This is a genomic window from Lapillicoccus sp. (assembly GCF_046595215.1).
In the GTDB taxonomy this organism is placed as follows: domain Bacteria; phylum Actinomycetota; class Actinomycetes; order Actinomycetales; family Dermatophilaceae; genus Lapillicoccus.
The window spans coordinates 1-41,128 of record NZ_JBKJPP010000026.1 but is presented as its reverse complement, the minus strand read 5'-3'; the positions used below and the strand labels follow the sequence as shown (position 1 = coordinate 41,128).

41 protein-coding genes are annotated in these 41,128 nt (G+C 70.7%); 11 read left to right on the top strand and 30 right to left on the bottom strand.

The window, feature by feature from the left end; all coding sequences use genetic code 11:
* Window positions 1–249: 249 nt before the first annotated feature.
* The 3 genes from ACLL9L_RS02835 to ACLL9L_RS02825 all read right to left on the bottom strand — a co-directional run bounded on the left by ACLL9L_RS02835 (window position 250) and on the right by ACLL9L_RS02825 (window position 2,418).
* Window positions 250–978 carry a hypothetical protein gene (locus ACLL9L_RS02835; RefSeq protein WP_411283135.1) on the bottom strand — a complete coding sequence of 243 codons (729 nt, stop codon included), beginning with the start codon at window positions 976–978 and terminating at the stop codon, window positions 250–252.
* Between the two features lie 668 nt (window positions 979–1,646).
* Window positions 1,647–2,132 carry a DUF4395 family protein gene (locus ACLL9L_RS02830; RefSeq protein WP_411283134.1) on the bottom strand — a complete coding sequence of 162 codons (486 nt, stop codon included), beginning with the start codon at window positions 2,130–2,132 and terminating at the stop codon, window positions 1,647–1,649.
* 70 nt (window positions 2,133–2,202) lie between these two features.
* Window positions 2,203–2,418, bottom strand: coding sequence for a hypothetical protein (locus tag ACLL9L_RS02825; protein ID WP_411283133.1), 216 nt, complete (start codon window positions 2,416–2,418; stop codon window positions 2,203–2,205).
* Between the two features lie 181 nt (window positions 2,419–2,599).
* Between ACLL9L_RS02825 and ACLL9L_RS02820 the strand changes: the two genes are divergently transcribed.
* Window positions 2,600–2,806 (top strand): three-helix bundle dimerization domain-containing protein, encoded by a 207-nt coding sequence (locus ACLL9L_RS02820; RefSeq protein WP_411283132.1) that lies wholly within the window; start codon window positions 2,600–2,602, stop codon window positions 2,804–2,806.
* A 144-nt stretch (window positions 2,807–2,950) separates the two neighbouring features.
* On the opposite strand, the gene ACLL9L_RS02815 is transcribed toward ACLL9L_RS02820, so the two are convergent.
* The 9 genes from ACLL9L_RS02815 to ACLL9L_RS02775 all read right to left on the bottom strand — a co-directional run bounded on the left by ACLL9L_RS02815 (window position 2,951) and on the right by ACLL9L_RS02775 (window position 13,561).
* A complete protein-coding gene (locus ACLL9L_RS02815) occupies window positions 2,951–4,492 on the bottom strand; it encodes a CHAD domain-containing protein (RefSeq protein WP_411283131.1) in 1,542 nt (513 codons plus the stop codon).
* An 832-nt stretch (window positions 4,493–5,324) separates the two neighbouring features.
* The gene (locus tag ACLL9L_RS02810) at window positions 5,325–6,092 is read right to left on the bottom strand and encodes a DUF2877 domain-containing protein (RefSeq protein WP_411283130.1); all 768 of its coding nucleotides are present in this window, start codon (window positions 6,090–6,092) and stop codon (window positions 5,325–5,327) included.
* Window positions 6,092–6,532: an OsmC family protein gene (locus tag ACLL9L_RS02805; RefSeq protein ID WP_411283129.1), complete on the bottom strand. Its 441-nt coding sequence runs from the start codon at window positions 6,530–6,532 to the stop codon at window positions 6,092–6,094. Before ACLL9L_RS02805 ends, ACLL9L_RS02810 begins: the two co-directional genes overlap by 1 nt.
* Before the next feature lie 2 nt (window positions 6,533–6,534).
* Complete coding sequence (locus ACLL9L_RS02800; RefSeq protein WP_411283128.1) at window positions 6,535–7,950, bottom strand: DUF1116 domain-containing protein; 1,416 nt, start codon at window positions 7,948–7,950, stop codon at window positions 6,535–6,537.
* Window positions 7,950–9,455, bottom strand: coding sequence for an argininosuccinate lyase (locus tag ACLL9L_RS02795; protein ID WP_411283127.1), 1,506 nt, complete (start codon window positions 9,453–9,455; stop codon window positions 7,950–7,952). The genes ACLL9L_RS02800 and ACLL9L_RS02795 overlap by 1 nt, the downstream gene beginning before the upstream one ends.
* Entirely contained in the window at window positions 9,452–10,459 is a 1,008-nt protein-coding gene (locus tag ACLL9L_RS02790) for a 1-aminocyclopropane-1-carboxylate deaminase/D-cysteine desulfhydrase (protein ID WP_411283126.1), read from the bottom strand. The genes ACLL9L_RS02795 and ACLL9L_RS02790 overlap by 4 nt, the downstream gene beginning before the upstream one ends.
* A 62-nt stretch (window positions 10,460–10,521) precedes the next feature.
* Window positions 10,522–11,886, bottom strand: a complete 1,365-nt coding sequence (locus ACLL9L_RS02785; protein WP_411283125.1) for an adenylosuccinate lyase family protein — start codon at window positions 11,884–11,886, stop codon at window positions 10,522–10,524.
* The gene (locus ACLL9L_RS02780) at window positions 11,871–12,773 is read right to left on the bottom strand and encodes a hypothetical protein (protein ID WP_411283124.1); all 903 of its coding nucleotides are present in this window, start codon (window positions 12,771–12,773) and stop codon (window positions 11,871–11,873) included. The genes ACLL9L_RS02785 and ACLL9L_RS02780 overlap by 16 nt, the downstream gene beginning before the upstream one ends.
* Complete coding sequence (locus ACLL9L_RS02775; RefSeq protein WP_411283123.1) at window positions 12,770–13,561, bottom strand: phosphosulfolactate synthase; 792 nt, start codon at window positions 13,559–13,561, stop codon at window positions 12,770–12,772. The genes ACLL9L_RS02780 and ACLL9L_RS02775 overlap by 4 nt, the downstream gene beginning before the upstream one ends.
* A 53-nt stretch (window positions 13,562–13,614) precedes the next feature.
* Between ACLL9L_RS02775 and ACLL9L_RS02770 the strand changes: the two genes are divergently transcribed.
* Window positions 13,615–14,619 carry an AIR synthase related protein gene (locus ACLL9L_RS02770; protein WP_411283122.1) on the top strand — a complete coding sequence of 335 codons (1,005 nt, stop codon included), beginning with the start codon at window positions 13,615–13,617 and terminating at the stop codon, window positions 14,617–14,619.
* On the opposite strand, the gene ACLL9L_RS02765 is transcribed toward ACLL9L_RS02770, so the two are convergent.
* The 3 genes from ACLL9L_RS02765 to ACLL9L_RS02755 all read right to left on the bottom strand — a co-directional run bounded on the left by ACLL9L_RS02765 (window position 14,533) and on the right by ACLL9L_RS02755 (window position 17,103).
* Window positions 14,533–15,144: an MSMEG_0567/Sll0786 family nitrogen starvation N-acetyltransferase gene (locus tag ACLL9L_RS02765; RefSeq protein WP_411283121.1), complete on the bottom strand. Its 612-nt coding sequence runs from the start codon at window positions 15,142–15,144 to the stop codon at window positions 14,533–14,535. The genes ACLL9L_RS02770 and ACLL9L_RS02765 overlap by 87 nt on opposite strands.
* Window positions 15,145–15,151: 7 nt before the next feature.
* Window positions 15,152–16,405 (bottom strand): MSMEG_0568 family radical SAM protein, encoded by a 1,254-nt coding sequence (locus ACLL9L_RS02760; protein WP_411283120.1) that lies wholly within the window; start codon window positions 16,403–16,405, stop codon window positions 15,152–15,154.
* A 68-nt stretch (window positions 16,406–16,473) separates the two neighbouring features.
* Window positions 16,474–17,103 carry a hypothetical protein gene (locus ACLL9L_RS02755; RefSeq protein WP_411283119.1) on the bottom strand — a complete coding sequence of 210 codons (630 nt, stop codon included), beginning with the start codon at window positions 17,101–17,103 and terminating at the stop codon, window positions 16,474–16,476.
* 141 nt (window positions 17,104–17,244) lie between these two features.
* Between ACLL9L_RS02755 and ACLL9L_RS02750 the strand changes: the two genes are divergently transcribed.
* Genes ACLL9L_RS02750 through ACLL9L_RS02740 form a run of 3 tightly spaced genes read left to right on the top strand, consistent with a single transcriptional unit; the run spans window position 17,245 to window position 20,908 of the window.
* Window positions 17,245–18,216, top strand: coding sequence for a carbamate kinase (locus ACLL9L_RS02750; protein ID WP_411283118.1), 972 nt, complete (start codon window positions 17,245–17,247; stop codon window positions 18,214–18,216).
* On the top strand, window positions 18,213–19,748 hold the full coding sequence (locus ACLL9L_RS02745; RefSeq protein ID WP_411283117.1) for a hypothetical protein: 1,536 nt from the start codon (window positions 18,213–18,215) through the stop codon (window positions 19,746–19,748). Before ACLL9L_RS02750 ends, ACLL9L_RS02745 begins: the two co-directional genes overlap by 4 nt.
* Window positions 19,745–20,908 carry an MSMEG_0565 family glycosyltransferase gene (locus ACLL9L_RS02740; protein WP_411283116.1) on the top strand — a complete coding sequence of 388 codons (1,164 nt, stop codon included), beginning with the start codon at window positions 19,745–19,747 and terminating at the stop codon, window positions 20,906–20,908. The genes ACLL9L_RS02745 and ACLL9L_RS02740 overlap by 4 nt, the downstream gene beginning before the upstream one ends.
* Window positions 20,909–20,951: 43 nt before the next feature.
* Here the strand turns inward: ACLL9L_RS02740 and ACLL9L_RS02735 are convergent, their stop codons facing one another.
* The 6 genes from ACLL9L_RS02735 to ACLL9L_RS02710 all read right to left on the bottom strand — a co-directional run bounded on the left by ACLL9L_RS02735 (window position 20,952) and on the right by ACLL9L_RS02710 (window position 24,822).
* Window positions 20,952–21,320 (bottom strand): nitrile hydratase accessory protein, encoded by a 369-nt coding sequence (locus ACLL9L_RS02735; protein ID WP_411283115.1) that lies wholly within the window; start codon window positions 21,318–21,320, stop codon window positions 20,952–20,954.
* A complete protein-coding gene (nthA, locus tag ACLL9L_RS02730; protein WP_411283114.1) occupies window positions 21,317–21,916 on the bottom strand; it encodes a nitrile hydratase subunit alpha in 600 nt (199 codons plus the stop codon). The genes ACLL9L_RS02735 and nthA overlap by 4 nt, the downstream gene beginning before the upstream one ends.
* Entirely contained in the window at window positions 21,913–22,578 is a 666-nt protein-coding gene (gene nthB, locus ACLL9L_RS02725) for a nitrile hydratase subunit beta (RefSeq protein WP_411283113.1), read from the bottom strand. The genes nthA and nthB overlap by 4 nt, the downstream gene beginning before the upstream one ends.
* A 98-nt stretch (window positions 22,579–22,676) precedes the next feature.
* The gene (locus ACLL9L_RS02720; protein ID WP_411283112.1) at window positions 22,677–23,165 is read right to left on the bottom strand and encodes an MSMEG_0572/Sll0783 family nitrogen starvation response protein; all 489 of its coding nucleotides are present in this window, start codon (window positions 23,163–23,165) and stop codon (window positions 22,677–22,679) included.
* A 51-nt stretch (window positions 23,166–23,216) separates the two neighbouring features.
* Complete coding sequence (locus tag ACLL9L_RS02715) at window positions 23,217–23,477, bottom strand: hypothetical protein (protein ID WP_411283111.1); 261 nt, start codon at window positions 23,475–23,477, stop codon at window positions 23,217–23,219.
* 1 nt (window position 23,478) lies between these two features.
* Window positions 23,479–24,822, bottom strand: coding sequence for an FAD-dependent oxidoreductase (locus tag ACLL9L_RS02710; protein ID WP_411283110.1), 1,344 nt, complete (start codon window positions 24,820–24,822; stop codon window positions 23,479–23,481).
* Between the two features lie 210 nt (window positions 24,823–25,032).
* Here ACLL9L_RS02710 and ACLL9L_RS02705 point away from each other — a divergent pair, with 210 nt between their 5' ends.
* Entirely contained in the window at window positions 25,033–25,584 is a 552-nt protein-coding gene (locus ACLL9L_RS02705) for a cupin domain-containing protein (protein ID WP_411283109.1), read from the top strand.
* Between the two features lie 10 nt (window positions 25,585–25,594).
* On the opposite strand, the gene ACLL9L_RS02700 is transcribed toward ACLL9L_RS02705, so the two are convergent.
* The 5 genes from ACLL9L_RS02700 to ACLL9L_RS02680 all read right to left on the bottom strand — a co-directional run bounded on the left by ACLL9L_RS02700 (window position 25,595) and on the right by ACLL9L_RS02680 (window position 29,944).
* Complete coding sequence (locus ACLL9L_RS02700; protein ID WP_411283108.1) at window positions 25,595–26,053, bottom strand: DUF1348 family protein; 459 nt, start codon at window positions 26,051–26,053, stop codon at window positions 25,595–25,597.
* 48 nt (window positions 26,054–26,101) lie between these two features.
* Complete coding sequence (locus ACLL9L_RS02695; RefSeq protein WP_411283107.1) at window positions 26,102–27,061, bottom strand: Brp/Blh family beta-carotene 15,15'-dioxygenase; 960 nt, start codon at window positions 27,059–27,061, stop codon at window positions 26,102–26,104.
* A gap of 96 nt (window positions 27,062–27,157) precedes the next feature.
* Window positions 27,158–28,030 (bottom strand): bacteriorhodopsin-like, encoded by an 873-nt coding sequence (locus tag ACLL9L_RS02690; protein WP_411283106.1) that lies wholly within the window; start codon window positions 28,028–28,030, stop codon window positions 27,158–27,160.
* A 121-nt stretch (window positions 28,031–28,151) separates the two neighbouring features.
* The gene (locus ACLL9L_RS02685) at window positions 28,152–29,066 is read right to left on the bottom strand and encodes a MerR family transcriptional regulator (RefSeq protein WP_411283105.1); all 915 of its coding nucleotides are present in this window, start codon (window positions 29,064–29,066) and stop codon (window positions 28,152–28,154) included.
* Window positions 29,067–29,182: 116 nt separating this feature from the next.
* Window positions 29,183–29,944, bottom strand: a complete 762-nt coding sequence (locus ACLL9L_RS02680; protein WP_411283104.1) for a YqjF family protein — start codon at window positions 29,942–29,944, stop codon at window positions 29,183–29,185.
* Window positions 29,945–30,010: 66 nt separating this feature from the next.
* Here ACLL9L_RS02680 and ACLL9L_RS02675 point away from each other — a divergent pair, with 66 nt between their 5' ends.
* Together ACLL9L_RS02675 and ACLL9L_RS02670 are read left to right on the top strand one after the other, a co-directional pair.
* A complete protein-coding gene (locus tag ACLL9L_RS02675) occupies window positions 30,011–30,670 on the top strand; it encodes a TVP38/TMEM64 family protein (protein ID WP_411283103.1) in 660 nt (219 codons plus the stop codon).
* A 148-nt stretch (window positions 30,671–30,818) separates the two neighbouring features.
* Window positions 30,819–31,043, top strand: coding sequence for a hypothetical protein (locus ACLL9L_RS02670; RefSeq protein WP_411283102.1), 225 nt, complete (start codon window positions 30,819–30,821; stop codon window positions 31,041–31,043).
* Between the two features lie 103 nt (window positions 31,044–31,146).
* Here the strand turns inward: ACLL9L_RS02670 and ACLL9L_RS02665 are convergent, their stop codons facing one another.
* Window positions 31,147–31,782, bottom strand: a complete 636-nt coding sequence (locus ACLL9L_RS02665) for a YceI family protein (protein ID WP_411283101.1) — start codon at window positions 31,780–31,782, stop codon at window positions 31,147–31,149.
* Between the two features lie 131 nt (window positions 31,783–31,913).
* Here ACLL9L_RS02665 and ACLL9L_RS02660 point away from each other — a divergent pair, with 131 nt between their 5' ends.
* Window positions 31,914–32,621, top strand: coding sequence for a nucleoside/nucleotide kinase family protein (locus ACLL9L_RS02660; RefSeq protein WP_411283100.1), 708 nt, complete (start codon window positions 31,914–31,916; stop codon window positions 32,619–32,621).
* 12 nt (window positions 32,622–32,633) lie between these two features.
* On the opposite strand, the gene ACLL9L_RS02655 is transcribed toward ACLL9L_RS02660, so the two are convergent.
* Together ACLL9L_RS02655 and ACLL9L_RS02650 are read right to left on the bottom strand one after the other, a co-directional pair.
* Window positions 32,634–33,113, bottom strand: coding sequence for a hypothetical protein (locus ACLL9L_RS02655; protein WP_411283099.1), 480 nt, complete (start codon window positions 33,111–33,113; stop codon window positions 32,634–32,636).
* Between the two features lie 131 nt (window positions 33,114–33,244).
* On the bottom strand, window positions 33,245–36,517 hold the full coding sequence (locus ACLL9L_RS02650) for a S8 family serine peptidase (protein WP_411283098.1): 3,273 nt from the start codon (window positions 36,515–36,517) through the stop codon (window positions 33,245–33,247).
* A gap of 288 nt (window positions 36,518–36,805) precedes the next feature.
* Between ACLL9L_RS02650 and ACLL9L_RS02645 the strand changes: the two genes are divergently transcribed.
* Window positions 36,806–38,437, top strand: coding sequence for an AMP-binding protein (locus ACLL9L_RS02645; RefSeq protein WP_411283097.1), 1,632 nt, complete (start codon window positions 36,806–36,808; stop codon window positions 38,435–38,437).
* Window positions 38,438–38,479: 42 nt separating this feature from the next.
* Here the strand turns inward: ACLL9L_RS02645 and ACLL9L_RS02640 are convergent, their stop codons facing one another.
* Entirely contained in the window at window positions 38,480–39,385 is a 906-nt protein-coding gene (locus ACLL9L_RS02640) for a DUF4328 domain-containing protein (protein WP_411283096.1), read from the bottom strand.
* Window positions 39,386–39,456: 71 nt separating this feature from the next.
* Here ACLL9L_RS02640 and argS point away from each other — a divergent pair.
* Window positions 39,457–41,128 (top strand): arginine--tRNA ligase (gene argS / locus ACLL9L_RS02635; protein WP_411283095.1); only part of this gene is annotated, 1,672 nt, incomplete at its 3' end.

Here is a 41,128-nt window from a genome sequence, read left to right as displayed (position 1 = left end):
CAGTCTGAATCCCGAGACCCGCGTCCCGTCCAGAGGGGCTGCTTTGGGTGCCGTTCATGGGGTGGGGTGCGGGTTGGCCTTCACGGTGGCGGGGGTGAGGATCATCTGGCCGAAGTCTGCGCGGGCTTGGTCGCGTAGCTCTGGTGAGGGGAAGTTGTGTCGGCGGACGGACAGTGCGTCGGGGACGTCGAACCATGGCGTGAGGTCGTGGGCGCGGACCAGCCACCGGTCGGATGCGACCTCGGAGACCTACCAGGACGAGAGGTCTGTGGCGTGTTCGAGGTGATCCGTGGTGAGGAGCTGGATCGCGTACGCGTCGGTCACGTAGGACGTCCAGAGGTGGCGGTTCATCATCCACAGCGCAGCGCTGACCACACCCCATGCGTCGAGGCCGTAGCCGTGGAAGGTGGGGTGCACCGCGCCCACGTCGAGGACCGGCGCGTAGTGGGTCAGGAGCCGGCTGAGGTCCACGGCGACGTCGATCGGGGTGCGGGTCGGGTCGACGTCCGTCCAGGCGGACTGGCCCCAGGTGTTGATGGTGACCGAGCGGCGCAGCTGCGGGCCGGGCTCTGACACATCAGAGATCCGGGTCTGGTGGCGGTCGCTGCCCACGGCGATGGCGAGCAGCTCGGCCGCGTCCTGACCGGTGGCCGGGACGGGGACCGCTCCTTCGACCTCGCACCTGTCATCCTCGGTCACCACCCACCGGCAGGCGTCCTGCACCAGGTCCGTGGTGGCGGCCGCGGGCACGCCCCACCGATAGACGGGCATCCCCCATTGGTTGAACGGCCCGGACGTGATCGGCGGGTCCATGCGGTGCCCCAAGAAGGCCGTCGGATGCGGCAGCTCAGGCTCGCGCAGACCCAGCACCGGCAGCGGCGGGATCGTGATCCGGACGTCGGCGTGCCCGGCCAGCTCCAGCGTCGCAGCAACACCGGCGATGCGACGTTCCCAACCGAACGCCTTGTTCAGCCACACGGCGGTCCCACCCGAGGTGGGGTAGACCGTCCACAGGTGGGGTTGTCATCCGCGTGCTGACTGACGGCCTGCGTCACCGCAGCCGCCGAGGCGTGTCGATCCAGGCCGTCCAGGACGAACCACAGGTCGACGCCACGGCTCTCGCGTCGCCCCCAAGCGGTCCGACGCTCGATGATCCGGTCCCTGTCGATGTCAACGCTCACAAGGCGTGATCCTCGCGGTCGCGGTCTGACGTGCGCAAGTGGCGCCTGAGACGAGCGGGCCCGATCGTATGGACTGGGTGAATGACTGATGTGTCCAACGCCGCCAGCCCGAAGTTCGTAGGTCTGCCCTGCCACAGCAGCCATGTGAGTCCTGTCGCGTCGCGGCCTCGTCGTAGGGGGACGCGTGAAGGTTGGGGGATTGCTGGTCGCCGTGGTCACGGTGGCGCTATCGGTGGGCGTCGTTCACGGTTCCGCCGCATCCGCATCCGCATCCGCAGCCGCTCCGTTGGTCGTAGCACGTCGGCGGACGCCAGAGCCTGTCACGGGGGCCAGATCGTTGTTGCTGCGCGAATGGCCAGAGGTCCTGCCGCTCGGCCACTCGAGGCGGTCTGGCCCTGCGGCGCCACTGAGGCTTCGTCCCGCCGGCTTTGTGCCAGTCGTGTGACCCGGACGGCAGCGATGGTCTCACTTCCTTGCTGCTGAAGGCGCAAAGAGCAACCTGTAGGCCCAGGATCCAAGACACCAGAGCGTTGTGGCGAGGATCGTGCCCCCCGTGGCGACGATTCCTCCCAGCAAGAACCCCAGCACCGACAGCCCGTAGGAGAAGGACAAGGATGAAGCGGCCAGCAAGATGGTGGAAAGAAGGTAGGAGAACTGCCGTGGCGTGGGCGTGGATGGCAGCGGTGGAGCATGAAAGAGATGGCGAACACCAAGGTTGTAGACCAGGTCAATCACCATGCCGCTGGGCAGGAGCGCCCCGCTCAACGCCACGAGTGCCATTGACCCAAGCCACATGGGCGACTGCAGGACCAGCCCGATCACAATCAAGGTCGTTCCTACCGCGGGCGTGAAGCGCAGCGGCAGCGCGTGACGGGACGTGGCCTCCCTGTCAAGCTTTCCAAAACCTTGTTTGTCGAGGTTGGTCTCTGCCAAGGTACTGAGCCTTGCCATGTCTACTCCTATTTTTCTGTCTGAAATTGATCGTCGACAACCGCCCGACCACCCGGGCGTCTCACCGCGGTCACCTCCCGTCGCGCCCCGCGCCCGGGCGAGCGTCCTGCACGTTGGCGACCCTATGGGCCCGAGGCGGCTGCGCTTCGGTAATGCCGTCGGGCAGCAACCGCACGACCAGCCACCCGATCAGCCCGAGCAGGATGAGCGAGAACACGCCCAAGTCAAGCCATCCCACGGCGCCCATTCCGTTCCCATACCAACTCATCATCGTGAACTCCTTCATGGTCCGCTCCGTTGTTCGGGATACCTCCAGCCTCGCCGTCGGGTGCAGCGGTCGTGGCCAGAAACCATGAAGAAATGACGAAGATGGGCTGGGCCGATGAGGTGGATGCCGGACGGTGCGGGGAGACCGGCTGTCGCCGTGCCCATTGCGCAGACGGGAGCCCGCACGCCACGCTGAACGCATGGCACCTACCGATGAAGCGCATGCCGTCAACCAGGTCGTGGAGCGGCTGACGTTGAGTTTTCCCGACCTTTCGGAGGAGACCGTGCGGGCTGTCGTCGTGGCGTCGCACGATGGCCTCGTGGGTCCGGTCAGGGCCTACGTGCCCGTGCTGGTGGAGCATCAGGCTCGTCAGCGGCTACTGGAGCTGAGCCAGGCCAAAGCCTGACCGGTTGCCGCGTCAGCCCTGCCGACCGCGGACCCGGGCATGGTGTGTTGTCGGGTGGTCTCGACGGTCCTGCGCATGACGCCTTCCAGCCTGTCGGGTGGCTCGGCCTGTGCCACCGGTCTGCAGCCGCCTCCCCCGTCAGGGTCAAACGTCCTCCCGCCGGATCCACCGCGCCAGACCGCGGTGCCGGACGTTGGCCCAGGCGTGGTCGAAGTCCAGTTCCGCGCGCGCGGCCCGATGCTGCTCGAGGGCGTGGAGGCGTCCGAAGGTGAAGGTGTCCTCGCCGTCGCGGTGGGCCTGCATCGCCAAGCCCCACAGGGCATCCCGTGCGACGACCGCGTCCTGGTGTCGCCCGAGGGTCTCCTGGATGCGCGTGGTCGACGCAAGAAGCGCCGTGGCGCGGGCACCAAAGACGGGGACGGCCGACTCGGCGGCGTAGCGCAGCCGTTTGGCCTTCTTGCGGACCTCGTGCAGGGCGAGGTCATGCTGGTGCGCATCCTCGGTGCTCCGCATCGTGCGCACGGCCCGACGCAGGCGCTTGGCGTCGCGCTGCAACAGGTCGGGAATGACGACCTTGGCGGGGGACTGCGCCCGAGGTGTGAACGGCACCGAGGTCGCAAAGTCGTCGAGAGCGTCGAGCAGTCGGAAGTATCGATCACTGTCGAGTGCCCGCAACCCTTCTGCGCGTCCGCCGTCGGCGGCCATGTCCAGCTCCCGGTCGATGCGGTCCCTGGCGGCCCCGACGACCCAGTCGGCGGGTTCGGAGGCCAGGGCCCGGTCGAGATGGTCCCGCAGCACCGTGGCGTCGCGCGCCCCACCGAGGGCCTGACCGAGCCAACGCAGCTCCTCACGCATGGAGTCGACCGCACCGGGTCCCACCAGGGGGCCGTAAGTCAACAGGGCGGACCTGAGCCGGCGCGCGGCGATCCGCAGCTTGTGAACGGACTCCGGGTGGTCGTTGCGGACACCGGCGTCGTGTCGGTGCAGACGGGCGGTGTGGCTCGCCACGCGGGCAGTCAGCAGCTGGGCCGCGCTGCCCCGGGCGAGACTCCGGCGGGACGCAGTTCGCGCGACGGGGGGTGTCGCGTCACCCAGAGCGTGAGCAAGCTTCGACCCGGCGGCGGCCCGCTCGGCCCCGGCACGCACCAGGTCCGTTTCGACAGCCTCCAGCACCGATCGGGATCCGCCCCCGAGCTCGACCTCCCACTCCCGCCACTCCTGGACGAGCGGGGTGCCGTGCAGCCTCTCGGACCGGACGTGGTCGTCGCAGACCGTGGCGAGCACCGCGCCCGCGTCGTCATGGAGGGCGTACTCCAGTCGGCGGGTCGAGACCCGGGCGACCGGAGAGAGCGGTCGATCCCGGACCAGTGCCCGCACGTGCGGCAGCAACGCTGTCGGGACGGATCGGACCGCCCGACCCAGCGGCAGAGCCACCTCGGTGCGGGTGTCCTTGCCCCCGGGCAGCTTCAGGTGCCACCCGGCGTCCGCGCCACCCGTGCGGCGACGCAAGGCCACCCCGTGACGCAGGAGGTCAAGGTCTGCGGTGTCGAAGTAGACCGCTTCCAGGTCGAACTCGGCGGCCGGAGCACCGCGGATCGTGCCCGGGGTGTCGCCGAAGGTGGGCAGGACCGCGCCGATGGCGACGGCATACTTGCGCTCGATCTCGACGTGCCGTGAGGCGACCATGGCCCATGATGCTCCCCCGGTAGCGCCGGCGAGACCGGACCGGGCCAACCCCATCTGCGACCGTCGTCGGCGTCCGACGGTGACGACGTCCGCACGCCGGCGCCGCCTCACCCATCAGGCCTAGCCGGCCGAGATCTCCCTTCGAGGCGGTCTCCCCACGGCCACCCCCACGTCGTGCTCTGGCTGCGTGTTGGACACCTGCACGCACGAGTTCACGGACGACGTCGCCTCGGGGGTGCTGTTGAGCGCGTGGCTGGCCGACCACTGGATCGACGGCTGGGAAGTCCGCGACCCGAGCCTGGTCGAGGCGGCGATCGCGGGGCCGGCAGCTCGTGACGGTGCTGATGGAGCGGGTCGGGCACAACTAGCCCCGTGTCCACCGTCGACCTCGAGCCGAGCCGCGGGTGGGTCACCTGCGGGGCACCCTCGCCGCGCCTGCCCGCACCCTCCTGGACCTGTTCCGGGAGAGCGTCACCCGCTCGCCCGGCGCCCGGGCCCTGGACTACGGCGCCGTGTCCCTGACAGATGCCGAGTTCGCCGACGCTGCACCGGTGGTCGCCGGCACGCTCGTGGAGATCGGGTCGGCGTGGGCGACCGCGTCGGGGTGCGCATCCCGTCCGGGACGACCGACCTGCACGTCGCGATCCTCGGCATCCTCGTCGCGGGGGCGGCCTACGTGCGGGTCGACGCGGACGACCCCGACGAACGCGCATGTCTCGTCGACGCCGTGGCCACCAGGTCGACTCCGCAGGCCTCGCCGACTGCCGGTCCCTCGATCACTTCATCGATCCGCCGTGCGAACCGAGCCGGTGGCCAACCGAGTGTGAGGCGGTCACCCCAACGACGCCGTCGCTGCAGCGTGGACACCCGTGGCCAGGGCAATCCCGGAGGTGTGGCCCACCCGCAGGAGATCACCCAGGGCCCGCTCCCCTCCGGAGTGGATGCCCGACAACGCCAGCACGAAGGCAGACACCTCGGGGGTGGACTCTCCCCGGGCGGCGTGTCCGAGCAGGGCGGACGACAGGTCCGTGGTGGCGCCGGGAGGGTGGCCGAGCACGGCTTCGCGAAGGCGCTCAGCAGGGACGTCGAACGAGGATGCCCCGACCAGGAACCCGGCCAGGAGGTCGTCGCCCGACGGTGTCAGGCCGGACCCCGCTCCGACGAGCGATCCCGCGAGGTGGGCGGCCATCGCCTCGCCCCGGCCCCGGCGCAGCAGGTCGACCAGGCCTGGGTCGTGCTCGTCGAAGGCCACCGCCGCCAGCCCGGCGGCCGCCCTGGTCACCAGGTCCGGGTCGGCGGTGACGCCCTCGGGGGCGTTGCAGGGGACCGTCCGCGTCATGCACACCTCCAGGGTGCCGATGCGGACCTGTCCGCCGCCGACGAGGACCGGGCCGCAGACCCGATCCAGCGGCGTGGCGGAACTGGGCACCGCAAGGACCAACCCGCAGGGGATCCGGGTGGCATCCTGGGTCAGAAGGGCGATGACGGACCCGTCGAATATCCGTAGGTAGGCCGCCGTCGGGAAGGCGGCCAACAGCACGCCGGAGTGGGCCGGTCCGGCGATCAGCGCGCCCACCCAGGCTGACCCGGCGGCCGCCATCACTGAGTGTTCTCCCCGCCCCTCCGCGCATCGTCCGTCGAGCCGACGCTGACCTTCAGCTGTGGGCTGTGCCGCAACGTGTTGGTCACGTAGCAGACCCGTTCGGCGTGGGGGATCAGCCCCTCGAGGACACCGGGCGGGACGTCGGCGATGACCGCCATCGCGATGCGCGCGAACCTCATCCCCTCGTAGGTGCCGGTTGCTCGGACCTGCAGCCCTGGCAGCTCGAGCCCGCGTTTGGCGGCGACCCAGGCCATGGCCAGCGTGAAGCAGGACGCGGCCGAGGTGAGCAGGTAGTCCGTCGGCTGTGGACCGGTGTCCGAACCACCCGACGTCTCGGGCTCGTCGACGACGATCTCGAAGCCGCCCGCCGTCACCACGGCCCGCATCCCGCCGTCCCACCGCGCGTGGACGGACCGCTGCTCCGCCGGGAGCGCCACGACTAGGCTCCAGCCATCGCGTGCACGGCGGCACGGAAGCACGCGATCGGAGCGGCTGCGACGCCGGCGCCGATCTGCCCCACCCCCGAGCTGGCGTGCAGGATGCCGGTGGTCACCTTAGGGGTGACGTCCAGCTCAACCACCCGCCGGATGTCAACGCCCAGAGGGGTTCCGGCGTTGTTCCAGGTCGGCAGCCTGAATCGCGAGCTCTCCCCGGCGCAGATGGTGGACATCTCCTCGGTCACCGCGACGGCGTCGGACATGCTGCCGCCGAGGAAGCCGGCCACCGCCGGTGAGCCCGCAGCCGCGGCGCCGCCGAGGCCGACCAGCTCCAGGATCGCGCTGTCCCCGATGTCTGGTGCGCTCGTCTCCGGCCCGTGGTCCGGGTAGTACATGGCGTCGGCGACCCGGGGCGCATCGGCGACGAACAGCTGCTCGGACCCGGCCACGCGCACCCCGTAGGTCGTCCCGTTGCGGCACATCATCGTCACGATGCTGGAGCCCTCCACCTGCTCGGCCCAGAGCGCCACGGACTTTGCCGCGGCCATCGCGAGGTTGAGGAAGAACAGGTGGTTGCCCGAGAGGAACCGCGCCAGCTCCAGCCGCCCGTCATCGGGCAGCGCCGCCAGGTGCGGCAGGAGGTTGCGGATCAACAGGCTCGTCGTCCCCTGGGTGCGCATGTGCACGTCGTCCCCCATCTGCACCCCCTGCGCCGCCAGCCCGAACAGGTCGATCGGTCCGGTGCCCTCAAGGACCTGGCGCAGCATCGGTCCCGCGACCTCGCGCAGGAACACCAGGCGCGCGATCGCCGCCGGCGTCTCGCGGCCGAACCACGCGACCTCACCCGGGCCCTGGTTGATCGGGGCGAAGGAGCGCGTGCCGCCCTCTTTGTTGTCCACGACGAACACCGGCGCCGACGGACCGAAGGAGCTCGCCATCGGCACCACCACGTCGTGCTCGTATGCCGGCTCGAGCCGGACCGTGCCGTCGGCGAGCAGACGGTCGGCCGCGTCGACGTCGTCGGCCCAGCCCTCGGCGACGGTGGCGGCCCGCAGGGACCGACGGAGGGGGTCGCAGACGTCGACCCAGCTGATCCGGGGCCCGCAGTGAAGGAGCACCTGACCGGACACTCCGGGCAGGACGGACTCCGCGGTGGCGATGTCCACGAGCAGGGGCACGCCGAGGTTCAGCCGGCGAAGCACCTCCTCGTTGGCCGTTTCGATCGCGTCCGCCCGCGGTCCGTAGAGCTCCTCCAGCGCGGCGACGGACGCCGGATCCCCGGCGGCGGGGATCCGCCAGTCCACGTGCTGCACCGGCAGCGCCTGGTCACGGACCGCGTCGGCAAACAACGGCAGACCGATGTTCACCACGGCCACCTCGTCCGGCAGCACGACCTGGGTGGGTGCACCTGTCGTCATCAGCTCTCCTTGATTCCCGCTGTATGCCGGGCCTGTCGCAGCAGCAGCTGCTCGGCGTGGTCAAGGTCGTCGCGTCGCTGGGCGACGGTGCCGTCCAGCTCGTCCGTCAGCCGCTGGCACTGGGCGACCATGTCGGCGATGGCCCCCGGCGCCGCGCCGCCCGTGCCCACCCGTGACTCGACGATGGAGCGGGGATCGAGCACGGGACTCAGGTCCCGGTCGGTCAGCCGCCAGTCCCGGCCGGTCTCGGCCATCGCGACCTCGTCGAGCATGGCCCCGGTGATGTCCTTGCCGGCGATGCCGCGCAGGCTCGCCTGGTGGACGGTCCTGCCCACCACCACGTAGGCGCTGCGGTAGTCGACGCCGCAGGCCTGGACGATGAACTCGCTCAGGTCGGTGGCCTGGGTGTATCCGGCGTCGAGCTCCTCCTCCATCCGTTCGGCGTTGACGCGCAGGGTGCGCACCACGCCGCTCATGAGGCGGGTCACCCGGATCGACAGGTCCAGCGCCCGGGGCACCTCGCCGTAGGCGAAGATGAGGTTGTCGCTGCGCGCCGAGGGGCTCTTGGCGACGGCCAGGAAGCCGGTGAGCCGTCCGATCAGCACGCCTGAGGCGCCCCGGACGATCGAGAGGGAGTAGGGGTTGCGCTTCTGCGGCATGAGGATGCTGGAGCGGGTGTAACCGTCGTCCAGGTCAACGAAGTCGAACTCGGTGCTGGACCAGATCTCCAGGTCCTCGGCCAGCTTGCTCTGCGTCGAGAGAAGGCTCGCCGCTGTCGCGAGCACGTGGATGAGCCCGTCGATCTGCCACATGGCGTCCCGGGTGTGCTCGATGACGTCGTCGAACCCCAGCGCGGTGGCGATGAAGGTGCGGTCGTCCAGCAGGCGCGTGCCGTTGACGCACCCGGCTCCTCCCGGGCTGCGGTTGACCCAGTCCAGCTCCTCCAGGAGGCGCCGAGCGTCGCGGATCGCGGGATAGACGAAGGACAGGACATAGTGCCCGAACGTGGACGGTTGAGCCTGCTGGAGGTAGGTCTGGTCGGGCATCAGGGTGCTCGCGTGACGGCTGGCCAGGTCGGTCGCGTCGCGACTGAAGGCGGCGACCTCGCCGACCAGCTCGAGCAGCTGGCGACGGACATAGAGCCGCAGGGCGATCCGGGCCGCCTCGCGCCGGGGCCGACCCGCGTGCAGCCAGCCCGCGGCGTCGCCCAGTCGCTCGACGAAGAAGCGCTCGCGAGAGTTGTAGGGCTCGCCGAACTCGGGGTCGTAGGGAAAGTCCTCCCATCTCATCGCGTGCACCTCGAGCAGGAGGCCCAGCATGTCGCGGGCGGCTTCGGGCGGGATGATGTCGCGGCGCAGCAGGTCCAGGACGTGGGCGATGTCGGCGACGTTCAGCCCCTGGTGCAGAAACGGCGCGTCGGCGTTCTCCAGCGCGAAGCCGCTCTCGATCAGCTCGGGAGCAGCGGAACCGCGAGGCGGCCCGCTTCGCCGGGACTTCGTCGTCATGCGGGTGCTCCCCGGCTCGGTGTCGTGCGGGTGACGGCAGCCAGCGCGGCGCTCACACCGCCGGTGTGCCAGAAGACGATCGGGGTCGAGCCGTCCTCGGCGAGCAGGTGCCGGAGCAGCGTCATCGCCTTGGCCCCGTAGTAGGGGTCGAGCAACAGTCCCGCGTGCCGCAGAGCCAGCTGCGCGCTGGTGCGGTCCTGCTCGGAGGCGATGCCGAAACCCGGCCCCCGGGCCTCACGCACGTCGACGTCACCGACGCCAGGCGGCGGCAGACCGAGTCGGGTGCTGCACTCGCGCGCCAGCCGCAGCACCTGCTCGCCTGCCTCGGCTGCCGGCCGGCTGACCGAGGCCCCGACGACCCGCCACGCCAGCCCGTGGCCCACCTGCCCGGACACGAGCCCCGCCTGGGTGGCACCGGAGCCGGTGGCCACCACGACGACGCGCGGCAGGAAGCCGGCCTCGTCGCACTGGGCGGCGAGCTCGCGCGCGGCGTGGGCGTAGCCGACTGCTCCGACTGCCGTCGCGCCCCCACGGGGCACCGCATAGGGCCGGCGACCCTGTGCTGCAAGGAGATCGGCGTGCGCGAGGACCACCGGGTCGAGCTGCTCACGGGTCGCCACCACATCGAAGAACAGCCGCGCGCCGGCAGCGCCGGCCAGCTCGACGTTGACCGAACGCTCGACCGGCGCCGGACCGGGGAAGAGCAGGTGGCACTCCAGCCCGGCCCGGCTGGCAGCCATCGCGGCAGCTGCGCAGAAGTTGGAGCTGGGACTGCCCGCCGCGACCAGGACGTCGGCGCCGACCGCCGTCGCCTCGCCGAGCAGGAACTCCAGCGCCCGGGCCTTGTTGCCTGCCACGCCGAACCCGGTCAGGTCGTCCCGCTTGACCCAGATCGGCCCGGCACCGAGCGCGCGCTCGAGCCCGTCGGCACGCACCAGGGGGGTGGGCAGCGTGGCCAGCGCACACCGCGGGAGGTCCAGGCCAACGGCTGGGTCCTCGCTCACGTCCACAGCTCCGCTCACGTCCCTGTCGCTGCCCACGTCCATTCCTCCGTCCACGGTCACGGTCACGTCCACGCCTCCGGTTCTGCGGCCCGGGCCGCCCGCGCTCGCGAGATCACCCCGTCCACCATGCTTCCCGCGGCGCCCACAGGCCAGCCGACGGTCCACGCCTCGCACTCCTGCCGGGTGGCCGCACCCGATGCGACCACGGCGTCCACCACGTGCCCGACGTCGGTGCTGCCGGGCCGGAGCGCGTCATGCATGAGCTGTTGCGCGGCGTGCTTGCCCAGGCGTGGGGTGAGGGCCGAGAGCAGCCGCTCGGAGACCAGCTGGTCGCCATGGCGACCGAGGTTGGCCTGCATCGCCTCGACGTCGACGACCAGCCCGGAGACCAGCCGTCGGCCCAGCTGCAGGGCGACACCAGCCAACAGACACACCTCGGGCAGCGCGGACCACTCGGCCTTCCAGCCCCGCCCGTCGCGCTCGTGGGCGACGACCATGCCCTCGGTCAGGACGGCGGCGTTGGCACGCACGAGGCGGGCCAGCGTGTCGAGGTGCTCGCTGCCCTCGGGGTTGCGCTTGTGCGGCATGGTGATGCTGCCGACCACGTCCGCACTCGTGGCCTCATGCAGCTCACCGATCTCGGGCCGCTGCAGCTCATAGACCTCGTTGCCGATCCGGGCCAGGGTCGCGCAGGCCATCGACAGCACCGCGGCGAACTCGGCAACGCGGTCGCGCGACGTCAACCACGAGATGCCGGGGTCACCCAGCCCCAACCCGGCGCAGAGCTCGGCCCGCAACGCCTCTCCCTGCGACTCGAAGAACCCGAGGACCCCGACCGCGCCGCCGAGCTGACCCACCAGCCACCGGGACCGGCCCTCCCGGAGGCGGTCCAGGTGGCGGCGCACCTCGTCGGCCCACGAGGCCACCTTGAACCCGAAGGTGATCGGCGCCCCCGGTTGACCGTGGGTGCGTCCGACCATGACGGTGTCGCGGTGCGCCTGAGCCAGGAGCAGGAGCGAGCCCTCGATCGCCCTCAAGTCGCGCCACGCGAGCGCACCGACCTCGCGCATGACCAGCGCGAACCACGTGTCCGTGACGTCCTGGACGGTCGCACCGCTGTAGACGTGCTCGCGCGCCGACGCCGGCAGCACCTGCTGGAGGCCCCGGATCAGGCCGAGCATCGAGTGCGACGTCAGACGGGTCTGCTCGGCGACGAACGCGAGGTCCAGATGCTCTGCCTGGGCGTGCTCGGCGATCTGCTCGGCCGCCTCCACCGGGATGATGCCCAGTCGGGCCTGCGCCGACGCCAGCGCAGTCAGGATGTCCAGCCAGCTCTGCAGCCGGGCGCGCTCGTCGAACAGCCGCGCCATCTCCGGCGTCCCCCACAGGTGCGCGTACTGCGCCGAGTCGGTCAGGCGTGAGCCCACGTCGGCTCCCACGCGAGCGCCAGGGCCGCCAGCGCGTCGCCGATCTGGGCCAGGGACGCCCCCCAGGGCACGACCGCCTGGCCGTCCTCGACCTCGATGTGGTGCTCGAGCAGGCAGCACTTGGTCAGCACGGGACCGTCCGTGACGCCTGCGGTGCGCGGGCAGATGTCGACCTGGTCGGCCCGCTCGCCGTAGAACCACTCGTGGATCTGCTGGGACCGCTCGCAGCCGATGAGGGTCCATGGGACGTGTGCCGGCCGTTCGTCCAGGTAGAAGGTGCTCGCCGACTCCACCGAGACCCCGCCACCACGGCAGGGCAGCAGATAGCTGGCCGAGGGTCGGGACCGGGCCAGGTCGGACAGGTCCACCACCTCGGCAACCAGCTCGATCGGCGGGAGGTGCTCGGCCACGTCGAGGAGGCGACGGGTCTGGTCGAACAGCTTGGCCGGGTGCGGCGGCACGACCTCGCGGACGGTCACTCGCAACGGTCGCGGGTCGAGGATGAAGCTGATGTGCCCGTAGCTGCCCCGGACGACGACCCCGCGGGCACCGGGGGCGTGCGCCAGGGCGGCCCGTCCCAGGGCCGAGGGAACGGCAGTGTCCACCTCGGGGCAGTCGACGAAGACGCAGTCGTCCGCGCCGACGAGCAGCTCGACCTCGGTGATCGGCGAGAACAGCGGCTCCTCGCTGGCCTTGCGCACGCTGATGACCGCGGTGTCCGCGCCGCGCCGGACCACGATGAAGCGGGTGCGCCGGTAGGCCTCGCGGCCGACGAAGTGCGCCGTGAGGGAGGCCTCGTCGAGGTCGCCGGAGACCTCGGTGACTGCGACGCCGCGATACTCACCCGGGACGAGGTTGGGCCGCAGCGAGGCGCCGGTCGCGGTCACGCGTTCATCTGTCGCATGGAGTTCATGTGTCGTGTGGACACGTCACAGGTGTCGGCACGCAAGCCCAGTCGCAGCGTCTCCAGTGCCAACGCGTCGTCCAGCGCGATGTTCGCGAGGTTGACGTCGGGGCCGAACTCGCGGATGAACCAGGCCTGCTGGTCCTTGCGCGGGGTCTCGAACAGGACCCGGTCGAGGCTGCCTCCGCGCAGCGCGGCGGCGACGATGTCCTCGCGGACGGAGCCGTCGGCCCGGAAGAGGCCGACGGTGCCGCTCTCGCGCCCCTCGGTGATCACCCAGCTGGCTCCGGCCGCCAGGTCTTCCTCGACCTCGCAGGTCCAGTCCTGCGGGCTGAGGTCCTCGTGGGGGTCCTTGCTGCCGACCTCGGACAGGACGAGGAACCTTGCCGAGGCCCGCGCGATCAGCTCGTGCTTGTCCTCGAGCGGCATCGGCGCCACCCCCCGCGAGATCTCGACACAGCTGAAACCCGCCTCGGCGGCCCAGTCCAGGCACTCGTCCGCCTTGTCCTGGGCCCAGGCGATCTCCATCAGGGTGCCGCCGATGCAGGCCCGGATGTCGGCCTCGGCGAGCAGGGCCAGCTTGGTCGCGAGGTTGGTGTCCACGTAGGCGGTGCCCCAGCCGAACTTCCAGATGTCGATGTGCGCAGCGGCGGCGGCCAACACCGACTCGGTCGCTGCAGCACTTGCTCCCTTGTCAAGGAGGTGCGTCAGGCCAGCCGTCCTGGGTTTGGCCTGACGCTCCGGCAGGGTGAGGAACGTCGGTAGGATCACATTGCCGATAATAGAAGATCCATACACTTTCCGACAAGAGAGCGGGTCACCCGATGGCGGCCGATACGGAGCAGGGCCATCCCCGGAGCGAGCTCGAGGCGCTGGCCCGCCAGCTGCGATCGCACGCTGCGCTGCACGCCAAGGCGGAGATCGCGCTGGTCAGCGAGGTGGTGGGCAGGGGGAGCTGGGTGCACGGCCCGGGGGACGACGGGGCGGTGGTGCGGATGCGTGACGGGTCCGGGCCCGACGACCCCGCCGACGGACACGTCATCGCGTGTGGCGAGGCGCTGTTGCCCGCATTCGTCGCGGGAGACCCCTACGGCGCCGGTTTCGCCGCGGTCCTCACCAACGTCAACGACCTGGCGGCGATGGGCGCGACCCCCCGCGGGATCGTCGACACCATCGTGGGCACCACCGAGGTGGCGCGCGAGGCCCTGCGCGGGATGCACGACGCGAGCAGGATGTATGCCGTGCCGCTGGTCGGCGGGCACCTCACGGTCCACGACGGGCCGCCCGCGCTGTCCGCGTTCGGGATCGGCCACGCAGCGGCCGTGCTCTCCTCGACCCACGTCGCTGCCGGCCAGTCGCTCGTGGTCGCGAGCTGCACGACCGGGACGATGCGGGCCGACTTCCCGTTCTTCCGCTCGTTCGAGGAGCGGGGGACCGAGATGGCCGGTGACATCAGGGTGCTGGCCTCCATCGCGGCCGCCGGCTCGTGCGTGGCGGCCAAGGACGTGAGCATGGCGGGGACCGTCGGGTCGCTGGCCATGCTGCTCGAGTTCAGCCGGCTCGGCGTGACCCTGGACCTGGACGCCCTTCCCCGCCCCGCGGGTGTGCCGGCGGCGCAGTGGCTGACCTGCTTCCCGGCATACAGCTTCCTGCTGTGCTCGCCGCCCGGGCGGGAGGCCGAGTGCATGGGGGCCTTCCACGACCGCGGCCTCGACGCGGAGGTGGTGGGGACGATCGACGACTCAGGCCTCCTGGTGCTGGCCTCGGGCAGCGCCCGGGCCACCGTCCTCGACCTGGCGGTCACGGCCGTCACCGGTCTGGCGCGCTGAGCCCGGCGCCCAGGTGCGCAGGGCGATCTGCATGCGCTGGTGCGCCAGCCCGACGTAGGTCTCACCGGCGCCGACAGCGGTCCAGCCGAGACGGGCGAAGAACGTGACGTTGGCGAGCTGGACGTGCGCAACCATCTGCGTCCCGCCGTGCCTGCCGGCCGTGGCGACCGCGCACCGGACCAGCGGCGCTCCCAGACCGTGCACCCGGAACTGTGGGAGCACCGCGAGCCGGTCGCCCTGCCAGAGACCGCCGGGGCCGTCGAGCCGGAAGAGTCGCACCGTCCCTGCCGCCACCCCGTCGCAGTAGCCGACGAGCCGGATCGTGGACTCGCCCCGGTCGTGCTCGTCCAGGTCCGAGTCGGCGAAGACCGACTGCTCCCGGACGAACACCTCGTGCCGGATCGCCTGGTGGACGGCGAGGTCCGCCGGTGTGACCGCAGGGCGACAGACGATGCCGGCCGTGCCCATCCCGGGGGTCGACCGGGCCCCGGTCGGGGCGAGCGTGGCCGGCACGGGGATGTTCACCGGGCGCTCATGCCGTGCCGGCCACCCGCCCGGGACGCTGGCCGATCTGCAGCAGAGGTGTGGAGCCGACCTTGAGGGCGGACTCCATCGAGCTGAGCCCGGAGCAGGCCTGGCACCGGGCGCAGCCCGCCTTGGGGATGCTGGAGTCCATGCCGCGCAGAGCCATGTATCCGGCCACCTTGCGGTAGATGCGCTCGGTGTAGAGCGGGCTCGGTGGCAGGACGTCCTGCATCAGGCTCCCGGCGACCGGTCGGAGCGGCACGATGAACGGGAAGACGCCCATGTCGACGGCCCGCCGGCAGCCCTCGACGGTCAGGTCCGGGTCCTCTCCCATGCCGAGGATGACGTAGGTCGACACCTGTCCCTCGCCGAACAGGCTGACGGCTCGTTCCCACGCCTCGAAGTAGCGCTCGATCCCGGTGCGGGCCTTGGCCGGGGCCACGTGCGCGAGCACAGCGGGGTCGAACGACTCGACATGGATGCCGACCGAGTCGATGCCCATGTCGGCGACCTCGTTGATCACGTCCAGCGTGAACGGGGGCTCGAACTGCACCTCCACCGGCAGCCCGGCGGCCTCCTTGACCGCCTGGCCGCAGCGGGCGACGTAGCGCGCTCCGCGGTCGACGGCGTTGGAGCTGCCGGTCGTCAGCGTGGCGTCCACCGCGCCGTCGAGCTCCTTGGCCGCGCGGGCGACCTCCGCCAGCTGCGCGGGGCTCTTCTTGACGATGGTGCGCCCGGCGTCCAGGGACAGCCCGATGCCACAGAACGTGCACTGGTTCGCGTTGCCCCAGTAGGAGCAGGTCTGCACGACCGTGCTGGCAAAGGAGTCCAGGTGGAGCAGCCCGATCTTCCAGTAGGGGATGCCGTCGGCGGTGCTCAGGTCGTAGAAGCGCGGGCGCCGCTGGGCCGACGCGTCCGCGAGCCGCTCGCTGCCACGGAAGATCGCATAGCCCTCGTCCTCGGCCCGCAGGACATAGGGCGACGCGGCGGCGGCAGCGTTGTCGGTCGGGACGGTGAGTGGGAAGCCGCCGACCCACAGCATCCCGGAGTCGGTGGGCCCGGCCCCGCCCTGGCGACGCTCGAACGGCACGTCGATCCGCAGGCCGCGGGCCTGCAGGTCAGCGACCAGGGTGGCGATGGCCGAGGCGGTCGTCGTGGCCCGCGCGTGCGCCTCCTGCTGGTCGGTCAGCGCATCGACCTGGTCGGTGAGCGCAGCCACAGGCACCACGTCGGCGGGCGGGGACTCGGCACGGACGCTCATCGCACTCCCATACGTTTACTTCACGACACAGATCGAATCCCTTAGCAAACGATCCGCGGGGCATTCTGTCAAGAGGCGGCGCTGATCTCGGCCCGCAGACGTTCCGCCCCGAGCACCCAGGACTCGCGCTCCGCAAAGGTCTCCCACCGTGCTGCGACCAGTGGTTGGGGGACCGTCTGCGCCGGCAGTACCTCCAGCGTGTAGGCCGCGGGCGCCCCTGCGCTGTCCGGCTCGACGCTGCTGATCAGGACGGCTCCCGTCGGCACGTGCAGCTCGACCCGGCGGAAGAGCCCGGCCATGACCTCGGACGGGTCGGGCTCGTCGACCAGCCACACCTGCCCGGCCTCGCGAGCCGCCGCGAGGCGGGCGCGGCCCTCGGCGGCGGCGTGCTCGGCGACGACCTCCCGGTAGCGCAGTGCCGACGCGGCGTCGACCACGGTGTCGGCCGGGATCCCGACCAGGCTCAGCCCTGCAACAGATGCCACCTCGGACAGTCCCGTGATCAGGCCGGCGCGGCGCGCCAGGACCGCGTCGACGTCCGGGCAGGTCTGGCGCAGGTCCGACGCGGTGAGGGCCACCAGGTTCGTTGCCCGCTCGTACATCGCGGCGTCGACCATGGCCAGCGGGTAGAGCCGGGCCTCGGCCGCAGTGAACCGGGCCAGGGCGTCCGCGGGGACGCTGGGTCGGGCATCGGGCATCGGGGTCGCCTCCGGAGTGGGTCGTCGCTCTTGTGGGCAGTATGCACCGTTCACTATTGTCGACGCCATGCATCGCATGATGCACGAACCTGGACGACGAGGCAGCTGGCCGACGCCGTCCCGCGATCGAGCCGAGGCCCCTTGAGCAAGACTGCCGTTGTCGCCCTGGGAGGGAACGCCCTGATCGCGGCAGGGGAGCAGGGGACCTACGAGGAGCAGAGCCACAACGCCGCGATCATGGCCGAGTCGGTCCGCGAGCTGCTCGACGACGGGTGGCGCGTCGTCATCGTGCACGGCAACGGCCCGCAGGTCGGCAACCTCGCCATCCAGCAGGAGAGGGGCCGCGACGAGGTCCCCGAGCTGCCCCTGTTCACCCTCGGCGCGATGACCCAGGGCGAGCTCGGCTCGTTGATCGCGATCGCGCTCCATCGCGCCGTCCAGGGCCGGCACCACATCGTGGCCCTGCTGAGCCACTCCATCGTCGACCTCGACGACCCGGCGTTCGAGCGACCCACGAAGCCGATCGGTCCCTTCTTCTCCGAGAGCGAGGCCACCGGGCTGGCCCGCTCTCGCGGATGGGACATCGCTGAGGACGCCGGACGCGGCTGGCGCCGGGTCGTCGCCTCACCCCGCCCGCGCGGCTTCGTCGAGATCGAGGCAGTCCGGCTGCTGCTCGAGGCCGGACACGTGGTGGTGGCGGGCGGCGGTGGGGGCATCCCCGTGGGCCGGCGCGACGGGGTCTGGGGCGGCGTCGACGCGGTCATCGACAAGGACTTCGCCGCTGCCGAGCTCGCGCACCTGCTCGGCGCCGAGGCGCTCGTCCTCGTCACGGGCGTCGACGCCGTGATGCTGGACTTCGGGAAGGACACCCAGCGCAGGCTCACCCAGGTCGACGTCGCGCAGGTGGAAGGCCACCTCGCGCAGGGGCAGTTCCCGGAGGGCAGCATGGGCCCCAAGATGCGGGCCGCGGTCCTGTTCGTCGGGCACGGCGGCACGGTCGCCGTCGTGACGACCGGGCAGCTCGCGGCAGCGACGCTGCGCAGCGATGGGACCGACGCCACGGTCGGCACCCGGATCGTCCCAGCCGCCGATGGCGAAGGAGCACCCGCGTGAGCATCTCGTTCAAGGTCTTCAAGGACACCTACGTCGACTCGGTGGTACAGCTCAGCGGCATGCGCGCGATGCGTGCCCTCGACGGGGTCGAGTGGGCGAGTGCGGCCATGGGCACCCCGGCCAACGTCGCGACCCTCGGCGAAGAGGGCGTCGCCGCATCGGAGCTGGAGGGCGTCGGCGCCAACGACTTCTTCATCGTTGTGCGGGCCACGCAGGAGGACGCCGCCCACGACGCGCTCGCCGCCGGCGAGGCGGCTTCCTTCTCGGCCCGCCCGCAGACCGAGGGCTCGACCAGGGCCGACCCGCGCTCCCTGCGCGAGGCCGTCACCCGGCAACCGGACTCCAACGTCGCGGTGATCTCCCTCCCGGGTGAGTACGCCACGCTGGCCGCCTACCAGGCCCTCTCGCAGGGTCTGCACGTCCTGCTGTTCAGCGACAACGTCCCGCTGGAGAAGGAGATCGCCCTCAAGGACTACGCCCGTGGCCGGGGTCTGCTGGTGATGGGTCCCGGGGCGGGCACGGCAGAGCTGGCCGGCGCCTGCCTGGGCTTCGCCAACGTCGTGACGCGGGGCCGGGTCGGCATCGTGGCAGCGGCCGGGACCGGGGCCCAGGAAGCCATGTGCCTGCTCGATCGGTGGGGCGTCGGCGTCAGCCACGTCATCGGCCTCGGTGGCCGCGACATGTCCGAGGAGGTCGGGGGCCGGATGGCGCTGTCGGCCATCTCGGCCCTGCGCGACGACCCCGGCACCACCGTCATCCTCTTCGTCTCCAAACCGCCGGCGGCGTCGGTGGCGACCGCTGTGCTGGCGAGCGCGGGGCAGGTGCCACTGGTCGCCGCCCTGATCGGGCTGGACCCGGGCCTCACGCCGCCGGGTGGGGTGGTCCTGGCCGACACCCTCGAGTCGGGCGTCCTCGCGACCCTCGACCGGCTCGGGCACCCCAGGCCGGACACCACGACGACCGAGGGGCCGACCATCGCCCGGGCGCGCAGCCGGATGGACCCGGGCCGGACCCTGGTCCGGGGGCTGTTCTCCGGCGGGACCCTCTGTTACGAGGCGCTGGTCATCCTGGGGAGAACGCTCGGGGAGATCCGGTCCAACACCCCGATCAACAAGGCGTGGGGGCTGCCGGCGCCCGATGGGTCCCACCAGTGTCTCGACCTCGGCGAGGAGGAGTACACCAAGGGGCGGCCGCACCCCATGATCGACGCCGAGGCCCGGATCGAGATGCTCCATGAGCACGCTGCGGACCCGCTCGTCGCCGCGATCATCCTCGACGTGGTGCTCGGCCACGGCGCGAACCCCGACCCGGCCGGCATCCTCGCCCCGCACTGCGAGACCGTCATGGCAGGCGGCGGTCCGCAGGTCGTGGCCTATGTCCTCGGCACCGAGCAGGACCCGCAGGGATTCACCGCTCAACGCGCGCGCCTGGTCCGGGCGGGGTGCATCGTCACCGAGACGGCCGCCCAGGCATCCCGGGTGGCGGCGGCGATCGCGAGCGGTGATCCCGCGCTCGCCGGGCCGACGTCGTGACCTCCCGAGCGACCCCGCCGCGGGTGGCCCTGGTCAGCTACTCGACCAAGCCCCGCGGCGGGGTCGTCCACACGCTGTCGCTGGCCGAAGCCATGGTGCGCCAGGAGATGCCGGTGCGGGTGGTCTCGCTCGGCGACCCTGACCAGGGCTTCTACCGGCCGTTGCGGGCTCCGTTCACGCTCGTGCCCGCACCCAACCTCGCGCCCACCCTCGACGAACGGGTCTTCGCCTCCATCGACGCCCTCGAGGAGGGCCTCGCGGCCATCGCCGAGGACGTCGACATCCTGCACACCCAGGACTGCATCTCGGCCCGGGCGGCTGCCCGGGTCCGGGACGCGGGCGCCGCCGTCCGGGTCGTGCGCACGGTCCACCACGTGGACGACTTCACGACCGCAGCCCTGGTCGAGTGCCAGCGCAAGGCGATCCTCGAGCCGGACCAGCTGGTGGTGGTCAGCGAGGACTGGCGCTCCCGGTTGGGCGCCGACTACGGCGTCGAGGCCACCGTCATCCACAACGGCGTCGATGCGGGGCGCTTCCCGCCGATCGAGGCCGCTCGTCGCAGGGCCGTGCGGCGTGAGGCCGGGGTCGACCAGCGCTTCGTGTTCCTCGCCGTCGGCGGCATCGAGCCGCGCAAGGGCAGCGTCGTCCTGCTCGAGGCGATGGCCGCGCTGGCCGGACGGCTCGACCCCGCGCCAGCACTGGTCGTGGTCGGCGGGCATTCGTTCCAGGACTACACGCAGTACCGCGAGGACGCCCTCGCGATGCTGCCGGGCCTCGGCCTGCAGCTCGGGCGCGACGTGATCCTGGCCGGCACGGTCACCGACGACCGGCTGCACGAGCTCTATCGCAGCGCGGACGCGCTGGTCTTCCCCTCGGTCAAGGAGGGGTGGGGCCTGGCGGTGCTCGAAGCCATGACCGCAGACCTGCCGGTGGTCGCGAGCGACATCCCGGTGCTGCGCGAATACCTCGTCGACCACGAGAACGCGCTGCTGACCCGGGTCGGCGACGCCGACTCGCTCGCGGCAGGCATGCACGAGGTGATGCGGGATGCCGACCTGCGGTCCACCCTCGCCGCGGGTGGCCGCGCCCTGGTCCCGGCCTACAGCTGGGAGCGGGCGGCCACGGAGCACGAGCGGCTGTATGCCGGGCTCGGGACCTGAGCGCGCTGGTCAGCGCACCTGGGCGGGTCAGTGCTCGTGCTGGTCAGTGGTCGTGGTCGCCATGGTCGTGGTCACCGTGGTCGTGACCCGGCGCCCGCTCGGCCAGGACCCGGGCGCGGTCGCCCACGTCCTGCGCGTCGATGACGCCACGCTCGACGCTCAGGGTTTCGAGGGCGTCCAGCCAGCACTCGTAGTAGCTCCCGTGCGCGGCGGCCTCCTGCTCGCCGAGGGCGATCCGCGCGGACAGGTGCACCCGGAACTCGTCCCAGTCGAACTGGCCGGACTCGACCATCGAGATCGCGAGACCGAACGCCCTGCTCTCCCACGGCGCAGAGAACACCAGCTCGCCGTTACTGCGTGGCGGGGCGGTCGCGCTCTCCGCGCCCAGCTGCTCGACCAGGGAGGCGGTCACTGCGTTGCGCTCACCGTGGCGACGCCGACCATGGCGTCCCGGGTGACCACGGCGGCCAGCTGCTCCTCGGACCACGCCTCGGTGCCCTCGGGGCGTTCGGGCAGCACCATGTAGCGCACCTCGGAGCTGGAGTCCGACACGTGGATCGCGACGTCGTCGGCGAGGGAGAGCCCCATCTCGGCCAGCACCGCGCGAGGCTCGCGGACGACGCGGGCCCGGTAGGCAGGATCCTTGTACCAGTTCGGCGGCAGCCCCAGCACCGGCCAGGGATAACAGGAGCAGAGGGTGCAGACCACGACGTGGTGCTCCGTCGGGGTGTTCTCGAGGACGACGATGTGCTCGCCTTGGGAACCCTTGAACCCGAGCTCGGCGATGGCGCCGGTGCCGTCGTCCAGCAGCCGTTGCCGGTAGTCAGGGTCGGTCCACGCCCGGGCCACGACCTTGGCGCCGTTCATCGGACCGACGTCCTGCTCGTATGTCCGGATGTAGGCGTCCATGACCGCCGGGTCCACCAGCCCCCGCTCGACCAGGATCTGCTCGAGCGCCTCGGTGCGCAGCGCCACCGGCGGCCGTTCGGTGGTGGGCGACTGGCTCATGAGACTGCCTCCAGATAGCTCTCGTACAGGTCGATGTCGAGGTCGAAGGTCTCGCCTCCGGGGCCCCACAGCTCCTCGGCCGAGAAGCGCACCGCGTAGACGTGCTGCGGGTTCTCGCCCAGGAAGTGCGCGTGGGTGTCCGGCAGGAGCTGGGCCGGCAGGATCCTCTCGACGACTCCCTGGTGGCCTCGGACGTATGCCGTGAGCCGGGTGTGGCCGTCCGGCTCGACATCCTTGGCCCGGACACGGCTCCCCACGGCGAAGACCGGCTCGGCGTCGACGGCACGCAGCGAGCCGGCGGCGGTGGGCGCGTAGTCCGGCTTGGCCGGCTGGGGGGTCTCGGGCTCCCCGGCGTCCTCGCCGAGGAGCTGGCGGGCGCGGGCGTCGATGGCACCCGGGGCGATGATGGCACTGTCGAGCAGCAGGTTCTCGGCGCCGTCGAGCCAGCGACCGTAGTAGCCGTCCCCGAAATAGCCGTTCTGGTCCAGTCGGCTCATCGAGTAGCGGAAGGCATCCAGGTTGGTGCCGGAGACCCGCATGGACAACAGGGCCAGCGCGAAGGCCCGCTTCTCCCAGTCCTGCGCGAACACCTTCTCGTCGGGGTCCGGAGGCCGGACGGCTCCCCAGCCCCGGGCTCCGCCGAGGTCGTGGATCATGGTCATGTCGGACTCCGCCTCTGGTATGGCACGACTGTCTGGGGTAGGGCTGCTCGGTCACCGGCCTGCAGGGGTCGTGCCCGGCTGCAGGCCGGTGAGCCGTGCTAGACCGTCCAGGTGTTGAGCTGGAAGGCGCCCGCTCGCCACGCGGTCAGCGCCGAGTCGAGGACGTCCAGCGGGTTGAACGCGGTGACGCCCTCGATGAGGTCGTCCTCACGGAAGCCGTAGAGCGCGCCCATGGCGAACCGGCAGGCATAGATCTTGGCGCCCTCGTTCATCAGGGTCTTGAGCTGGTTGTTGATCGCCAGGTTGCCGGGGAACCCCTCCTTGCCGACCGAGGGATATCCCCGGGTGCCGGACGCCAGCAGCACGGCCGGGCCGTAGAGGATGATGCTGACGTCGAAGCCCTTGCGCACCAAGCGCGTCGAGGTCAGCAGGTTGACCAGCGCGACCGAGCCCTCGAAGGGCACCGAGTGGATGAAGACGAAGGCCTTCTCCCCCTCCTTGGCCTTGATGTCCTCGAACAGCTTCTCTTCCACGTTGTAGAGGACCTCGCCCTCCGCGGGCAGTTCAGTGGTGATCGTCTTCGGCATTGCTGCTCCTTGAGAGGGGGTTGGGACCGTGTTGTCGATGGCCGACGATGCTCAGATCGCCGGGTCGTGCCGTCGTGGTTGTGGTGTCCACGTCTTGCGGTGGCTGCCGGGGATCAGGTGCATGACCCGCTTGGTCAGGCTCCAGGGCACCAGCCGATAGACCGGCACGAAGACGCGCGACCAGAAGAACTGGCTGGGCCCGCGAGGCTCGGCGGGCGGCGCCGGGAGTCCGTGGGCCCTGGACAGCCCGGCCTGCGAGTCGCGCAGGAGGTAGTGCTCGCTGTTGACCCGCAACCACCTGCTGAAGGGCATGTCAGGATCCCCTGGCTGCTGCGGCGAGGCCATTCTGTGCCGCGACGGAGATCGGTTCGTTGAGGGCCCCGATCGGCGGCGAGTAGACGTTCTCCATCGTCGCCAGGTCGTCCAGGGTGATGCCGACACGGACAGCCATGGCCAGGAAGTCGGCCCGCTCCTTGATGCCCTCGCCACCGACCATCTGCGCACCGATCAGGCGAAGGCTGCCCGGCTCGGCCAGCAGTTTGACCCTGATCGGCTTGACGTCCGGGTAGTAGCGCGCGCGGGAGATGCCGTTGGCGACTCCCAGGACGTACGGCATACCCAGCGCGTTTGCCGCAGTCTCCCCGAAGGAGACGCCACCGATCATCCACTTGCCCGCGACCATGCCCCACGGCACATAGACCTGTTGGTAGGCGCGGCGCGCACCGCCTGCGCTTCCTCCCGCGACCTTGCCCTGGGAGTAGGCGTGGGAGCCGGTGAGGCCCTGCAGCGGCACCCCCGTGACACCGTGGGGGATCTCGCAGCAGTCGCCCGCGGCGAACACATCGGGCGCGGAGGTGGCCATCCGCTCATCGACGATGATGCCGCCGGTCATGCCGACGTGCAGCCCCGCGGCGACGGCGACGGCGTTGTTGGGACGCTTGTGGGTGCTGATCACGACGAGGTCGGCCTCGATCTCGCCACCCGAGGTCGCCACCGCGCGGACCTGGCCGTCATCGCCGAGGAAGCCCTCGAGCTTGGTGTTGAAGTGCATCTGCACGCCCATCTCGCCCCACGACTCCTGGACGGGGGCGACGATGTCCGGGTCGGCCAGCTCGCCGAGCGCCCACGGGTGGGGATCGACCAGGTGGGTCTCGATGCCCCGGTGCGGAAGGGCCGTGACCATCTCGAGACCCAGCGGGCTGGCCTCGACGACGACCGCCTTCTTGACGGTGTCGAGGACCGTGTCCCACTCCATCGCCCGCCGGATGTTCTTGACGTAGTAGAGCCCCCCGAGGTCGCCGCCGGGCACGCCTGGGTCGGCGTAGTCGAACCCCGTCGCGACGACGAGGCGGTCATAGCCGACCTCGCCCTCGCCCTCGACGTGGACGACCTTGCGCGAGGTGTCGAACGAGGTGACCCGGGTGTTGTAACGCACGTCGATGCCGGCCGCGACGTAGGCGGCCTTGTCGGCAAGGAAGAGCGACTCGAACGCCGCGATCTCCTTGCCGTGCACGTAGGGGATGCCGCAGGGGCTGTAGCCGACGTCCTCGAACTCGGTGTAGACGATGACCTCGTTGGCGGGGTCCGCGGCCTTGACGCCTCCAGCCGCGCCGATCCCGGCTGCTCCCCCACCGATGACCACGACTTTGAACGCCACGCGTGCGCCTCCCGTTGGACCGGACCAGTATGGTGTCAAAGGACTTTCGTCCACCATCGGTGCAAGTGTGTCCACTATACTGGGCGTTTCCGACGCGTCAAGGGGTTGCGAATGACAGACGAAAATCGGTTGCCCACAACAAAACAGACGTCGCCATCGCGTCGGTCTCCGGCCGCCACCGTGCGGGCCGGGGAGCAGGTCAACGGGATCGTGTCCTCGATCGGGCCCAAGCTGCGCCAGCTCCGCCAACAGCAAAGGCTCTCGTTGCAGCAGCTCGCGGTCAAGGCCGACGTCTCCGCGGCCGCCATCCACAAGATCGAGCGCAACGACATGGTGCCCACCATCACCACGCTGCTCAAGATCGCCGCCGCACTGGAGCAACCCGTGGGCTACTTCATCGACCATGACGAGGACCCACCCGAGCTCGCGACGATGACGACGGCCGGACATCGCGCCAAGGTCTTCACGCCGCACCGGGGCCTGCACCTGGCCGGGATCTCCGGGCCCTACGCCCAGTTCCGTGGGGCGGCCGCGGTGGCCACCGTCGATCCCGGCGCGAGCAGCGGCGCGAAGCTGCTGACCCACCCCGGCGAGGAACTCGTCTACGTCACGGAGGGCGCCATGGTCGTCGACATCGCCGGGAACAGGTTCGAGCTCGCAGCGGGCGACTCGCTGCACTTCATCGGGGACCAGCCGCACCACTGGGCCAACGAGGGTGCCGTCCCCGCTCGAGCGATCTGGTTCGCGCTGCGCGACAAGTAGTCCCGGGTCGTCAGTGGACGGGAAAGTCCCGTCCGTGCTCCTCCGGGGTGCGGGGTCCGAAGAAACGGCGCTCGGAGCTGCTGATCGGGCGGTCGTTGATGCTGGCCTCACGCCGACGCATCAGCCCGTCACCGTCGAACTCCCAGAGCTCGTTGCCGTAGCTGCGAAACCACTGCCCGGCCGCGTCGTGCCATTCGTACTGGAAGCGGACCGCGATCCGGTCTTCCCAGAATGCCCAGAGGCCCTTGCGCAGCACGTAGTCGAGCTCGCGTTCCCACTTGGTCGTGAGGAAGTCCACGATCCGGGCCCGGCCGATGATGGACTCGTCGCGGTTGCGCCAGACCGAGTCCTCGGTGTAGGCGAGCGAGACCCGGTGCGGGTCGTGGGTGTTCCAGGCGTCTTCGGCTGCCTGGACCTTCTGGGCGGCGGTCTCGGCGTCGAACGGGGGCAGCGGCGGTCGTGAGGTCATGTGCACGAACATAGCGAGGGTGCGCTCACGACGTCCGCCCAGCGGAGGTCATCCGTCTCGTCGCTCCTGCCGCTGGTCGAGCCTGGCCACGACGGCCGCATGAGGGAAGGTCACGGCGAGGAGCACGGACACGACGGCCTGCAGGCTCGCCACGTCACGCAGCGCCCAGATCGCGACGATCCCGGCGAGGGCGACGGCGGTGGGCCAGCCCGACAGGCGGGCGAGGTGGGAGCAGGCGGGCCCCCAGCCGGTATCGGGTCGTTCGCTGCGCCCGTGGTCCGCGCGCACGAGGTCGAGCAGCCGGCCGCTGTAGCGCACGGCGTGCCACAGCCCGAAGTACACCCCGAACGCCGCCAGGGGAGGGCAGACGACGAACACCGCTGTGAGCAGGGCCAGCTCCGCCGCATCGAGGGTCCGGCGTTGCGCCGAAAGGACCACCAGGGCGACGACGACGCTCGTCATGGTCAACGTGACACCGACGCCGCGACTGGCCGCGACCGCATCGGCGACGACCGGTGACATCGCCCTCAGGTAGGGGTCGGTCGAGTCGGGGTGCCCCCACACCAGGAGACCCACCGTGACCAGCCCGAACGCGAGAGCGACGAGCAGTGAGTCGGGCCCCACGTGCGCTGCTCGTTCACCCCGCTCGGCCCCGGTGACGACCTCGCCCCAGCCGAAGTGCGCCGCCGAGAGCACGAGGAAGGCCGTCAGCGTCGGTGTGGGGGCGAGGATGAGGGCGGCGCTCGCCGCGGCGGCCGAGATCACGTATAGCAGGACGAAGCCCGACTCCCGAAGGATCCTGGACCGGCTGAACCGACTGGAGGGGGCGGACCCGGGGCGCCGACCGCTCTCCAGCCATCGCGGGAGGAGGTGGTCGACGGCTCCGTGGGGTAGCCCGAGGAGCCCGCCGACGACCGCGATCGGCAGTGCCAGTGAGGTAGCGGCGGGCTCCGCGGCGAGGGTGAGGACGAGCAGTGCCGTGGCCGCGGCCACCGGGATCCAGGTCAAGGGGCTCACATCGCGCAGCGCCACGGGTCCGGGCCGGTGCAGCCACCCCTGTGAAGGGGTGGCTGCCCGATGGAGCACGGTCACGAGCGGAGCCGGTCAGGCCGCTGACGGAATGCGATCGCGCTGCTTGCGCGACGTCGGGGCCACGCTGGCGTGGTCGTCGTGGTCGTCGTCGTACTGGCTGTCCTCGATACCGCTCTTGACGCGCGCGATCTTGTAGATCACGAGGCCGTAGGCCGCCTTGGCGAAGATGTCCGCGAGGCTGTAGCCCGCCTGGCGAAGCACAAATCCGTTGGCCCCGCCGAAGAAGTCGCCTCCGATGATGGGAAAGAGATAGGCGATGGGATAGACGCCCCACAACGCCAGCAGCGAGATGCGCAGCCGTTTGATGCTGGTCCGAACCTCCTCGGGTTGACGGCCCAGCGAGCGGGAGAGCTCGATGAACAGCACGTAGAGGAGGTAGAGGAACGGAATGGTCGACAGGCCTCCCCAGACGGCTCGTGCGCCCGTGCTCGCGGCGATCTCGCCCGGGTAGCCCAGCAGGATCATCAGCGCCGAGGCCGGAACGAGCTTCCACAGTAGGGACCGGGACGCTGCCCTGCCGAGAGCCATGACCGCGATGGTCTCCACCAGCAGCAGCGGCACGGTCAGCAGCCAGTCCACATATCGGTAGGCCTCGTTGAACTCGACGTTGCTGAGGGCGTGGGCTGCGCCGACGGTGTCGCCCGGTGGGTAGCTCGCCTTGAGGTTGTCGAAGATTCGGAAGTAGTGGTACGCCGCGATCCCACACACGGTGGCCGACACGACGAGCGCGTTTCGATACCGGGGCGCGACCCGGCCCCGGGACAGGAGCAGGTACAGCGCCGTGAAGACCATGGAGGCGATGACCAGCGAAAAGAGGTTGTAGACCGTGGCGAACTGGCTCGCGGTCAGCGACGAGATGTCAATGCCTGAGACGGCGGGGTTCATGAGCACTCCCGGAGAACGCGGCCAGCTGGCCGCCTGGTGGCTGCCCGCCACACCGGCGGATCTTCCGTCATGGTATGCCCAGATGGGCCCCAAGACCAGAACTTGTGTAAATTTTGTTGAATCACCCCGCAGAGAGTCTGCCCGCTGGCCGTGCTTGCCACGCGGATCCGAGCCTGTCGATCGCATCGGCGAGACTCACGGCGGTCGTGGCGTGAGGACTGGTCACGCCTTCCCATCCTGAGCCGCCGAGGAAGAGGTGCAGGCGGCGGTGAGAGGACGTGACCAGTCCTAGATCCGTCTCTGCTGCCTCGTCTTTCAGGCTCATCCAGATCAGCACTGCTGGTGCCCGGGTGCGGTGCGTGGCTGCAGCCAAGGCCGTCAAGGGAGTGCGCGGACCCAGCAGGCGGGACGGCACCTGCTGCTCGGTCAGGCCCGCCCGGACAGCGTGCAAGGCGAGAATGTGTTCCTCGTGCGGTCCACCCGCCAACAGCACTGGTCGGTCTCGTGCAACTTCCGGCAGCTCACCGACGTGGCGCACGAAGGCGGTGCTGATCGCCTGCGTCAGCAGGTGCTCGATCTCGATCCCCAGTCCGGTGTGCTGCCAGTGATCGCCGGCCGCCACCAGGAGCGGGCGGACCACGTCGTCCCACACCGTGACGGTCCCGTCGACGCGCAGGGCCTCGAGGACCGCGTCCTCCACGGCCATCTCGTCCAGTCTCGAGGCTGCGCGAGCCAGTCCTCGGGCCTGGCGACCGGCACCTGGGACGGCCAGCACGGCGCCGCCGGGGCCCCCGCTCCCTCGACTCGGGGAGGGCTGGCGGCCGGTGAGAGCGCGGGCGGCGTCCATCGGAGTGTCGCCGGCAATCACGGCACGATGGAACCGGTCAAGCAGGGACACGTCCTCCGGCGTGAACCGGCGATGACCACCAGCGGATCGGGCCGACGCGTCGAGACCGTAGCGCTGGCCCCACATCCGGACCGTCGACGGAGCCACGCCCAGACGGGCAGCGACGTCACCGACCGACTGCAGCTCCACGTGGACATGGTGCCACGGGCTCGGTCCTCGCCAGCACCAGTCGTCTCGCCACCAACGCCACCAACGCCACCAACGCCACCCACGTCGGCGGGTCGGCCGTGGCGTCGTCGTCGGCGTCACGACGTCCGGGGCAGCCCGAACTCGGTGTGCACGCCCGCACTGAACGCCACGTGGTCCGGAGCCCTCGTCGCGAGGTCGCCCAGCCCGACCGAGCGCACCAGGCCGTCGTCGAGATCCAGCAGCTCCGCGTCTCGCAGGGGCCAGGCGGGGTGGGCGTTGGGCACGTAGAGCGTGCGGCCGAGGTGTCGGACGTGCAGTCCCCATCGCGCAGTGAGGAACTCGTCCAGTCCGGTGGCCTCCCGCGCCCGGCCCACCCCGACGGTGATCCGGGTGGCGGCCGGGCGTCCCGGCCCACGCAGCCGCGACTCGTAGCGGTGGACCCCGTCGCTGGTGGCATGGTGCCGCATCCGGGCCCACCGGTAGGGCAGCCCGAAGGCCAGCCGTGCGCCTGCCACGACGAGCGAGCGGTCGGTGTCGAGGCTGAGGAAGACGATCCCGCGCCGACCGGTCTCGTCGACGGAGTAGAGCCGGACGTTGGTCTCCAGGAACGTGCCCGCCCACGGCACCCCCGGCCCCCGCTGGAACCCGGCGTCGACCATCCGGAACGGGATCAGCCCGACATGGCTCCGGCCCTCGAAGGTGTCCGGGCGCACGCCGGGCGGCATGAACCGCTGCAGCCGCCGGGGTTCGACGGCCCAGTGGATGAAGGTCAGGTCACGCCAGTCCTGGTTCATCATCACGGGCCCGCGCAGCGCTGGCGCCCTCGGGGAGACCGGCGGTGGTGTGCGGGGACTGCCCGACGTGGCCATGGTGGTCATCCTGCCCCCGCCCTGCACGGGTCGGGCAGCCAGGGTCACCCCCGAGGTGTGACATCGTCGTCGCCTGTGAGCCCCCGCCGCCGACCTGCCCCGTGGCTGCGGATGGTCGCACTGGCTGTGGCGGTGCTCGTGGGCTCGCTCGCCTTGTGGCATCTCGGTCTGCTCGACGCGAGCCGGCTGCGCGACGCGACCCGCGCGGCGGGACCGATGGCTCCGGTGGTCTTCATGGTCGGCTATGCCGGGCTGACGCTCTTTCCGGTGCCCAAGAACGTCCTGTCCGCTCTCGCGGGCGCCCTGTTCGGGCTCGGCGCGGGCCTGGCCCTGGTCTGGGTGGCGGCGATGGTCGGTGCGCTGGTCTCGTTCCTCATCGCCCGGGCCGTCGACGGCCGAGCGCTGGACCGGCTCACCGGGCGCCACCGGGCCAGGGTCGAGGCCCTGCTGGCCCACCACGGGGTGGCCTCGATCGTCGCGATCAGGTTGGTGCCGGTGGCCCCGTTCACGGTGGTCAACTACGTCGCGGGCCTCTGTGGGGTGCGTTGGCGCGCGTATGCCGTGGGAACCGGAATCGGGATCCTCCCCGGCACGCTCGCGTACGTCGCCGTCGGGGCCTACGGACTGCAAAGCCCCTCCCGGGTGGCGCTCGCCGGCGCGGCCCTGCTGCTGCTCATGCTGGCCGGCACCCTGTGGTCCCGCAGGCTCGCGGGTCGGCGCACCGACGCCGACTGAGGCGCCTTCGAGGACGGACCGGGGGTCGACGACGCCCGATCACGTGACTCGGAGCAGATCGTCAGCCGCGAGTCCTTGCCTGCCACCTCGACCCGCACCACGATGGGTCGGTGCCCGGCGACCGGCGGGGCCAACATCGGAGGCTCGAATGGCAGTTCAGGCTGATCTCTCCAAGGGGCTCGACAAGGCCTATGAGAACAAGAGTGTCAAGGAGATCCTCGACGCACCCCCGTCAGCCCTGGCCGGGCTGACCGAGGCGCACGACGCGGTGCTGAAGGAGAAGTTCGGGATCGACACGGTCCGCAAGCTGGGGTCCAACAAGCACTTTGCCCTTGCTGGCGTCCTGGTCGCCCTCGAGAACAAGCAGGGCTGACCCGGCCGGCCCATCGACGACGACGGGGCCGTCCTCGAGAGGACGGCCCCGCCGGGTCGACCGCCTCCGCGGCCAGCTGGCTCGGGTCAGACGGTGCTCCTGGTCAGACGGCGCTCTTGATGGCGGAGACGTCGAACTCAAGCTTGATCTTCTCGCTCACGAGGACGCCACCGGTCTCGAGCGCCGCGTTGAAGCTCAGGCCCCAGTCGGTGCGGTTGATCGTCGTGCCGCCCTCGAACCCGACGCGCAGGTTGCCGTAGGGATCCTTTGCGGAGCCGTTCTCCTCGAACACGATGGTGACCGGGCGGGTCGTGGCGTTGATCGTCAGGTCACCGGTGATGGACCAGTCGGCGCCGTCGCGCTCGACCGAGGTGGAGACGAAGGTCATGGCGGAGTAGTTCTCGATGTCGAAGAAGTCGGGGGTCTTGAGGTGACCGTCGCGCTGCTCCTGGCCGGTGGTGACGCTGGCGGCCTTGATCGTGATGGAGACGCTGGAGGCGGCGGGGTTGGCGGCGTCGATGTGGGCGGTGCCCTCGAACTGGTCGAACTGGCCACGGACGGTGGTGACCATCGCGTGGCGGGCCGAGAAGCCAATCCGCGAGTGGGTCGGGTCGATGACGTAGTCACCGGTCGTGTCGCCGACGGCCTTCGTGGCGGCGTCGAAGTCGGTGTGGTCGAGCACGGCGACAGCGCCGGCGTCGGCGGTGTTGGTGTCGGTCCTACGGGAGAAGAGGCCCATGACGATCCTTTGGTGGTGGGTGGCTTGTTGAACTTTCAATCATCTTGGTCCATCAGGTATTCCCTGTCAACTCGGGTCACCGACCGCTGACCGGCACCGACGCCGACGCCGACGCCGACAGAATGGCCCGTATGCCGTCCACCCCCGTCGCCCAGGTCGACCCCGTCGACCCCGTCACCCTCGCCTCCCTGGTCACCCGCGCGGCCTCCCTGGTCCAGGACGGCCGCCGGGCGATCCTGGGCATCGCGGGCGCACCCGGAGCCGGCAAGACGACCCTGGCCCGGGCCCTGGTCGCCGCCCTGCAGCCGGACCCGCAGGCCGGGAGCGGCGGGGAGTCCGTCGTCCACCTCCCGATGGATGGTTTCCACCTCGCCGACGTCCAGCTCGACGCGCTGGGCCTGCGCAGCCGCAAGGGGGCGCCGGAGACCTTCGACGCTCACGGCTATCTCGCGGCACTCGAGAGGATCCTCGCCGACGACGGGCACACCGTCTTCGCTCCCGGCTTCGAGCGCGATCTCGAGCAGCCGATCGCGGCAGCGATCGCCGTCGAGCCCTCCCATCGGCTCGTCGTCACCGAGGGCAACTACCTGCTCCTCGATGCGGATCCGTGGGCCCGCGTCCGGGAACGGCTCGACGAGGTCTGGTTCGTCGACCTCGACGACCCCGAACGCCAGCGCCGCCTGGTGTCTCGTCACGTGGCGTTCGGCAAACCGCGTGCCGCGGCGCAGTCGTGGGCCCTGGGGCCGGACCAGGCCAACGCCGACCGCGTGCTGCGGACGCGGAGGCGTGCCGACCTGGTCGTCACGCTCTCCTCGCCGGGGTCGGCGCCGCCGGGATGAACCAAGGACGGGTCAGCCGCTGAGTCGCACCGACTCGACGACGAGGATGACGCCCTGCTGGCAGAACGACGCCAGGCTCGGGTCCGGGTGCCCAGTCACGGTCACCGACTGCCCGGACGTCAGCAGCGTGTGGTCGCCCCCGGTGAGCTGGTAGCCGCCCAGGATCAGGCAGCTCGCCTCGACACCGGGCTCCGGGATCCCGGTGACGGTGGTCGTGCCCTTGGTCGGTGAGCCCTGACTCGGCGGGGTCGGTGAGGTCGGTGGGACCGGCCCGGTGGGGAAGGGACCCGGTGCGGTCGGAGGTGGCACCGCTCGCGAGCTCGACGGGGCTTGCGGGACGGTCGGTGCCGGGGCGGTCGGCAGGGTCTGAGCCGTGGCCGACTCGGTCTGCGAGGGTGGCGGCGACGGGCTGACCGACGCTGTTCCACACGCCGATGGCACCAGGAGGATCAGGCTGATGCCGATGGCTCGGCGCAGGGCGGGTGGGGTCATACCCCTAGGACACCAGACAACGACCGACCGTTCCCGTGGGCCCCGCGGGGGCAGGCCTCTATGCCGGGCGTGGCCGACGCGGATGAGCCCGCCCCGAGGATCGGGGGCGGGCTCATCGGGGGACGGGTCGCTCAGCTGACCGCCCCGATCAGGACCGAGCCGCGACCGACGACCGCGCCCTGGTCGGTGACGACGGTCAGGTCCCCGAACAGCTGCCGGCCGGCAGCGGGCGACGACAGGGCCGTGACCGCACCGGTGAGCGTGGCGCTCGCTCCGTTGGCCAGCGTCAGGCTGGCGGCAGGAGCCGTCAACGAGCCGAGGGCGGCGGAGTAGAAGACGTCCCGGTAGTCGAACTGCGTCGATCCCGAGGGCACCGCGTAGCCGTCGACGACGACCGTGTAGGTCCCGGCCACCGGATTCTTCAACGACACCGACTCGTCAGAGTCACCGTCGGCGGACTGGCCGACCAGGACGCCGTCCTTCACGACGAAGAGGTCGAGGTCGGCCCCGGGGTCACTGGGGTTGTTGATCGCCGCGTCGAAGCGTGAGGCCCCGGCCGGGACGTCGACGGTGCGGGTCTGCGAGACCTTGTCAGCGATGGTCGGTCGCTGCACCACCGCGCTCCCTAGCGGGCCGCCCTGGCCACTGACCGTCACGGGAGCGAAGGTGTTCTTCAGGGTCCACGACACAGGGGTCGCGACCCCGGCTCTGACGCTCGGCAGGGTGACCGTCTTCGGCGAGACGGTGACGCCCTGGACGGCGGTCCGGATCTGGAAGGGGTTGTTCAGCGAGGGCGACGTGCGCCGGGCCTCGACCTCGATCTCCCACACCCCGGGGAGGGGGTTTTCGTAAGAGCGCTCGTCCGGCTTGCAGGTGTTTGCCGGGTTGACGTAGTTGAGGTAGCAGCCCGTCGTCGAGGTCGGGTCGGCGGGGAGGCCGTAGGGGTTGATCGCGATGAAGCGGGTCTGGGAGCCGGTCGCGATGCCCCCGAGGTTGACCTGCAGGGCCGCCGCGCCCGGGGGGACGGTGACGAAGAAGGACTGCGTGTGGTTGCGCTCGTTGGTGCCACCCGCGGCGTGGCCGAAGCCCGGCGTCACCAGGTCGTTCGACACGATGACGGTGTTGAGCAGGGCGTGGTCGACCCCCCTGGTCCCGGGGTCGTCAACCTGCATGATCGCACTGTGGGCCCCGGCGGCGCCCTTGACGTCTACCCTGACGGTCACCGGCCGGTTGAGGGGCAATGACACCTTCTCGTCGGACCGGAAGGCGTCCTTGTCCCCGACCCAGGTGATCTTGTGGGGGATCGCCTGGACCGGGCCGCTGGTCCGGGTCAGCGTGACCGCATAGGTCCTGCTCTGACCCGGCTTCTGGCCACCGTCGGTGGAGGCGCAGCGGTTGTAGATGCCCTCACCCCGGCCAGGTGTCGCGAGGAATCCGGCGAGCGGGGTGCAGACCGGGGCGCTCGAGGTGAACGTGCGGGTCTCCGGGTTGTCCTTGAGCAGCCTCCAGGCGCCGGGGACGTCGAAGAACCCGTTGCCCTGCGCATGGGCGGGAATGTCCTTCTCGAATGCCGCCGACGAGTAGATCGACTGCCGCAGCTGCGCGGGAGTCACGCCGAGGTCATTGGCCCGAGCCGCGGAGAGGAGCAGCGCGGCGGCGCCGGCGGCCTGCGGCGACGCCATCGAGGTGCCCTGGAGCATCGCGGTGCCGGGAGGCAGGTCGTAGCCCGCCTCCTTGACCGGCATTCCGGGGAGCCAGAGCTGGATCGTCGAGATCGCGGCGCCGGGAGCGGTGATGTTGGGCTTGAACCCGCCGTCCTCGCGCGGCCCTCGTGAGCTGAAGGGCATGACGTCGAGCTTGTCCTGGACGACGGAGCCGTAGTTGGCGAGCCAGGTCTCCTTGCTGATGCTGGCCGCGACCGAGACGACGTCCGTGGCGACCGACGGGTCGCCGATGGTGTTGACGCCCGAGCCGGAGTTGCCGGCCGAGATGAACAGCTGCACACCGAAGTCGTTGATCAGTCGGTCATAGAGCCTGGCCCGGGCGTTGTTGGCGTCGTTGAGGGCCGGCAGGCCACCGATCGACATGTTGACGACGTCGACGCGGCGGTTGACGACGAGGTCGATCATCCCGTCCGTCAGTGCGGCCGCCGTGCAGCCGCCCCCCCAGGTGCACGCCCGGGAGGAGACGATCTTCGCCCCTGGCGCCTGACCGTCATAGGCCGCGTTGTCGAACATGTCGTTGGCGGCCGCGATGCCCGCCACGTGGGAGCCGTGCTCGTCCTCGATGATGCCGATGTTGACATAGTCGGTCGAGGCGGGCAGGCCGATGGCTGTCGCGTCAACACCGGTGCGGTACTCGACGACGAAGGGGACCTGCTCGCGCACGGCCGTCTCCGGCTTGTCGACGCCGAAGTGACCGACATCGTCTTTCTCGTTGTAGGGCCGCATCACCGGGTTGTTGGTGAAGTTGCCGTCGTCGTCGGAGTCGACCCGGATGTCCTTGGTCGCGGGGTCGTAGAGGACGCCGAAGGTGTCGCTCTTGTCCCCGTCGCGGTTGACGTCGCCGCCGAACTGGGAGGCAGCGGTGATCGACTCGGAGAACCGGCTCACCATGAACGTGCCTGTGGGGCCCGTGTAGGGGCGTCCGCTGATCGTGAAGGCCGGGCCCGTCACGCTCGTGGTCATGGGGCGCCAGGTGCGGTCGCCGTCGAACACGGGGTCGGTGGCCGTGACCCAGTCGACGATCTTGCGCTGGCCCGTCGAGGTCGTCTGCAGGGCCGGGTTGTCGAGGTCGACGCCGGAGTCGAGGATGCCGATCGTCGTGCCGCGACCGTCCCACTCGGGGTGCTGCGCCTTGAACGCGACCGATCCGGTCTCGTTCGTCGGCAGGTAGGGGTTGCTGGCCGGCGTGGTGGCACCGGGAGCGGGGGCCAGCGCGGTGGCCCGCCCGCCGGGAGTGGCTGCGCCGTCCGGGCGGGGGTCGTCGAGCGGGACCGACTCGTTGAGGTCGAGCGCGGCGATCCCGGGGATCCTGGCAGCCTTCGTGACGGAGTCGGTGGGAACGACGGCCTTGATGTAGCCGACGGCGTCCACCCGCTTGGCCACGGTGCCACCGAGCGCCTTGACCTGGGTCGCGACGGTGTCCGTGCTGCCCTTGTCGGCGGCGATCAGGAGGGTGACCCTGGGCTCCTTGTTCGCCTTCGCGCTGGCCAGGAGCTCCTGGTCGTGGGTGCCCAGCTTGTCGCCCGAGTCGCTCGCCTTGGCCGGGCCGGCGCTGCCCGCTGCGGGACCGCTGCTGTCCACTGGCACCGGGTTGGTGGTGTCGCCGCCCGCAGCGTTGGCGGCTGGGGTCCCCGTGACGAGCACGCCGACGGCGAGTCCCGCCACCGCGGCCGCCGTCATCGCCCGTCTGGTCCGTCCTGGTCTGGCTCGTGGTGCCCTGGCCTGCGCTGAGTGATGGCTCACCGGTGAATTTCCTTCCGCGACGGCTCCCGATCAGGAGCGCACTGTCCGCGAGTCTTGGACCCGATGGGGCTTATGTCACCCCGGGCACACCTGATCGTGACCACTTCGTGACGTGAGACCAAGCTTCTCCGCAGGTCGTCGTGCAGGTCGGCTCTTGCCCTGCCCCCTCGTTTGGTAGTGGACTGCGGGGACTCGCCCGTTCGCCGTACGCCCTGGAGGCCGTCGATGTCCGCACCAGCCCTGTCGCACACCAGCGGTGAGACCGACGTCCCACTGCTCGAGACGACGATCGGGGACGACTTCGACGCGACCGTCGCGAGGTTTGCCGACCGCGAGGCACTGGTCGACGTCCACCAGGGCCGACGGTGGACCTATGCGGAGCTGGCCCGGGACGTGGCGCAGCTGGCACGGGGGCTCGTGGCGGCGGGGATCGGCAAGGGCGACCGCGTGGGCATCTGGGCGCCGAACTGCGCCGAGTGGGTCCTGGTGCAGTACGCCACCGCGAAGATGGGCGCGATCCTGGTCAACATCAACCCGTCCTACCGCACCCACGAGCTCGAGTTCGTCCTGGGCCAGGCGGGCATCAGGATGATCATCGCGGCCCCGTCGTTCCGGACGAGCGACTACGCGGCGATGATCGAGCAGGTCCGGGGCACCGTCACGGGGCTCGATCAGGTCGTCCTCATCGGGACGCCCAGCTGGGACGCGCTCGTCGCGGGCGGCGCAGGCGTCTCCCCCGAGCAGCTCGCGCAGATCCAGGCGGGTCTCGACAACAACGACGCGATCAACATCCAGTACACCTCTGGCACAACGGGATTCCCCAAGGGCGCGACACTGAGTCACCGCAACATCCTGAACAACGGGTTCTTCGTCGGCGAGCTCTGCCGCTACACGGAGCAGGACCGGGTGTGCATCCCGGTCCCGTTCTACCACTGCTTCGGCATGGTCATGGGCAACCTCGCCTGCACCACCCACGGCGCCGCGATGATCATCCCGGCGCCCGGGTTCGACCCCGCCGCAACGCTCCAGGCGACCCAGGACGAGAAAGCGACCTCGCTCTACGGGGTCCCGACGATGTTCATCGCCGAGTGGGCCCTGCCGAACTTTGCCGACTACGACCTGTCGGCCGTGCGCACGGGGATCATGGCCGGCTCACCCTGCCCGGCGGAGCTGATGAAGAAGCTCATCGCCGCGGGCATCGAGCAGATGACGATCTGTTACGGCATGACGGAGACATCGCCGGTGTCGACCCAGACCCGCACCGACGACTCCTTCGAGCGGATGGTCGGGACCGTCGGGCGGGTCGGGCCGCAGCTCGAGATCAAGGTCGTCGACCCGACCACTGACGAGACGGTGCCCCGGGGCACGGCGGGGGAGTTCGTCACCAAGGGCTACTCGGTGATGCTCGGCTACTGGGCCCAGCAGGAGAAGACCGACGAGGCGCTGCAGGACGGCTGGATGCACACGGGGGACATCGCCGTGATGGACGACGACGGCTACGTCCAGATCACCGGCCGGATCAAGGACATGGTCATCCGCGGCGGCGAGAACGTCTACCCCCGCGAGATCGAAGAGTTCCTCTACACCCACCCCGACATCCTCGACGCCCAGGTGATCGGCGTCCCCGACGAGCGGTACGGCGAGGAGCTCTGCGCCTGGGTGCGGATGAAGGACGGCGCCGAGCCGGTCACCGCCGAGTCCCTGCGGGCCTTCGCGTCCGGCAAGCTGGCGCACTACAAGATCCCGCGGTACGTCACGATCGTCGACGAGTTCCCGATGACCGTCACGGGCAAGGTGCGCAAGGTCGAGATGCGCGAGAAGTCCGTGGCGGACCTCGGGTTGGCGGCGGGGACCTGACACACGGCATACCTCCCCCGCCTCGTGAGGTATGCCGTGTGATCAGTGGGCCGCGAGGGCGGCGGGGTGGTCGGTTGCCGCGTCGGACGCCGACCCCGGCACCCGGCCGCGGAGGTGGTTCGTGATCCGGGCCACGATCACCATCAGGGCGACCGCGCCGACGAGTCCGGAGAACCCGCCGGCCAGACCGGACAGGACCGACCAGCGCAGGGCCCCCGCAGGGGAGGCTGCGACGACCCGCGAGGCTCCGTAGAGACCCAGCGCCGCAACCGGCCCACCGAGGGCGCAGAGCCACCACAAGGTGACGGCTGGGGGGAGGTGGCGAGAGGGGTCGTCCGGCTCCCGGTCGGGGTCCGAGGCGTGCCACAGGTCGTTGATCGCCTGGGCCGGCCACCACAGGCCCACCACGGGGATGACCCAGCCGAGCAGGGCCGCCGGGGTGGAGTGGCGCAGCAACGTCCGGTCGAGCGCCGGGTCGGTGTAGGCGACCCACTGCCAGACGAAGAAGAAGAGGCCGCTGAGGGCCGACGCGAGCAGCGCGACACCCGTCACGGTGAGGGACGTGCGGACGAAGTCCTCGGCCTCGCTCGCGATGAGGGAGTCGGGCTGCAGGGCCCAGACCTCGACCTTGGTCCAGGCGTGCAGCCCCCAGAGGAGGCCGCCCGCGCGGACGAGGACGTAGGTCACCAGGGCGGTCTGGGCGAGGAAGGCGACCACCCGCAGGCCGGCGTGACCTCCGGACCGGGTCGCGGCACGAGCAGCGCGCACCCCGGCGCGCGAGTCGGGCACCTGGTCGGGCGGCCGGACCTCTTCGCTCCAGTGGCGTCCGTCCCACCGGCGCATGAGTGATGCGTCGAACGGGTCGGTCCGCCAGCCCGCCGCCGCGCCGACCGGGAAGCGGTCGCTCGCAGCGGGCACCGGAGCCGGGACCTCCCACTCGTCACTCATGGCGCCAGTGTGCGATCCGCGGTGGTGAGGGCGCATCATCCGAACGGTCAGACTGCCCATAGCCTTGGGCCATGTCTTCCCCCGCCGACGTGCTCGCCCCCAGGGTCACCGCCGCCATCGCCGCCGCCTTCGGCGAGGACTACCGCGACGCCGACCCGGTGCTGCGTCCGAGCCGTGCCGCCCCGGGCCGAGCGGTCGGGGGCCACGACGCCGACCTGCAGGCCAACGCGGCACTCGCCCTGGCGAAGAGGCTCGGTATGCCGCCGCGGGACGTCGCCGACCAGATCGTGCAGCACCTCGGGCTCGACGGGATCTGTGAGCCACCCGAGGTCAGCGGCCCGGGGTTCATCAACCTGCGGCTGACCGATGCCTGGGTGGCGGGCGAGGTGCAGCGCGTGGCCGGGGACGCGCGGCTCGGGGTGCCCGTCCAGGACCGGGAGGACATCCCCATCGACTACTCCTCGCCCAACGTCGCGAAGGAGATGCACGTCGGGCACCTTCGCACGACGGTCGTCGGTGACTCCCTGGCCCGGACGCTGGAGCACCTCGGGCACCACGTCATCCGGCAGAACCACATCGGCGACTGGGGGACGCCGTTCGGGATGCTGATCGAGCACCTCCTCGACGTCGGCGAGGGTTCCGCCGCCGCCACGGTCCTCGAGACGGACCCCAACGCGTTCTACCAGGGCGCCCGGGCGAAGTTCGACGGCGACGAGTCCTTTGCGGTGCGGGCCAGGGCCCGGGTCGTCTCCCTCCAGAGCGGCGACGTCGAGACGCTGCGCCTCTGGGCCGAGCTCGTCGACCTCTCGAGGCACTACTTCAACCGGATCTACGGGGTCCTGGGCGTGACCCTCACCGACGAGGACCTCGCCGGCGAGTCGATGTACAACGACGAGCTGGCCGGCATCTGCCACGAGCTCGAGTCCCGGGGCATCGCGACGATGAGCGAGGGAGCCCTGTGCGTCTTCCTCGACGGCTACACCGGGCGGGAGGGCAAGCCGGTGCCGCTCATCATCCGCAAGTCGGACGGCGGCTACGGCTACGGCACCTCGGACCTCGCGACGATCCGCTACCGGACCGAGAAGCTGCACGCGGACCGGGCGCTCTACGTCGTCGGCGCCACCCAGGCCCTTCACCTCAACATGGTCTGGGATGCGGCGCGCAAGGCCGGCTGGCTGACCGACGACGTGCGGGCCGTCCACGTGCAGGTCGGCAACGTCTTGGGTGAAGACCGCAAGATCCTCAAGACCCGGTCGGGCGCGCCGCCGCGGCTCATGGCGCTGCTCGACGACGCCGTCTCCAACGCCCGGCGGGTCATCGACGCGGCCAGACCGGACCTCGACGAGTCCGTCCGCGCGGCGATCGCCCCGCAGATCGGGATCGGTGCGGTGAAGTATGCCGACCTGTCCGTCGCGCACGACAGCGAGTACGTCTTCGACCTCGACCGGATGCTCGCCCTCACCGGCAACACCGGGCCCTACCTGCAGTACGCAGCAGCCCGGATCCGCTCGATCTTCCGGTCGGCGGCGCTCGACGTCACACCCGCCGAGGGCCTGCCTCGGGGGATCGTCGTGCGTGAGCCGGAGGAGCGGGCCCTTGCCCTCGCCCTGCTCGAGTTCGGCTCCGTCGTCACGCAGGTCGGGGACACCCTCGAGCCGCACCGGCTGTGCGGCTACCTCTTCGACCTCGCCCAGACGTTCTCGTCGTTCTACGAGGGCTGCCCGGTGCTCAAGGCCGAGAGCA

Coding starts and splice junctions, on each gene's coding strand:
- ACLL9L_RS02665 (WP_411283101.1), bottom strand. CDS start 31,782: ATGGGCCTCTTCTCCCGTAGGACCGACACCAACACCGCCGACGCCGGC.
- ACLL9L_RS02655 (WP_411283099.1), bottom strand. CDS start 33,113: ATGACCCCACCCGCCCTGCGCCGAGCCATCGGCATCAGCCTGATCCTC.
- ACLL9L_RS02660 (WP_411283100.1), top strand. CDS start 31,914: ATGCCGTCCACCCCCGTCGCCCAGGTCGACCCCGTCGACCCCGTCACC.
- ACLL9L_RS02650 (WP_411283098.1), bottom strand. CDS start 36,517: ATGACGGCGGCCGCGGTGGCGGGACTCGCCGTCGGCGTGCTCGTCACG.
- ACLL9L_RS02820 (WP_411283132.1), top strand. CDS start 2,600: ATGGCACCTACCGATGAAGCGCATGCCGTCAACCAGGTCGTGGAGCGG.
- ACLL9L_RS02810 (WP_411283130.1), bottom strand. CDS start 6,092: ATGGCGGCCGCCGGGTCAGCCTGGGTGGGCGCGCTGATCGCCGGACCG.
- ACLL9L_RS02825 (WP_411283133.1), bottom strand. CDS start 2,418: ATGAAGGAGTTCACGATGATGAGTTGGTATGGGAACGGAATGGGCGCC.
- ACLL9L_RS02830 (WP_411283134.1), bottom strand. CDS start 2,132: ATGGCAAGGCTCAGTACCTTGGCAGAGACCAACCTCGACAAACAAGGT.
- ACLL9L_RS02700 (WP_411283108.1), bottom strand. CDS start 26,053: ATGACCTCACGACCGCCGCTGCCCCCGTTCGACGCCGAGACCGCCGCC.
- ACLL9L_RS02760 (WP_411283120.1), bottom strand. CDS start 16,405: ATGAGCGTCCGTGCCGAGTCCCCGCCCGCCGACGTGGTGCCTGTGGCT.
- nthB (WP_411283113.1), bottom strand. CDS start 22,578: ATGACCATGATCCACGACCTCGGCGGAGCCCGGGGCTGGGGAGCCGTC.
- nthA (WP_411283114.1), bottom strand. CDS start 21,916: ATGAGCCAGTCGCCCACCACCGAACGGCCGCCGGTGGCGCTGCGCACC.
- ACLL9L_RS02800 (WP_411283128.1), bottom strand. CDS start 7,950: ATGACGACAGGTGCACCCACCCAGGTCGTGCTGCCGGACGAGGTGGCC.
- ACLL9L_RS02720 (WP_411283112.1), bottom strand. CDS start 23,165: ATGCCGAAGACGATCACCACTGAACTGCCCGCGGAGGGCGAGGTCCTC.
- ACLL9L_RS02715 (WP_411283111.1), bottom strand. CDS start 23,477: ATGCCCTTCAGCAGGTGGTTGCGGGTCAACAGCGAGCACTACCTCCTG.
- ACLL9L_RS02680 (WP_411283104.1), bottom strand. CDS start 29,944: ATGACCACCATGGCCACGTCGGGCAGTCCCCGCACACCACCGCCGGTC.
- ACLL9L_RS02815 (WP_411283131.1), bottom strand. CDS start 4,492: ATGGTCGCCTCACGGCACGTCGAGATCGAGCGCAAGTATGCCGTCGCC.
- ACLL9L_RS02640 (WP_411283096.1), bottom strand. CDS start 39,385: ATGAGTGACGAGTGGGAGGTCCCGGCTCCGGTGCCCGCTGCGAGCGAC.
- ACLL9L_RS02670 (WP_411283102.1), top strand. CDS start 30,819: ATGGCAGTTCAGGCTGATCTCTCCAAGGGGCTCGACAAGGCCTATGAG.
- ACLL9L_RS02645 (WP_411283097.1), top strand. CDS start 36,806: ATGTCCGCACCAGCCCTGTCGCACACCAGCGGTGAGACCGACGTCCCA.
- ACLL9L_RS02690 (WP_411283106.1), bottom strand. CDS start 28,030: ATGAACCCCGCCGTCTCAGGCATTGACATCTCGTCGCTGACCGCGAGC.
- ACLL9L_RS02755 (WP_411283119.1), bottom strand. CDS start 17,103: ATGCCCGATGCCCGACCCAGCGTCCCCGCGGACGCCCTGGCCCGGTTC.
- ACLL9L_RS02795 (WP_411283127.1), bottom strand. CDS start 9,455: ATGACGACGAAGTCCCGGCGAAGCGGGCCGCCTCGCGGTTCCGCTGCT.
- ACLL9L_RS02770 (WP_411283122.1), top strand. CDS start 13,615: ATGGCGGCCGATACGGAGCAGGGCCATCCCCGGAGCGAGCTCGAGGCG.